Source organism: Streptomyces sp. PR69, assembly GCF_026420845.1.
Lineage (GTDB): Bacteria > Actinomycetota > Actinomycetes > Streptomycetales > Streptomycetaceae > Streptomyces.
This window is the reverse complement of sequence record NZ_JAOWCB010000024.1, coordinates 1-57,671: the sequence shown is the minus strand read 5'-3', so window position 1 is coordinate 57,671 and position 57,671 is coordinate 1. Positions and strand designations below refer to the sequence as shown.

The following is a 57,671-nucleotide window of genomic DNA, read 5'->3' as shown; positions in this document are numbered from 1 at the left end:
GGGGTGCGGCCGAACTGCGTGGTCAGGACGAGGCCGAAGGCGAAGCTGTAGCCGATGAACGAGCCGAAGGTGCCGATGTAGAGGAACGACATGATCCAGGTGTGTGCGTCGCGGGCGGCCTCCTTGGCGGCCCCGGTGTCGTTCTTGACCGGCGCGAGGTTGTCCATGAACAGCGCGGCGCAGACGGCGGAGAGGATGACCAGCGGGATGTAGACGCCGAGCACGATGCGCGGGTTGGTCGCGCCCGCCGTGCTGATGACCAGCAGGCCGATCAGCTGCACCACGGCCACGCCGATGTTGCCGCCGCCCGCGTTGACGCCGAGCGCCCAGCCCTTCTTGCGCAGCGGGAAGAAGGAGTTGATGTTGGTCATGGAGGAGGCGAAGTTGCCGCCTCCGACGCCGGTGAGGACCGCCACCGCCATAAACGTGCTGTACGAGGTGCCCGGCTCCATCACCGCGTAGGCGGCGATCGTCGGCGCGAGGAGCATCAGCGCGCTGAAGACCGTCCAGTTGCGGCCCCCGAAGCGGGCGACGGCGAACGCGTACGGCACACGGATCAGCGCGCCGACGAGGGTGCCGACGGCGATCAGGAAGAACTTGCCAGCCGGGTCGATCCCGTACTCCGGTCCCATAAACAGGACCATCACGGACCACAGGCTCCACACGCAGAACCCGATGTGCTCACTGAGCACGGAGAAGATGAGATTGCGGCGGGCGATGCGCTCGCCCTTCTCCCGCCAGAAGGTCTCGTCCTCCGGGTCCCACTGCTCAATCCACCGGCCAGCCATCACACGCCTCCACGGGTGTCGGATCGTGGCAACGACGCTAGAAACGGCTCGTTTCAGCGCCGTGCCAGGAGGTGACCGGTCTGAAACCTTGCTCTCACCCTGCGGACGACGCGTCTGTGAGCCCAGGGCCGGGCGGTGCGCCCAGCACCTCCGCATCCTCCCGGGGCACCCAGTCCGCGTCCCGTCTGACCAGCCAGTTTCCGGCGGCGGCCAGCTCGGCGGCAGCGGTGCGGAGCGCGTCGACGCCGGGGTGACGCAGACCACGCCGCCAGACGAGGGAGACGGGGGACAGCGGCACGGGGTCGGCAAGCGGCCGCAGCACCGTGCCCGGGATGGCCGAATAGCCGATCACCGCGAGCACGGGGTGGCCTGTTTTCGCCGTCATCCGCCGGAACTCGTCGACGCCCACCGCGAGCGGTGCGGGCGGCGCGAGCCGGATGCCCCGGCCGTCGAAGATTGGACCGATGGCGTGATGCCGACTGAGCGGGCGTGGAAATTTCCGGTTTGCGAAAGGGCCCCTGACCGATTGCGTCTCCGCAGGTCAGAGGCCCTTTTAGGGATGGTGGAGATGGCGGGAATCGAACCCGCGTCCAACGGTGCGGAACCAGGGCTTCTCCGTGTGCAGTCCGCTGCGATTTTCTCGGCCCCGGAGATCACGCGAACAAGTCTCCGACGGGCTCAGTCACTGTTTGGTTTCCCTCTACGCCCCGTGACCGGGCTTAGAGGTTTAGTCCCCTAGCTGATGCCAGGATCCGGGTCGGGAACAGCCCCGGGCTGACACTTCGCAGGTCGCTACTTAGGCAGCGAGGGCGAAGGAATCGCGCTTGGTGTTGGCGATTATTGGTTGCGACATATGGTTTACGAGATCATTGCCGCTTCCTCGACACGCTTCCCCTGCTTCGACATCCGCTGTCGAAACCGATCATCCCCATGTGCATTTTTCAAGGTGTGCACCTGCTGTGAGGTGCAGGTGTCATCGTACGTGACCAACGCCTGCGGATGCCAGCCTATTCCCGCTGACGGCGACAGGCGTCAGGCCCGGGGCCCGCCGGCGGCAGGTGTCTAGGCCCGCTGGCGGCGGCGGGCCGCCGAGATCGCGCGTTCGGCCTCGCGGCGGTCCTGCTTCTCGCGGAGCGTCTGGCGCTTGTCGTACTCCTTCTTGCCCTTCGCCAGGGCGATCTCGACCTTCGCCCGGCCGTCCTTGAAGTACAGGGCGAGCGGCACGATCGTGTGGCCCGTCTCCTGTGACTTGGACTCCAGCTTGTCGATCTCGGCGCGGTGCATCAGCAGCTTCCGCTTGCGCCGCGCGCTGTGGTTGGTCCAGGTGCCCTGGCTGTACTCCGGGACGTGGACGTTGTGCAGCCATGCCTCATGGCCGTCGATCTGGACGAACCCGTCCGCCAGCGAGGCCCGCCCCTGACGCAGCGACTTCACCTCGGTGCCCGTCAGCACGAGACCGCACTCGTAGGTGTCGAGGATGTGGTAGTCGTGCCGCGCCTTCTTGTTCTGCGCGATCAGCTTGCGCCCTTTTTCCTTTGCCATAGTGCCGTCATTTTCGCACTACGAGCCGCCCCCGAGGCCACTCAATACTGCGCGGGCCCGCTCCTCGGCCTCCTCGGTGGCGATCAGGTCCGGGGTGATGCCCTGGCCGTCGACGCTCTGGCCGGCCGGAGTGCGGTAGTGGCCGACGGTCAGCTCGGCGACGGAGCCGTCCGGCAGCTCGCTGGGCATCTGCACCGAGCCCTTGCCGAAGGTCTGCGAGCCGACGGCGACAGCGCGGCCGCGGTCGCGCAGCGCGCCGGTGAGGAGCTCGGCCGCGCTCATGGTGCCGCCGTCGATGAGGATGACCAGCGGCCGGTCGACATCGCCGCCGTGCTCTGCGTACAGGGACCGCTGCTCTCCATGGACGTCGTAGGTGGCGACCAGGCCGCCGTCGAGGAAGGCGGACGCGGCTATGACGGCCTCGGAGACCAGCCCGCCCTGGTTGCCGCGCAGGTCGAGCAGGATTCCGGCGTCCTCGGGGGCGTCGCGGACGGCCTGGCGAACCTGCTCGCCCGAGCCCTTCGTGAAGGAGGAGACCTTGATCCGTACGAGACCGTCCGCACCGTATGCGTCCGCCGTCCGCTCGACGGTGACGGTCTGAGTGGTCAGCCGGGCGCGCTGTATGGTCTCCGTCCAGCTCCGGCCGTCCCGCTCCAGACCGAGGGCGACGGAGGTGCGGTCGCCGCCGCGCAGCAGGGCCGTGACCTCGGTGACGGGCCGCTCGGCGACGGGACGGCCGTCCACGGCGAGCAGCTGGTCGCCAGCTCTGACGCCGGCCTTGTCCGCGGGGCCGCCGGGCCGCACCTTGGCGATCTCGATGCCGCCGTCGCGGGTGCGTCTCGCCCGCAGCCCGACGCCGGTGTACTCGCCGTCGAGGGCCTTGGCGAACTCCTCGTACTCCCGTTTGTCGTACACCGCGCCCCAGCGGTCGCCGCTGCGGCTGACGACCTCCTCGGCGGCCTTCACGCCGGACTTGCCGTCGGCCATCGCCTCCGCGGCGGCGCGCGCCACCTCCTCGCGGTCGAGATGCCCGACGGCCTCCCGGGCGCCGGGGGCGGACGGGCCTGCGGCGGAGGACGGGCGGGACGGGCCAGACGGCGGCGACGCGTCCTCGCGGGGCAGCGCGTTGGTCGCGGCCGCCGTGGCGAGGACTCCCGCGAACACCAACGTCAAGGCCGCCCCGCGGCCGATGCGGCGGGGCCGAATGCTGAACTCCAGGCCCGGCATGGCGTTGAGTCTAGGACAAGCGAAAGGCGCCGTACGGCCGTTGGCCGTACGACGCCAGGGGCGCTTGTCACACCTTGAGGTACTTGCGCAATGCGATGGCAGCCGCAAGGGCGGGCATCAGCAGGCCGATGACCAGCACCAGCGGCAGCACCGCCAGCACCGCGTCCCAGCCGATGAAGTTCACCAGCTGCATCTTCTCGGAGAGTGCCAGACCGCCGTCGATCAGGAAATACCTGCCGGCCAGCAGCAGTACGGAGGCGACGACTCCGCCGAGCAGGCCCGCGAACGCGGCCTCCATGATGAACGGCATCTGGATATAGAAGCTGGAGGCGCCGACCAGCCTCATGATGCCGGTTTCACGGCGACGGCTGAACGCCGAGACACGCACGGTGTTGACGATCAGCATCAGGGCGATCACCAGCATCAGGCCCATCACGAACAGCGCCGCGACGTTCATGCCCTTCATCAGGTTGAAGAGGTTCTCCAGGATGCCGCGTTGGTCGACGACCGACTGCACACCGTCCCGGCCGGCCACGGCCGTTGCCACGACCTTGTACTTCTCCGGGTCCGTCAGCTTGACCCGGAACGACTCCTGCATCTGGTCCGGGGTGATCGTCGACGCGATGGGAGTGTCGCCGTACTGCTCCCGGTAGTGCTTGTACGCCTCCTCGGCCGACTCGTGGTGGACGGACTCGACGATGCTCATCTTCTTGAGGTCGTCTTCGATCTGCTTCTTCTGCTCCGCGGTGACGGCGCCCTTGGAGCACTTGTCCGAGGTGGCCGCGTCGTTCTTGTTGCAGAGGAAGATGGAGACGTTGACCTTGTCGTACCAGTAGTCCTTCATCGTGCTGACCTGCTCGCGCATGAGCAGCGCACCGCCGAAGAGGGCGAGCGACAGGGCCACGGAGACGATGACGGCGAAGGTCATCGTGAGATTGCGGCGGAGACCGACGCCGATCTCCGACAGGACGAACTGGGCGCGCATGGCGTCCTTTCAGTGCTGGTAGCCGTAGACGCCGCGTGCCTGGTCGCGTACGAGACGGCCCTTTTCGAGCTCGATCACACGCTTGCGCATCTGGTCGACGATGTTCTGGTCGTGGGTCGCCATCACCACGGTGGTGCCGGTGCGGTTGATGCGGTCCAGCAGCTTCATGATGCCGACGGAGGTCTGCGGGTCCAGGTTGCCGGTCGGCTCGTCCGCGATCAGCAGCATGGGGCGGTTGACAAAGGCACGGGCGATCGCGACGCGCTGCTGCTCACCGCCGGAGAGCTCGCCGGGCATCCGGCCCTCCTTGCCGCCGAGGCCGACGAGGTCGAGGACCTGGGGGACGGCCTTGCGGATCTCGCCGCGGGGCTTGCCGATGACCTCCTGGGCGAAGGCCACGTTCTCCGCGACGGTCTTGTTGGGCAGGAGACGGAAGTCCTGGAAGACCGTGCCCAGCTGGCGGCGCATATGCGGCACCTTCCAGTTGGACAGCCGGGCGAGGTCCTTGCCCAGTACATGGACCTGCCCGTGACTGGCGCGCTCCTCGCGGAGGATGAGGCGCAGAAAGGTCGACTTTCCGGAACCGGACGATCCCACGAGGAAGACGAACTCCCCCTTCTCGATCTCAAGGGAGACATCGCGCAGAGCGGGACGGTTCTGCTTGGGATAGCTCTTGGAGACGCTGTCGAAACGGATCACAGTGCACCACGCGGTCAGCCGGGAGGAAGTAGGTGAGCGTGAGATTACGCGACACGGACAGGCGTGCGCAGTCAGCGCCCCCGGTTGCGCCTTTTGTCTGGGTGTGAGAATGGACCGATCCGGCGGGACGCGCCGAAAACCGCGCGAGCTGGCACAGTGGGAGGGGAACACCGTGGAACACCCGGGAACCGTCGCGTTTCCCCGGGCGTTGGCGGGAAGAAGTGTGCTTGAGGTCCGCGCCAGCGGCCGGGCGGGCACGCGGGAGGAGGAAAGCGCATGACCTATGACCGACTGGTATGCGCGAACTGTGCGGCTCCGGTGACCGAGGGTCGCTGCCCGGTCTGCCGGGCAAACCGCGAGCGGCTGCAGCAGGGCCCCTTCGGCGGACTGAGCCCGGCGGCGCTGTTGACGCTGCTGGTGCTGCTGATCGCGGCGGCGGGGCTGCTGGCCGCTCACCAGACCGCGTAATCGCTCATACGTGCGCAAGGGCCCGGGGCTGATTCGGATCAGCCCCGGGCCCTTGCGCACTGTGCACCCGTAAGGCGCTGCGCACTGGATCAGGCAGCGGTACGGCCGCCGGCGACGAGGCGCGGCAGCATACGGAAGCCAACCCCACCAGCGATCATGGTCGCGGCGCCGACCAGCAGGAACGTGGTCTCGGCGGCGCCGGTCTCGGCCAGCTCCTCCTTGGCCTCACCCTGCTGCACCGGCTTCGAGCCGACGCTGTTCGTGCCCGGGGTGTTGCTGTCGGAGCACTCCGCGCCGTCCAGGTCGACGGTGCAGGTGGTAGCGCCGCCGCCGTGGGTGTCCTCACCGCTGCCGCCACCGGAGGCGCTGGTGCCGCCGTTGTTGGCGGAGCCACCGTTGTTGGCGGAACCGCCGTTGTTGGCGTTGTCGTTGCCGCCGTTGTTGCCGGTGCCGCCGTTGTTGGCGGAGCCCTCAGAGGAGGAGCCTTCCGAGGTGTTGCCCTCGGAGGTGTTGCCCTCGGAGGTGTTGCCCTCAGAGGTGTTCCCCTCCGACGTGTTGCCCTCCGAGGTGCCGCCCTCAGAGGTGTTCCCCTCCGACGTACCACCCTCGGAGGTGTTGCCCTCAGAGGTGTTCCCTTCCGAGGCGTTCCCCTCGGACGTGTTCCCCTCCGCGGCACCGCCCTCCGAGGTGTTGCCCTCAGAGGTGTTGCCCTCGGACGTGTTCCCTTCCGAGGCGTTCCCCTCAGAGGTGTTCCCCTCCGAGGTGCCGCCCTCGGAGGTGTTCCCCTCCGACGTGTTGCCCTCAGAGGTGTTGCCCTCAGAGGTGCCGCCGCTGTCGACACCGCCGGCCGGGTTGTCGTCGTCCGGGTTCGTCTCGGCGGCGACGGTGACCTCGGCGTTCAGGCCTCCCAGGCCCGCCTCGTCGTCCACGGCCTGGGCGACACCCGCGGCGGTGAGCGATGCGCCGGCCGCGATCACCGCGCCGGCCGCGATACGCGCAACGCGGATCCGCGTCTTCTTCGTCATGTAGCTGCTACCCCCAGTAGCTGTACTCGTCATAGGACAGCGTCCAGGGCAGCGGACACCGAAGGTCGTTCACTGCGCCCCCCGTGTCACACGCGCCCCGAGTTACGCATGTCGCGCGTCAGCTTTCCCAGTTTTCGCACAAGCGTCAAGGCGGTTGCGCGTGCGATGTCCGAAATGGCATTGCTTGCCTGACCTGCACGGATGCAACTGTGACATAAAACAGAACTGCCGCCCTTCAGGCGGCAGTTCCCTTGTCGACAAAGCGAGTTTTCATTTGCCCGGGCGCTTGCGTCAGCGAATTCCGGTATGTGGCAGCAGCCGGATTACTTCTCCTGCTCCTGCTGCTTGCGCCAGCGGATGCCGGCCTCCAGGAAGCCGTCGATGTCGCCGTCCAGGACGGACTGGGGGTTGCCGACCTCGAACTCCGTACGCAGGTCCTTGACCATCTGGTACGGGTGGAGGACGTAGGAACGCATCTGGTTGCCCCAGGAGCTGCCGCCGTCGCCCTTGAGGGCGTCCATCTTGGCGCGCTCCTCCTGGCGCTGGCGCTCCAGGAGTCGGGCCTGGAGGACGCGGAGGGCCGAGGCCTTGTTCTGGATCTGGGACTTCTCGTTCTGGCAGGAGACGACGACGCCCGTGGGGATATGCGTGATGCGCACCGCGGAGTCGGTGGTGTTGACCGACTGGCCGCCGGGGCCGGAGGAGCGGTACACGTCGATGCGGAGATCGTTCTCCGGGATCTCGATGTGGTCGGTCTGCTCGACGACCGGCAGCACCTCGACGCCCGCGAAGGACGTCTGGCGGCGGCCCTGGTTGTCGAACGGCGAGATGCGGACCAGGCGGTGCGTGCCCTGCTCGACGGAGAGTGTGCCGTAGGCGTACGGGGCGTGCACGACGAAGGTGGTCGACTTGATGCCGGCCTCCTCCGCGTACGACGTCTCGTAGATCTCGGTCTTGTAGCCGTGGTTTTCCGCCCAGCGCAGATACATGCGCTGGAGGCGCTCGGCAAAGTCGGAGGCGTCGACGCCGCCGGCCTCCGCGCGGATGGTGACGAGGGCCTCGCGCTCGTCGTACTCGCCGGAGAGCAGGGTGCGGACCTCCAGCTCGTCCAGCGCCTTGCGCACATCGGCGAGCTCCGCCTCGGCCTCGGCCATGGTGTCCGGGTCGTCCTCGGCCTCGGCGAGCTCGAAGAGCACCTCAAGGTCGTCGATCCGGGCGCGCAGCGCCTCGGTCCTGCGGACCTCGGACTGGAGGTGCGAAAGCCTGCTGGTGATCTTCTGCGCCGCCTCCGGGTCGTCCCACAGGGACGGTGCGGCCGCCTGCTCCTCGAGCACGGCGATGTCTGCCCTCATCTTCTCGAGGTCCAGGACGGCCTCGATCGACCGCATGGTCGAGGAGAGGGACTTCAGCTCTTCGGATACATCGACGACTGCCACGGGTCCAGCGTAACGGCTGCCTGAGACACTCCTGCCTTCAGGCGGTGTCCGGCGGACCTCTTCCCTCCCCCGCCCCTCCCCGAACCGGGGCTCCGCCCCCGGACCCCCGCTCCTCAAACTCCCCCAGACTCCCGTCCCAGGCCCCCACGGAGGCACCCCAGCCGAGGCTGGATTTCCGGCCCTTGCGCCTCAAGCGCCAGCGGGGCTGGATTTCTGGCTCTCGCGCCTCAAGCGCCGGCGAGGCTGAGTCTCCGGCTCTCGCGCCTCAAACGCCAGCGGGGCTGAGTCTCCGGCTCTCGCGCCTCAAACGCCGGCGCGGCTGAGTGTGCGCTGCCAACGCCGGCGGGCTGGGATTTGGCGCAGCCAAATCAAGCCCGTTGGGGGCACCTCCCGGACGAAGTCTGGGGGAGATTGAGGACACGGCCGAAGGCCGTACGGGGGTCTGGGGGCCTGCCCCAGTTACGGGAAGGGGCGGGGTAGGGGAAAAGCCGACGGCACCGCGGTCCCCCTCGCGCTGCCTAGGGCTCGGCCGTGGCCGGGGGACGGGAGTCCTCTGGCGGCTGGTCTCCGTCGTCCCCGCTGGTGACGAGCCAGCCGCCGACGCCGGCCGCGGTAGCCAGGAGCACCCCTGCGGCGCCGAGCGTGAGGCGGCGCTTGCGCACCGCTTCGGCCTTGTGACGGGCGGAGCCGGGGCGGTGCCGCCCGGGGACGCGGGGGGCGCGGGCCGTGCCGCGCGCCCCGCCTGCCAGTTCGTCCGGGCCGGGCACGCGCATGGACGTGTGGGTGTCCCGGTTGGAGTCGGCGGGCGCCGCGCCGGGCACCAGCGGGACCGCGCCGCGGCGGCGGGGCGCGTCGGAGCCTTCCGGCGCGCCGGTCTGCTCGTACTGCTCCGAGGGCGACTGCGCCTCGGGCTCGTCCGGCTCGTCGACGTCCAGCGGCGCCATGCCCGCCACCAGCGGCAGCAGGTCGTGCAGCCGGGCGGCCAGCTCGGAGGCGCGCAGCCGGGAGGCGGGGGCCTTGGCCAGGCACTGCACGAGCAGCTGCCACAGCTCGTCGGGGATGCCGGGCAGCGGCACCACGGTCTCGGTGACATGGCGGCGCAGCACCGCGCCGGGGTGGCCGCCGCCGAAGGGGGTGAAGCCCGCGAGGAGTTCGTACAGGACGGTCGCGAGGGCGTAGATGTCGACCGAGGCGCGCGGCGGCAGGCCCTCGACGATCTCGGGGGCGATGTAGTCGGGGGTGCCGATGATCCCCGAGGCGTTCGGGGAGTGCGGGCCCGCGGGACGCGCCTTGATCCGCCGGGGGGTGTCGATCAGCTTGGCCACGCCGAAGTCGGTGAGCAGCGCGGGGTGCGCGCCGCCGGGGCCGAGCGGGCCCTCCATGTCGAGGAGGATGTTCTCCGGCTTGACGTCGCGGTGGACGACTCCGGCCGCATGAGCGGCGGCGAGGCCCTCGGCGACGTCCGCGGCGATCGCCACGGCCGCCGCGGGCGCGAGCCTGCGCTCCCGGTCGAGCCGGGTGCGCAGATCGGTGCCGCGGACGAGGTCCATGACGAGCGCGAGGTCCTCGCCGTCCACGACGAGGTCGCGTACGCCGACGACGCGTGGATGGTCCAGCCCGAGCAGGGCCGTGCGCTCCTGTACGAAGCGGCCGACGAGCTCCTGGTCGCTGGCGAGGTCCTCGCGCAGCAGTTTGATGGCGACGGGCCCTTCCGGCCCCTCTCCGAGCCACACCGTGCCCGCGCTGCCCCGCCCCAGGATCTGCTGGGCCGTGTACCGGCTGCCGATATTCCGTGCCAAGACTGCTCCCTCAGCGCTGGCGATGCCCCACGCCCCCGTCCGCCTTGACGCCTAAACGTACGCGGGAGAGAAGGCTACTGTCCGGTTCCCGTGCCGGTGCTCGCGCCGGGGTCGGAGCCGCCGAGGTCCGAGACCCAGTCGGTGACGGTGCTGACGGCGTCGCCGATGGCGTCCCAATAGCCCTTGCCCTGGGCGACCCAGTCCTGGAGCGGGGTCAGCTCCCAGATGAGCCAGCCCGCGATGACGAACAGGACGATCGTGAAGAGACAGCCCTTGAGGCAGCCGAGGCCGGGGATGCGCATGGGGTTGGCGCTGCGGCGACGCGGCTCTCTGGGCTGCATCGGCTCCCTCGGGGGCCGGGGAGCGGGCTGCTGGCGCTGCTGGGGCTGGGGCGGCGGCTGCGGAGGCGCGTACTGCTGTTGCTGCGGCTGTGGCGGCGGCGGGGCGTACTGCTGCTGCGGGGGCGGAGGCGTCTGGCGCTGGGGACGGCGCTGCGGCTGACGCTGTGGCTGCTGGTACGGCTGGGGAGCCTGCTGCTGTTGGTACGGCTGTGAAGGCTGGGGCTGCGGAGGCTGCTGCGGCCGGCGCGCGGGGCGGCGGCGCAGCGGGTCCTCGCTCGGGTCGAGGTACTGGATCTGCGTCTGCTCGTTGCGGTCGCGCGCCGCCTGGAGCTGGGACTGCCAGGGGTGCGGCTCCTCGGGCCGCCCGGAGTCGCCCGGCGCTCCGGGAACGCCCTCGGGGCGCGGCGGCACGGGCGGCATGACGGCGGTCGGATCGGCGCCGGGCACTCCCGCGCCGGGTGTGCCGGGCCCGCCGGGTGTGCCAGGCGCACCGGGCACGCCAGTCTGCGGGAGCACGCTGGTCGCCGCCGCCGGGTCGTACGACGGTGCGGACGCGCCGCCGCTCGGCAGCACCTGTGTGGGGTCGGCGGCCCCCGGGGCGTCGGGCACCTGCGCGGGGGCGGGATCGGGCGCGAGCAGGGCGCCCACGCCCTCCGCCGCCTCGATCTGCGCGGGCGTGGAGTGCACGCCGACGCCCTCGGCGACGGTGCGCAGGGCGCGGGCCAGGTTCTCAGCGCTCGGCCGCTCGCCCGGCTCCTTGCGCAGACAGCGCTCGATGACCGTCCACAGGGGGTCCGGGACGGTGGAGGGGCGGCGCGGCTCCTCGCTCAGATGGCGGTGGAGCACCTCAAGGGCGGTTCCGCCCGCGAACGGGGGCCGCCCGGTGACCAGCTCGTAGATCAGGATGCCCGCGCCGTAGATGTCGACGGCGGAGGTCTGCGGGCGGCCTTCGGCCGACTCGGGGGCGACGTACGCGGGCGTGCCGACGAACTCGTGCGTACGGGTCAGTCCCGGGGAGTCCGCGAGGCGCGCGATGCCGAAGTCGGTGAGCATCGGGTGCATCCGGCCGTCGCGCTCCGCGAGCAGGACGTTCGCGGGCTTGAGGTCGCGGTGGACCACGCCGTCGGCGTGGCTGGCGGCGAGCGCGTCGGCGACCTGCGCCGTGAGGAGGCACGCCGCGACCGGGGTGAAGGGCCCGTTTTCACGGAGGTACCGGTGCAGGTCGGGGCCCTCGATCAGGTCCATGACGAGGGCGAGCAGATCGCCCTCGACGACGAGGTCGCGGGTGCGGACGACATTGGGGTGGGTCAGCCGGAGCAGCACGGAGCGCTCCCGCAGGAACCGCATGACGACGTCCGCGTCGTTGGCGAGCTCCTCCTTCAGGACCTTGATCGCGACGGTCTCGCCGGGCTGGCCCGGAACGGCCGCCTCAGTGCCCGCGGTCTCCCGCTGGCGGGCTCGCCAGACGGTGCCCGTGGCGCCGCGGCCGAGCGGCTCCTCGAGCAGGTATTTGCTGCCTACCGGCCGCACGTCATGCGCTCCCTGCTGATCGTGGTCCTTGCGTGGCCCGGATGCGTCCGGGTGTCCGACCCACTTTAAGGCCGCCCGGCGCGCCGCCGGGGCGCCCAACCGTCGACGATCTTGCCGTTGGCTGGGCCCCGGCGCATCTCCAGCGCACCCCCGGACCGCTCCGGACCGCGCCGGAGATCCCCGGAGGCTCCCGGAAACGCCGGAGATCCCATCGAGCCTCGTGAAGGCGTTCGCCGGGAAGACGCGCAAACCGGGCGGAAGGTTGCCGGACGTCCTCCCAACAGACGCCTGCCAGGCACTTTCGCGACGGGAGACGATCGTTCAAGATCGCTTCTGACCGGGGTGCGGGCGGATTGTCAGAGGCAGGTGCGAGGATGCACTCAGCACGGAGCGGTGAGGGAGGGAGCCTCGCGGCGCGTGCCGACCTGCCGGGTGGGGGATCACAGGGCGGCTCCCCTGCCGGGCACCCCGCGCAGAAGGGATTGCTCAGGGCGATGCAGATCCGGCTGACCGTCTTCGCGCCGCGCAGCGGGCAGTCCGCGGCGTCCGCCGCCTCATCCGCGGCGCCCTCGGCCTCCCCGAGCCCCTCGCCTTCCCCGGCCTCCTCGCCCGTGCCCCCCGCGGCGACCGCGGGGCGGGCCTGCGATGTGCTGGTCACCGCACCCGCGGGCACCCCCCTGGCGGCGGTGGCGTCCGGGCTCGCATCGGCGGTCTGCGGCCCGGAGGCGCCCGGCTCGACCGTGCTGTACGCGGGCGGGGAGCGGCTGGACGCCCACCGCCGGGTGCTGGGCGAGCCGCCGCTGATCGACGGCGCGGTGCTGCGGCTCCAGTCCCCGGGGGAGGACGAGACGGTGTCCGCCGACGCCTCGGCGCGGTTCCAGCAGCTCCATGTGGTCGCGGGGCCGGACGCGGGCGGGGTGCATCTGCTGCACGGCGGCCGGATCTCGATCGGCCGCTCGGCGGACGCGGACGTCGCGCTGAACGACCCGGACGTGTCCCGGCTGCACTGCGCCGTCACCGTCGACGGGGACGGCCGGGTCACGGTGGAGGACCTCGGCTCGACGAACGGCACGACACTGGACGGCGTCCCGGTCGGCCCCTCCCCCGTAAGCCTCCCGGCGGGCTCCCTCCTCCGGGCCGGCGAGTCCACGCTGCGGCTCGCCCCGCCCACCGGCACGCCCCCGCTGCCGACAGCCTCCGACGGAGAGGGCCGGCTCCGGGTGCGGACCGGCAGCGCGGGCAGCGCGGGGACCGTCGACCGCCCCGCGGGGGGTGAGGCGGACGGCGGTGCGGCCGGCCCGCGGGCGGCCTCCGCACCGCACGGCTCCGGACAGGCCCCGGCGCCCGCGGCCGCGCCGCCGCATGGCCGGGTGCCGGGCCAGGCGCGCGGCGAGTCTTCAGAGACGCTGTACGCGTACGGGGACGACGCGCCGCCCGCACATGAGCAGACCGCGCCCGAGCAGGCCGTACCCGAGCGGGCTCCTCACCAGCGCTGGTCCGCCCACGATCGGGGCGGCCACCGGGCGGCCGCGCCTGAGCACGCCTCCCACGACCCGGCCACAGCCGAGTCGGCTCTCCAACAGCAGCGGGCCGGCGATCAGGAGAGGGCCGGCCATGAGCAGAGCGGCCACCGGCCGGCCGCCTCTGAGCACGCCCCCCGCGACGCGGCCACACCCGAGCAGGCGCCGCGCGGGCAGCGGGCCGGCCAGGGGCAGGGAGCCGACCGCGGGCAGGACGGCCGGCCGCAGGCCACACCCGAGCACGCCGCCCATGAACCGGCCGCAGCCGGGCGGCCCCCACACGAGCAGCGGGCCGACCGCAAGCAGGGCCGTCAACGGCCGGTCGCACCGCAGCACGCACCCCATGAGCCGGGCGCGCCCGAGGCGACCGTGCATGAGCGGGGTCCCGAGCAGTCGCCCCACGCCCTCGGCGACGCACCGGACGCGCCGGGGACGCCCGACGCTCCGCGGGCGCACAGCAGGCGGCAGGCGACCCCGCCGCGCGGCACCCGGCTGCCCGCGGCGAGCGGACCGGCCCGCAGGCGCGGCATAGGCGCATGGGCGCGGCGGCTGACCGGCGCCAGGAATGAGCCGGCCCGGGCGCGCCCGCAGCAGGCCGAGCCGCCCGCCGCACCGTCCGCACCCGCCGTGGAGCGCTGGCCCGACCCGGCCGCGGTGCTGCTCGCCGCCCTCGGACCGGGGCCGCGCCTGTGGGAGCGGGACGCGGGACACCCGGAGGCCATGGTGCTCAGGCTCGGCACCGCCGACCGCGCCGAACTGCCGTCGGTGCCGGTGACGGTGAGTCTGCGCGAGGCGGGTTCGCTCGGCCTCGCGGGCCCGCGGGCCCGGCTGTCCGGGCTCGCCCGCTGGGTCCTGGCCCAGCTCGCGGCGCTGCACCCGCCGACGGACCTGGAGATCGTGCTGATCAGTGCGGACCGGGCGAGGAGCCTTCAGGAGCGCAGGGCGGAGTGGGCCTGGCTCGGCTGGCTGCCGCAGCTGCAGCCGGGGCACGGCCAGGACTGCCGGCTGCTGCTCGCCTACGACCGGGAGCAGGCGGCGGCGCGCGCCGCGGAGCTGACGCGCCGTCTGGACGAGGGGCCGCTGGGCCCTGCCTGGGCGAGCGCCGATCGGCAGGCCGTCGCCGAGGCGGCCGCCCGGCACACGGGCCCGCGCACGGTGGTCGTCGTCGACGGCGACCCCGGCACGGCCGCGCTGCGCGAGACCGCCGCCCGGCTGGCCGCGGCCGGAGCGGCCGCCGGCATCCATCTGGTCACGCTGGCCGAGACGGCGGCCGCGTCGCCCGCCTCGCCGGTGGCGGTGACGTACGAGAGCGCGTGCGCGCTGTCCCGCCCGTTCCGCGAGTGCGGGGCCGTCGGGCTGCTGAGCGGGGATGTCGCCACGGCGCTCCGGGTGATGCGCACGGCCGGCGGACAGCCCGCCGGGCACGGCACGGTGGGCACGGTGGACGCGGTCTCGCCGGCCTGGGCGGAGCGGTTCGCCCGGGCGCTGGCCCCGCTGCGCACGGAGGGCGCGGCCGTCCGGCCGGGGCGTGCCGCGCCGTTGCCCCGGTCCGCACGGCTGCTGGACGAGCTGGGGCTGGCCCGTGCCACGCCCGCGTCGCTGCTGGCGCGCTGGGCCGCCGCGACGCATCCCGGGGGCGACGCGACGGCCGTCCTCGGCGCGGGCCCGCATGGCCCGCTCGCCGTGGACCTGACCGCGGAGGGCCCGCATCTGCTGATCGAGGGGCCCGCGGGCAGCGGCCGCACCGAGCTGCTGCGCTCCCTGGCCGCCTCGCTCGCGGCGGGTGACCGCCCCGACCGGCTGGCGCTGCTGCTGGTCGACGGCGCGGGCGCGGGTGCGGGCGGGGTCAGCGGTGGCGCGCCGGGGGCCGGACTGGCCGCCTGTGCCGAACTCCCCCATGTCACGGATCACTTGTCCGCCTCCGATCCGCTGCGTATGCGGGCCTTCGCCCAGGCCCTGGGCGCGGAGCTGAAGCGCCGGGCCGAGTTGCTGGACGGCGTCCCGTTCACCGACTGGCAGATCCGCAATGCGCGGGCCGAGCGGGGCGGCCAGAAGGACGGCACGAGTGCGCGGCAGGAGGCGGCGGAGCGCCTCGCGGGCCGGCGGCGGGCAGCTGAGCCTCCGGCGGCCCGGCACACGGTCCCGCACCAGGCCGACGCACCGCCCGAGTCCCCGCCCAAACCCCCGTCCGAAGCGGCGCCGACCGAAGCGGCGCCGACCGGCGCGGCTGCTTCCGGCGCGGCGCCGTCCGCATCGTCCGAAGCCCCGGGCGGCGCGGCCGACACCCGAGGCGCGGCGACCCCACCGCCCATCGCCCCGCAGCCGGACGCATCAGGCGCCCCGCACCCCCCGCGCCTCCCCCGGCTCATCGTCCTCGTCGACGACTTCGACGCGCTGGTCGCCCCTTCCCTGGGCAGCGCGGGGCGGCCCGCCGCCGGGTCCGTCGTACGGGCGCTGGAGGCCGTGGCGCGAGACGGCGAGCGTCTGGGAGTGCACCTGGTCGCGGCCTCGGCTCGCCCGGACCGCACCGAGGACACCGAGCCGGCGCGCGCGGCGCGGCTGCGCGTCGTGCTGGATCCGCCGCCCTCGCCGACCGGCGCGGGCCCCGACGACCCCGCGCCCGGCCGGGGCAGGCTGGGGCATCCGGACGGCCGGGTGACCCCGTTCCAGAGCGGCCGGGTGACCGGCCGCATCCCCCGTACGGCCACGCTGCGCCCCACGGTCGTCCCGCTCGAATGGGAGCGGATGGGCGATCCCCCCACCCGCCGCCCCGTGCGCGAACTGGGCAATGGGCCAACGGACCTGGCGCTGCTCGCCAGCGCCCTGGAGCGTGCCGCACGCTCCGTGGCAGCGGCCCCCGCGACGCCCCTCGCTCCGGTCAACTCCCCTTGAGCCGTCGTCTAGTTGCCCCCGAGGACCGCGGATCACCGTGCAGCCGGGGGCAGAGCGTCACAAGGGCATCACAGAAGACGGGCTGACGCCTGGCGCGGTATTGCGGCGTGCGACCGGCCGGGCGTACACCTGTCGGTCACGGGACGCGCCGGTTTCGGTCACCAGCACGCTCGACCCGCGAAACGGCGCATGGGACGCACGCGCACGAAAGAGACGGGGCAGAGATGCGCACAACTCTTCGTACGAGCAAGGCCGCCGTGGTGTTCTGCGCGATAGGCGCGCTCGCCCTCACCGGCTGCGGCGGCGACGGCGACAGCGGCAAGGGCGGCGGCGCCAAGGAGCCCGGCGGCGGTCAGACCTCCGCCGCGGCGACCGTCCAACTGCCCAAGCTGGACGGCGAGACAATCCAGGTCGCCGCGGTCTGGAGCGGCCCGGAGCAGGAGAACTTCACCAAGGTTCTCGACGAGTTCGAAAAGCGCACCGGGGCCGAGGTGACCTTCGTCCCGGCACAGGACCCGATCGTCAACTTCCTCGGTACGAAGATCGCGGGCGGCAGTCCCCCGGATGTGGCCATGCTTCCCCAGGTGGGGGCGATCCGGCAGGCCGTGCAGCGCAAGTGGGCCAAGCCGGTCGGCCCGGAGGCCATGGCGCAGCTGGAGAAGAACTACGCCCGGGTCTGGCGGGATCTCGGCGCGGTGGACGGCGTCCAGTACGGCGTGTACTACAAGGCCGCCAACAAGTCCCTGATCTGGTACAACAACACGGCCTTCGAGAACGCGGGCGTGACCCCGCCGAGCACCTGGAAGGACTTCCTGGCCACGGCCGAGACGATCTCCGCTTCGGGCGTCACCCCCGTCTCGGTGGCCGGCGCGGACGGCTGGACGCTCACCGACTGGTTCGAGAACGTATATCTCTCCCAGGCGGGCCCCGAGAAGTACGACCAGCTGGCCAAACACGAGATCAAGTGGACCGATGCGTCCGTGAAGGACGCGCTGACCACACTCGGCGAGCTGTTCGGCAGACCCGAGCTGATCGCGGGCGGCGCGGACGGCGCGCTGCAGACGGAGTTCCCGGCGTCCGTCACCCAGACCTTCACCGGCGGCGACCAGCCCAAGGGCGCGATGGTCTTCGAGGGCGACTTCGTCACCGTCAACATCGCCCAGACCGAGGCGAAGATCGGCACGGACGCCAAGGTGTTCCCGTTCCCGGCGGTCGGGGCCGAGCCGCCGGTGGTGACGGGCGGCGACGCGGCGGTGGCGCTGACAGACAGCAAGGGCGCCCAGGCGCTGCTGACCTTCCTGGCCTCGCCGGACGCGGCCGCGATCTCGGCGGGCGCGGGCGGCTTCCTCTCCCCCAACAAGGCGCTGGACCCGGCCGCGTATCCGAACGATGTCCAGCGGGGCATCGCCAAGGCGCTGATCGACGCGGGCGACGACGTCCGCTTTGACATGTCGGACCAGATGCCGCAGTCGTTCGGCGGCACGCCCGGCAAGGGCGAGTGGAAGATCCTCCAGGACTTCCTGAAGAACCCCGGGGATGTGGCGGGCGCCCAGCGGAAGCTGGAGGCGGAAGCCGCCAAGGCGTTCAAGAGCTGACGCGGTGGCGCTGACCGCATCCGGGGGCCCGGCCCGCACGCCTGCGCACCCCGTCGACAAGCGCAAGAGCACGGCCCGCAGGCGCCATGCGGTCGCGGCGGCGTTTCTGCTGCCGGCGCTGGTGCTGCTGGGCGCACTCGTGGTCTACCCGATCGGGTACTCGCTGTATCGCTCGTTCCTCGACCAGGCCGGGGACTCGTTCGCCGGTTTCGACAACTACGCGGCGATCTTCTCCGACGACACCGTCTTCACCGCGGTGAGGAACACGGCGATCTGGGTGGTGCTGGCCCCGACCGTCGCCACGGCGCTCGGTCTGATCTTCGCCGTGCTGACCGAACGCGTCCGCTGGGGCACGGCGTTCAAGCTGATCGTCTTCATGCCCATGGCGATCTCGATGCTGGCCGCCGGCATCATCTTCCGGCTTGTCTACGAGCAGGACCCGGACCGCGGTGTCGCCAACGCCGTCTGGGTGGGCGTCCATGACACCTTCGCCGAGTCGGCCGGCTTCCCCAAGGCCCGCCCGCTGCCCGTCCATCCGCTCGAAGCGGGCGAGGACGGGGCGTATGTCACCAAGGAGCCGGTGTCCGCGGGCGTCCCGGTCCTGCTGCCGCTGATCGGGGTCTCCCCGGCGAAGATGCCCTCGGACGCCCGGCCCGCGCGCGCGGCGGAGCCCGCCGCCGACGGCCGGGTCACCGGCACGGCCTGGCTGGACTTCACCCGGGGCGGCGGCGGCGCGCCCAATGCCGTCGACCCGGCGGAGCTGGGCCTGGCGGGCATCAAGGTGGAGGCCGTCAAGGACGGCGAGGTCGTCGCCTCCGCGCGCGCCGGGGCGGACGGGGTGTTCACCCTGCCCGCCGCCGCCGACGGCGCGACGCTGCGGCTGCCCGGCGAGAACTTCCGCGAGCCGTACAACGGCGTCAACTGGCTCGGTCCGACGCTCGTCACCCCGGCGATCATCGGCAGCTATGTGTGGATGTGGGCGGGCTTCGCGATGGTGCTGATCGCGGCCGGTCTGGCGAGCGTGCCGCGGGAGCTGCTGGAGGCGGCGCGGGTCGACGGAGCGGGCGAGTGGCAGGTGTTCCGCAGGGTCACCGTCCCGCTGCTCGCGCCCGTCCTCGTCGTGGTGCTGGTCACGCTGATGATCAATGTGATGAAGATCTTCGACCTGGTCTTCATCATCGCGCCCGGCTCCGCACAGGACGACGCCAATGTGCTGGCGCTGCAGCTGTACCGCTCCTCGTTCGGCACGGACGCGGACCTCGGCCTCGGCAGCGCCATCGCCGTCCTGCTGCTCCTGCTCGTCGTCCCGGTGATGCTCGTCAACATCCGCAGGCTGCGAAGGGAGAGCCGCCGATGACCGCGCAGCCCGACACCGTGACCAGGCGGGTGCGGACGGCACGACGCCCAAAGGCACAGCGCCCGAAGGCACGGCGGTCCCCGGCCGCGCGCCTCGCGGCCCGCACCGGCGGCGGGGCCGTCCGGGTCTTCCTCGTCCTCGTCGGCCTGTTCTGGCTGATGCCCGCCTTCGGCCTGCTGGTCTCCTCGCTGCGCGCCCCCGGCGACATCGCCGCCAGCGGCTGGTGGCAGGTCTTCACCCAGCCCGCGCAGCTCACTGCGGAGAACTACCGGCGGCTGCTGGAGAACGAGGCGATCACCGACTCCCTGCTGTCCACCGTCATGATCACCGTCCCGGCCACGGCGCTGGTGGTGGTGATCGGCGCGCTCGCCGGATACGCCTTCGCCTGGATGGACTTCCCCGGCCGCGACTGGTGGTTCCTGGTCGTCGTCGGCCTGCTGGTGGTCCCCGTGCAGGTCGCCCTGGTGCCGGTGTCCAAGCTCTTCGGCGTCGTCGGGATCTTCGAGACCACGCTGGGCGTGGTCCTGTTCCATGTGGCCTTCGGCCTCCCCTTCGCGATCTTCCTGCTGCGCAACTTCTTCGCGGAGATCCCTCGGGAGCTGCTGGAGGCCGCACGCCTCGACGGAGCGGGTGAGATACGGCTGTTCGCCCGGGTCGTGCTGCCGCTGGGGGCGCCGGCGATCGCCTCGCTGGGGATCTTCCAGTTCCTGTGGGTGTGGAACGACATGCTCGTCGCGCTGATCTTCGCGGACTCCGAGAGCGCGCCGATCACGGTCGCTCTGCAGCGCCAGGTACGGCAGTTCGGCAACAACATCGACGTCCTCGCCCCCGGAGCGTTTCTCTCGATGATCATCCCGCTGGCCGTGTTCTTCGCCTTCCAGCGCCAGTTCGTCTCCGGCGTCATGGCGGGAGCCGTCAAATGACCGGTGCGCCGCCCACAGCAGAGCGGTGAAGCGTCAACCTCGCGCGTAAACCTGTCGCAGCGGCGGCGCGTTGACGCGGACGACGGCCCGGGGGCCTGTTCACCGGGCCGTCGCCCCTTGTGCATCCCCTGTCCGCCACGGATGGCGTAACCAGCTCACCCCATCGGACGTTCTCGGGCCAACTGCCCGCGCCGACCGACTGGATGTGCCGTGCCCCGGTTCAGCGTCATCGTCCCCGTGTTCAAGGTCCAGGCATATCTGCACGAGTGTCTGGAGTCGGTGCTGAGCCAGAGTTACGACGACCTTGAACTGATCGCCGTCGACGACTGCTCCCCCGACGCCTGCGGAGCGATCATCGACGAGTTCGCGGCCCGCGACCGCCGGGTGCGCCCCGTTCATCTGCCGCGGAACGCGGGCCTCGGCCCGGCCCGCAACGCCGGACTCGAACAGGCCCGCGGCGACTACATCCTCTTCCTCGACAGCGACGACACCCTGGTCCCCGGCGCGCTGCGCGCCATCGCCGACCGGATCGAGGAGACCGGCGCCCCCGAGGTGCTGGTGTTTGACTACGCACGCTCCTACTGGACTGGCCGGACGGTACGCAACAAGTACGCCGCCCTCCTCACCGAACAGGGCCCCGCTCCCTTCCGGCTGGCCGACCGCCCCGGTCTGCTGAAGCTGCTGATGGTCGTCTGGAACAAGGCGTACAAGCGGGAGTTCATCGAACGCGAGGGCCTGACCTTCCCTCCCGGCTACTACGAGGACACCCCCTGGACCTACCCGGCGCTGCTGGCCGCCGACACCCTCGCCACTCTCGACCAGGTCTGCGTCCACTACCGGCAGCGCCGCCAGGGCGGCAACATCCTGGCCACCGCCGACCGCAAGCACTTCGACGTCTTCGACCAGTACGACCGGGTCTTCGCCTTCCTCGCCGGCCGGCCCGCACTCGCCCGGTGGCAGCCCGTCCTCTTCCACCGGATGCTCGACCACTTCTCGGCGATCGCCGCCTCACGGGGGCGGCTGCCGCGCGGCAGCCGCGCCGAGTTCTTCCGCCGGGCCCGCGCCCATGCCCGCCGCCATCGCCACCACCGCCAGCACCGCGGCCACCCCAGCCACCCCGACCAGCTCAGCCACCGCCGTCCCGGCGCGGCCCCGGCGCTCCGCGGCCGCGTCCGGCACACGCTCGTCGGTCTCGGCCTCCACCGCACCTTCATGGCCGTACGGGGCGTCCATCTGCTGCGCGTCCGCGCCAGGCGGGCCGCCGCAGCGGGCCTGCGCGCCCTGCGGGCCGCCGCACTGCAGCTGCACTACCGCATCCAGCTCCGGCTGCCGCTGCGCCCGCGATACGCCGTCTTCTCCGCGTACTGGAACCGCGGCTACACCTGCCATCCGGCGGCGATCGAAGCGAAGGCCCGGGAACTCGTCCCGGGGCTGCGCACCGCCTGGATCTGCGGCCCCGAGCACGCGCACACCGTCCCCGCGGCCACCCGCCGGCTGCGGCCCGGCAGCTTCGCCTACTGGACGGCCCTGGCCCGTGCCGCGTATCTGGTCAACAACGTCAACTTCGACCGGCGGCTGGTCAAGCGGCGCGGGCAGATCATGCTCCAGACCCACCACGGCACCCCGTTGAAGGCCATGGGACTCGACCTCCAGGAACACCCTGCCGCAGGCGGCCGGACGGACTTCGCACAGCTCCTCGCCAACGCCGACAAATGGGACTACTCGCTCTCCGCCAACCGCCACTCCACGCTGGTGTGGGAGCGGGTCTACCCGGCCGCCGCCACCACCCTGGAGTACGGCGCTCCGCGCAGCGACGTCTTCCAGCACGCCACGGCCGACGACGTGGCCGCGGCGCGCGCGGCCCTGGGCCTGCCGGAGGACGCCGTCGCCGTGCTGTACGCGCCCACCCACCGCGACTATCGCCGCACCCAGCGCTCCCCGCTGGACCTGGAACGGCTCGCGACGGCGCTCGGCCCCCGCTTCACGCTGCTCACCCGCGCGCACCGCTTCGGCGACGGACCGCCGCTGGCCCCGGCCGGCGCCGGGAGGCCGCCGCGGGTCCTCGACGTGTCGGACCACCCCAGCGTCGAGCAGCTGTGCCTCGCCTCCGACGCGCTGCTCACCGACTACTCGTCCCTGATGTTCGACTACGCCAACCTGGACCGGCCCATCGTGCTGCACACCGGCGACTGGGAGGCGTACGAGGCGGCCCGCGGGCTGTACTTCGACGTACGGGCCACACCGCCGGGCGCGGTCGCCCGCGACGAGGACGAGCTGATCGACATCTTCACCAGCGGGCACTGGCAGGGCTCACGCTCGGCGCAGCTGCGGGCCGCCTTCCGGGCACGGTTCTGTCCGTACGACGACGGGCTCGCGGCGGAGCGCGTGGTGCGCCGGGTCTTCCTGAAGGAGACGGCGGGCCTGCCAGCCGTCATCCCCCTCGCCGAGCGCCGCCCGGCCCCGGCCCCGGCCCCTTCGCCGACGCCGATGCCGGCGCGCCGGACGCAGGCGCTGCCCCGCCAGGCACAGGGCACGGAGCGCGGCATCTCCCCCGCTGGGCCCCCCGCTGTGTCCCCGGCCAACAGGCCGTAAGCCACCCGCCGTCCCCATCCGCCCATCCCCGCCCCATCCGCCCGTCCTTCGAGAAAGAGCCCGCGCATGCCGCCCCGCCTCAGCATCATCGTCCCCGTCCGCCGTGTGCGCGGAACCCTCCGGGAATGCCTTCGGTCCGTGCTCTCGCAGTCGTTCCGGGACATCGAGGTCATCGGTGTGGCCGATGGATCCCCGGACGGCTCCGGCCGGCTCCTCGACGAGATCGCCGACGGCGACCCGCGGGTGCGGGCCGTGCATCTGCCGGAGCCCGCGGGCGCCGAGGACCGCCGCACCGCCGGGGCGGAGCGGGCCGCCGGCGACTATCTCCTCTTCCTCGAAGCCACCCATGTGCTGCTGCCCGGCGCGCTGGAGCGCATCGCCGAGCGGCTGGAGTCCGCCAAGGAGCCGGACCTCCTGCTCTTCGGGCATCTGCGCACCCCGTTCCGGGGCGTTCCGCGGCCCACGCGCTCGCTGCGGCTGCTGCGTGACATGGGCGGCTCGCAGGTGTGCACCCTCGCCGAACGGCCCGAGCTGCTGGGCGTCGCGGCGGTGTGCTGGAACAGGGCCGTGCGCCGTGACGTCCACCGCGCACAGCGGATCGGCTTCGCGTCCGGGCCGGAGGGCGACCGGATGTACGCCCTCGCCACCCTCGCCACCGCGGAGTCGGTCGCCGCGCTGCCGGAGCCGTGCGTGGAACACCGCGGGCAGCGCCATGTCCCGGCCCTCACCGAACCGGAGGAGGCCGAGACGTCGCCCGCGGAACTCCTTGAGCAGTTCAGCGAGCTGCTCACGGCCCTGCGCGACACCCCGCGCTTCGCAAAGGTGCACGGCCCGCTCTTCGACGTGGCGGTCCGGGAGCTGCTGGAGGCCTATCCGAAGGCGGCCCGGCGACGCCGCTATGTGCGGGCGGTCGCCGCGTTCTGCCGCGTACACCGGCCATCCGGCCACCCGGAGCGGCACGGCTTCGGGGCGCTGCGGCTGCGGCTGCTGTGCGGCGGCCGCAGGGCGCTGCTCGCGGGCCTCGACACAGCCTTCGCGGCCCGCCGCGGGCTGCTGGGGCTCGCGGGTGCGGCCCGCGCCCGCGCCGTACGGCGGCTGACGCCGCTGTACTACCGGCTGCAGCGGCTGCGTCCGCTCGACCGGCGGCTGGCCGTCTACAGCGCGTACTGGAACCGCGGCGTGAGCTGCAATCCCGCGGCCGTCTACCGCAAAGCGGCCGAACTTGCCCCGCACATCCACGGGGTGTGGATCGTCTCGGCGAAGGCCGCGGCCGCCGGGCTGCCGCCGGGCGTGGACCATGTGGTGCCCGGCACCCGCCGCTACTGGTCGGTGCTGGCCCGCGGCACGTACTTCATCAGCAATGTCAACTTCCACAACCATCTGGTCAAGCGGCGCGGCCAGATCCATGTGATGACCCACCACGGCACCCCGCTGAAGGTGATGGGCATGGGCCAGCAGCAGTACCCGGCCGCCGCGCAGGGCATGAACTTCCGCACCCTGCTGCGCCGCGTCGACCGGTGGGATCTGAGCCTGTCGTCCAATCCGCACTCCACGGAGGTCTGGTCGCAGGCCTACCCCAGCGCCGTACGCCATCTGGAGTCCGGCTATCCGCGCAATGACGTCCTGGTCAACGCGGGCCCCGACGAGATCGCGGCGGCGCGCGAGCGGCTCGGCCTCCCCCCGGGCCGGCGGGCCGTGCTCTACGCGCCGACCTTCCGCGACTACGAGCGGACCTTCACCTGCCAGCTCGATCTGGACCGGGTGGCGCGGGAGCTGGGCGAACGCGGCGAGGACACGGTGATCCTGGTCCGCGCCCACTACTTCCACGACGGGGCGGGGCTGGCCGGCCGCGCCGGGCTGATCGACGTCTCCGGCCACCCTCGCGTCGAGGAGCTCTTCCTGGCGGCCGACGCGCTGATCGCCGACTATTCGTCACTGATCTTCGACTACGCCATCCTGGACCGGCCGATCGTCATCCACGCCCCCGACTGGGAGGTCTACCGCGCGGTGCGCGGCGTCACCTTCGACCTGCTGTCGGGCCTGCCCGGAGACACCCCGGGCGAGGTGACGCGTACGACCGAAGACGTCGTACGGGTCCTCACGGACGGCTCCCTCGACGGCGAACGGAGCCGCGCGCTCCGGGCCGCCTTCCGGGAGCGGTTCTGCGTCTTCGACGACGGGCGGGCCGCGGAGCGGGTGGTACGCCATGTCCTCCTCGGCGAGGAGACACCACTGCCGGTGACGCCTCCCGCGGACCGTGAAGCCCCGGGGCCGCGCGCCGCCGCCGTCCCGCGCCAGCAGCCGGCCGAGCCGCGGGGCGTGGGCTCCGCCGTCCCGCCCCCGCGGTGAAAGCCAGGGCGCCTGTCCTGCCGCCGGGGTTCGCCCCCTGTCGCCCTGCCCGTGGCCCTTCGGCCACGGGCAGGGGGCTTCCCCTCCCCCCACGCCCTGGGGGGCAATGCCGTTGCCTTACCCAGCGGTCCCGGGCCGGCGAGCTGCGGAAAGCTGCCCGGCGGAGACCGGGAAGGCCTGTTAGTGCAACGGCATTGCAACGGGGGCGTGGGGGAACCCCACTTCCCGTAACTGGGAGCTCCGCCCCCAGACCCCCCTTCGGGGGAAGGGGCTGCGGGGCTGGTGCCCCACGCCCCAGGGGGCGGCAGCTTCGCGCCGCCCGCCCCGGTACGGCCTTCGGCCGTGTCCTCAAGCTCCCCCAGCTACCTCCCCCTGGACGGAGTCTGGGGGTACTCCCACGGAGGTGCCCCCAACGGGCTGGATTTCCCAGCCCCGCCGGCGATTGAGGCGCGGGGGTGCGGGGGTGCGGGGGCGGAGCCCCCGTGAACGGGGTCTGGGGCGGAGCCCCAGTTACGGGAGGTGGGGGTCCCCCTACGCTCCAGGGCGCAGGGGGAGGGCAGGGGAAAGACCCAGCAACCGGTCGGCCACGACCCCCGCGGCCCGCCCGTCGTCAAGGTCACAGAAGACCTCGCGAAAGGCCTCATACGCCCGCACATGCCCCGCCACGGCACCCTCCGGCTCCCTCAGCGCCTCGATCAGCTCCGCCCCCTCCCGAACCAACGGCCCCGGCGCCTTCGCCTCGAAGTCGAAGTAGAAGCCGCGCAGCGTGTCCCGGTAGTGCTCCAGGTCGTACGTGTGGAACAGCATCGGCCTGCCCGTCTGGGCGAAGTCGAACATCAGCGACGAGTAGTCGGTCACCAGCACATCGCTGATCAGCAGCAGCTCGGCGACGTCCGGGTAGCGGGAGACGTCCCGGACGAAGGGGCCCACCTGCGGCAGCCGGTCGCCGACCAGGTAGTGGCGGCGGACGAGGAGCACATGGCTGCCGCCGAGCGCGCGCTGCGCCTCGGCGAGGTCGAGCCGCAGGTCGAGCGCATAGCGGCCGGCGCCCTTGGGGCGGTCCTCGCGCCAGGTCGGCGCGTACAGCACGACCGTGCGGCCGGGTTCGATGCCCAGCCGCTCCCGCACACTCGCCGCGATCTTGTGCCGGTCCTCGGCGTGCAGCAGCGCATTGCGCGGATAGCCGGACTCCAGCACCTCGCCCTCGTAGCCGAAGGCCCGGCGCAGGATGGGGGTGGAGAAGCGGTTCGGGGAGATGAGCAGATCCCACTGGGCGGCCCGGCGCGGCAGGGAGTCGATGTACGGGCGGTTGGCCTGGGCCGTGCCGAGCAGATCCCGCCCGATGCGCTTGAGGGGTGTGCCGTGCCAGGTCTGCACGGTGCAGCGGCCCGTGCCGCGCTCGTACCACTCGGGCAGCTGGGTGTTGGTGACGACGGCGCGGGACCGCGCCAGGGCCTCATGCCACTCGGTGCTGCCGTACGCCACGGCCCGGACGCCCTCGGGAAGTTGCACCTGCTGGTCGCGTACCGTCCACAGATGCTCGAAGGGGCTGCCGCGGCGGAGCAGCTCCTCGTGGACGGCGCGCGGCGAGTCGGAGTACTGGCGGCCGTCGAAGCTGCTGAAGAGCAGGGTGTCGCGGCGCTCCGGCGACCGGTTGAGCTCCGCGTACCGCTCGCGCAGCCGCCGCTCGCCGTACGGGCCGCGTTCGCGTACGCCCAGTACGGACCCCGACTCGACGACGAGTTGGTCGTGGAAGCGCCGGGTGAGGGTGAAGTCGCGGCCGCGGACGCGCTGTACGGCGGGGACGGCCGCGTGCTTGGCGGCGGCGAGCCGCACGGGGCGGCAGCGCTCGGGGGCGTCTTCGCCGCTGTCGCGGAAGAACAGATACCAGCGGCCCTCGGCCAGCGGCATCTCGCCGTCGACGCCGCCGACGCCGCCCATGCCGCAGACCGCCGCGGGGGTGAGCTCGGCGCGGAAGCGGCCCTCTTCCTCGAACCGGACGTCGAAGACCGCTTCCTCCTGGGTGGCGCTGTGCCGGAGCACCAGCTCGGGAGCGGGGCGGGGGGCGGCGGGCGCGGGGTGGCTGCCTTCGATGACGAGTCCGCCGTTGAGGGTCCAGGCGAAGGCGTCGGCGATCGGGTGGGGGCACTGGCTGCTGAGGGCGAGGTTTCCGGCGGCGGTGGCGGTGAGGACGAGCTCGCGTTCGTCAGCGACGCGGCCGACGTGGTAGCGGCCGGGGGCAAGGCCGTCGCGTACGCCCAGCGGGACGCGGCCGCCGTCGGCGCGGACGAGCCGCACGGTCCATGGCGTCGCCGCCTCCTCCGCGCCCGCGTCCTCCCCGCTGTCTGCCGTGAAAAGCGCCAGCGGCACATCGGCGTGCCAGGCGTCCGTCTCGTCCGCGGCGGCGGCCGGCACCTCGTGCGCGTCCTTGGTGCGCCGGTTCTCGACGCGGAGGGCCGTGAAGGGCTGCCGTCCCCGCCATGAGATGCGTACGGCCCCGGCCACGGTCCCGTCCTCGCCGTCGACGGGACCGTGGCCGGTCAGCAGGGCGGGGACGCGTTCCGCTTTGAGGCGCAGCTTGTCGCCGTTCAGCTCGGGCACGATGCGCGTGGAGTCGTCGAGGTAGTGGACGGCGGGCGGGGCCGGGTTGCCCAGCATCCGCAGCGGCCCGCGGCGCAGCATCCCGCCGCCGAGGACGCCGACCTCCACGTTCCAGGTCGTGGGGCGGCCGCCGCGCGGCCGCAGCCGGGCCGGGTCGACGACCGTCTCAAAGCCCGCCAGGTCGTAGCGGTGCAGGCTCTGCCGGGAGGCGGCGGTCGCCTCGGGCAGCTCGGCCGGCCGCAGCCGCAGCGGCGCGGCCCGCCGCCGGCCGTGGCGCAGCCAGCCGAGGACGCGGGGCCTGCGCCCCTGCTCGGCGGGCAGGTTGCGGACGTAGGCGTAACCGCGCAGCCGCAGTCGGCCGTCGCGCCACACCGCCTCCACCACGTCGGACAGCACGGGCAGGTCGGCCGTGCCCAGCCTGCTGACGTCCTTCGGCAGCCCGCCGGTGACGGCGGGGTGCTCGGCGTACGCCCTGCCGCCGACGGGAAGTCCGGGCAGTCCGGGCAGGTACGGGGCGCCGCGGCGGCCGTGGATGTGAAAGGCGTTGCGGTTGCGCTTCTCATGGGCGAGGAGCGCGAGGAGTTCTTCGATACGGCGCTCGCGGACGAGGTGCCACGCGGCGCGCAGGGTGAACGGCAGCCCGTCGAGGACCGGCTGTGCCACCCCTCGTGCGAAGTCCCCGGCGTGGTCGAGGAACGCCTGACGGTATTCCTCGTCGCCGTCCGGCAGCGCGTCCATGAACAGCTTCAGATCGCTGCTGAGGACGCTGGAGTCGTAACGGCGCTTTCCTTCCGGCCACTTCGCCTGCGCGGCGAGGAATCCGCTGGCCGAGGCGACGGAACGGGCCCGGTCGCGCACGGCCGCGGGGCGCGCCCTGCGGGTGGTGATGGAGCCGTCCCGGTCCCGCCAGAGGTAGACGGTGTCGTGCAGCACGTCGACGGAGGCGGCGAGGAAGTGCGCGGGCACGATCACCGGGATGTCCTCGAACAGCACGCCTTCGGGGAAGGCGAAGCCGTGCCGGTCCCAGAAGTCCCTGCGGAAGACCTTGTTGCAGGCGATCCGGTCGTACAGGAGGGGCCAGTGGCGGGTGACGTGCGTGGCGGTGCGGGTCTTCGCCATCGGCTCGCGGAACATGGGCGACTGCTCCTGCTTCCCGCTCGCCCGCAGCCGGTGCACATTGCCTGTGGCGAAGTCCGAGCCGGACTGTTCGAGCGTGGTCAGCATGCGCGCGTAGGCGTCCTGAGGCACCACGTCGTCGCTGTCGACGAAGGCGAGATATGTGCCGGTCGCCTCGCGCGCGCCCGCGTTGCGCGCCGCCCCGAGGCCCGCGTTCTGCTGCGACAGCAGCCGGAAGCGCTCGTCGCGTGCGGCGAACGCGCGGGCGATGTCGGCGCTTTCGTCGGTGGAGCCGTCGTCGACCATGACGACTTCCAGGTCCTGGCAGGTCTGCCCGGCCAACGACCGCAGACAGGCGTCGAGATACTCCGCCACGTTGTAGACGGGTACGACGACACTGAGCCGGAACGCCATGGTGCGCACATCCATTCAACAGCGGCGGATGGCCGGAGGGTTGCTCACAGGTTGCGCGGAGAACAACCCCTCCCGGCGCTCGCGGTCACCCCTCATCGCTCATGTGGGTGACGCGGCTGCGTGCCCTCGGACTCCCCCAGCGGCCGCTGGGGGAGTCCGAGGGCATGCCCCGGCTGTGCGTACTCGCTGTGTGTACTCGCTGTGCGTGCTAGCTGTGCGTGCTAGCTGTGCGTGCGCAGCAGCTGTCGCATCGTGCGCATCGCCACCGACAGATTCGCCAGATCGAAGGTGTCGGAGCCCTGGATCTCCTCCAGCGTGGTGCGCGCCCGGCCCAGGATGGCCGCGTTCTGCTGCTCCCAGGTTGTGAACCGGTCCTCGGGCGTCGCCGAGCCGTCGCCGACCGACAGGATGTCCGCGGTGAGCGCCGCATGTGCCGCGTACAGGTCCTCGCGGATGGAGGCGCGGGCCATGGACTGCCAGCGGTCGGCCCGCGGCAGTTCGATGATCCGGTCCATCAGCTGGGTGATCCGCAGCCGGTCCGCGAGGTCGTAGTACACCTCGGCGACCGCCATCGGCTCCTTCTGCGTACGGTCGGCGATGGCGACGATGTCCAGCGTCGGGAACGCGGACGAGAAGCCGGCGACGCGCATGGCGAGTTCCTCGGGCACGCCCGCCTCGGTGAGCTCCTCCAGGATGCCCTGGTACCAGTCCAGGTCCGCGCCGCGCAGCATCTTCGGCAGCTCGGCCCAGACCTGCTCGACTCGGTCGGCGAAGAAGTCGACGGTCCCGGCGAGCTCCAGCGGCTGCGGGCGGTTGCCCAGCAGCCAGCGGGTGCCGCGCTCGACGAGGCGGCGCGAGTGCAGCCGGATGCGGGTCTGGACGTCGGCGGCGACCTTGTTGTCGAGGTCCTCGACGGCGTCCCAGACCGCGCCGAGGCCGAAGATCTCCCGGGCCGCGGTCTGCGCCCGCACGATCTCCTCGACCGAGGCCCCGGTCTCCTCGCGCAGCCGGTGCAGGAAGGTCGAACCGCCCGTGTTCACGGTGTCGTTGACCAGGACCGTGGTGATGATCTCCCGGCGCAGCGCATGGCCGTCGACCGCCTCGGGGAACTTCTCGCGCAGCGGCTTGGGGAAGTACGCGTGCAGCAGCTTGAGCAGATACGGGTCGTCCGGCAGCCGGGTGGCGATCAGCTCCTCCGCCACCATGATCTTGGTGTAGGCGAGCAGCACGGCCAGTTCGGGCTGGCTCAGTCCCTTGCCCGCGCCGAGCAGTTCACGGATCTGGCGGTCGGCGGGCAGGAACTCCAGCGCCCGGTCCAGCCGGCCGTCGCGCGTGAGCCGCCGCATAAAGCGCTGGTGAGCGTGGAGCAGGGAGGAAGACTGGGTGACGGCGTTGGCCAGCGCCACATTCTGCGCGTAGTTGTTGCGCAGCACCAGTGCGCCGACCTCGTCGGTCATCTCGGCGAGCAGCTTGTTGCGCTGCTTGACGGTCAGATCGCCGTCGGCGACCAGGCCGTTGAGCAGGATCTTGATGTTCACCTCGTGGTCGGAGGTGTCCACGCCCGCGCTGTTGTCGATGGCGTCGGTGTTGACCTTGCCGCCGCTGCGGTCGAACTCGATCCGGCCGAGCTGGGTGAGGCCCAGGTTGCCGCCCTCGCCGACGACCTTGACCCGCAGATCCTGGCCGTTGACGCGGATGGCGTCATTGGCCTTGTCGCCGACGTCGGCGTGGGTCTCGGCCGACGCCTTGACGTAGGTGCCGATGCCGCCGTTCCACAGCAGGTCCACGGGGGCCTTGAGGATCGTCTGCATCAGCTCGGCGGGGGTCATCTTGGTGACCTTGGCCTCGATGCCGAGCGCCTTGCGCATCTGGGCGTTGACCGGGATCGACTTCGCGGTCCGCGGGTGGATGCCGCCGCCGGGCGACAGCAGCTCCGCGTTGTAGTCGGCCCAGGAGGAGCGGGGCAGCTCGAACAGCCGGCGGCGCTCCGCGTAGGAGACGGCCGCGTCCGGCGTCGGGTCGATGAAGATATGGCGGTGGTCGAAGGCCGCGACGAGCCGGATGTGCTCGCTCAGCAGCATGCCGTTGCCGAACACGTCGCCGGACATGTCTCCGACGCCGACGACCGTGAAGTCCTGGGTCTGCGTGTCGTGGCCCAGCTCGCGGAAGTGCCGCTTGACGGACTCCCAGGCGCCGCGGGCGGTGATGCCCATGCCCTTGTGGTCGTAGCCGGCGGAGCCGCCGGAGGCGAAGGCGTCGCCGAGCCAGAAGCCGTAGGAGACGGCGACCTCGTTGGCGATGTCGGAGAAGGTCGCGGTGCCCTTGTCGGCGGCGACGACCAGATAGGTGTCGTCCTCGTCGTGGCGGACCACGCCGGCCGGCGGGACGACCTCTCCCGCGACCATGTTGTCGGTGATGTCGAGGAGGGCGGAGATGAAGATGCGGTAGCAGGCGACGCCCTCGGCGAGCCAGGCGTCCCGGTCGACGGAGGGGTCCGGCAGCTGCTTGGCGACGAAGCCGCCCTTCGCGCCGACCGGCACGATCACCGTGTTCTTGACCATCTGCGCCTTGACCAGGCCGAGGATCTCCGTGCGGAAGTCCTCACGCCGGTCGGACCAGCGCAGTCCGCCGCGGGCGACCTTGCCGAAGCGCAGGTGCACGCCCTCGACGCGCGGCGAGTAGACCCAGATCTCGTACGCCGGGCGGGGCGCGGGCAGCTCCGGGATGGCCTGCGGGTCGAACTTCATCGACACATAGGCGTGGTCGCCGCCGTCCGCGGCCTTCTGGAAGAAATTGGTCCGCAGGGTGGCCTTGATGACGGTCAGGAACGCGCGCAGGATGCGGTCCTCGTCGAGGGAGGCGACCTGGTCGAGCGCGCCGTCCAGCTCCTCCAGCAGCCCGTCGGTCAGCTCGGTGCCGGCAGCCTGGCGGCCGGGCGACATCCTCGCCTCGAAGAGGGAGACCAGCAGCCGCGTGGTGTGGACGTTGTTGCGGAGGGTGTCCTCCATGTAGTCCTGGCTGAAGGTGGAGCCCGCCTGGCGCAGGTACTTGGCGTAGGCGCGCAGCACCATGGCCTGCCGCCAGGTCAGCCCGGCGCGCAGCACCAGGGAGTTGAAGCCGTCGTTCTCCGCCTCGCCCTTCCATACGGCGGCGAACGCGTCCTGGAAGCGGTCGCGGGCGTCGTCGGCGAGATAGTCGCCGCCGTTGCCGTTGCCGCCGGTCTGCGGCATGCGCAGGCCGAAGTCGTAGATCCAGGCCGTGGTGCGGTCGGCGCAGCGCAGCTCGTACGGGCGCTCGTCGACGACCTCGCAGCCGAGCCGCTGAAGCACCGGCAGCACAGCGCTCAGGGAGACCTGCTCACCGCTGCGGTAGATCTTGAACCGGCGCTCGCCGGGGCCCGCGCCGACGGGCTCGTAGAGGGAGAGCGCGAAGTCCTTGTCGGAGTGGACGAGCTGTTCGAGGTGGACCAGGTCGGCCACGGCGGCGCGGGGCGAGTGGTCGGCCTTGTAGCCCTCGGGGAAGGCGCTTCCGTAGCGGCGCAGCAGCTCGGCGGCGCGCTCCTCGCCCAGTTCGGCGTTGAGCGCCTCGGCGAAGCCGTCGGCCCAGGAGCGGGCGGCCTCGGCCAGCCGGGCCTCGATGCGCTCCTTGTCGGCGTCGGTCAGGTCGGTCAGCTCGGTGCCGGCCGGTACGCGGACCACGAAGTGCAGGCGGGAGAGGATCGACTCGGTGTTCCAGGCGGTGAAGTCGACGCTGGTGCCGCCGAGCTCCTCCTTGAGGATGTCGATCAGCCGCAGCCGCACGCCGGTGGTGTAGCGGTCGCGGGGCAGATAGATCAGCGCGGAGTAGTAGCGGCCGTACTCGTCCTGGCGCAGGTAGAGCCGCAGCCTGCGGCGCTCCTGGAGGTAGAGGACGGAGGTGACGATGGCGCGCAGCTGGTCGACGGGCGTCTGGAACAGCTCGTCGCGGGGGTAGGTCTCCAGGATCTGCAGCAGATCGCGGCCGTCGTGGCTGTTGGGCGAGAAGCCGGCCTGCTTGAGGACCTCGTCGACCTTGCGGCGGATCACGGGGACGCGGCGCACTGACTCGGTGTACGCGGCGGAGGAGAACAGGCCGAGGAAGCGGCGCTCGCCGACGACGTTGCCGTCCTTGTCGAACTTCTTGACGCCGATGTAGTCGAGATAGCTGGGCCGGTGCACGGTGGCCCGGCTGTTGGCCTTGGTGAGCACCAGCAGCTTGTGCTCGCGGGCCTTGGCGCGGGCGTCGGCGGGCAGACGGTTGAAGGACGGGCTCACCGGGTGGCCGTGGGCGTCGTCCTCCCCGGTGTGGTCGGGGTCGGCGCGCAGGATGCCGAGGCCGGTGCCGGGCACGGCGGCCAGCGCGTCTCCGTCCACCAGGTCGTACTCGCGGTAGCCGAGGAAGGTGAAGTGGTCGTCGGCGAGCCAGCGCAGCAGCTCGCGTGCCTCTTCGACCTCTCCTTCGCGCAGATCGTCGGCCACGGGCTCGCCGGGCAGGCTCTCGGCGACGCGCAGCGCGGCGTCGCGCATCTTCTCCCAGTCCTCGACGGCCTCGCGGACGTCCGACAGCACACGCAGCAGATCGGAGGTGATCTGCTTGAGGTCGGCGCGGTCGGTCTCCCGGTCGATCTCGACATGGATCCAGGACTCGACGAGCGCGTCGTGCGGCAGCGTCCTCGCGGCGGCCTCGCCGAGGTGGCCCCCGCTGCGGTCCGCCAGCACCTCGATGAGCTTGCCGGTCACATCGCGGCGGGCGACGACCTGGGGGTGGACCACCAGATGGATGCCGCGGCCCTGGCGGGAGAGTTCATTGGTGACGGAGTCCACCAGGAACGGCATGTCGTCCGTGACGACCTCGACGACGGAGTGACTGCACGTCCAGCCGTTCTCCTCGACGGTGGGCGTGTGCACGCGGACGTTGGCCGTGCCCTGCGGGCGGTTCTCGGCGAGGCGGTAGTGCGAGAACGCGGCGCCGAAGATGTCGTCCGGTTCGCGGTCGGCCAGGTCCTCGGGAGCGGTGTGCAGGTAGTAGCGCTGGAGGTACGAGAGCACGGTGTCCTGGTCCGGACGCTCCCCCTGCTCGGCGCCGGTCGGAAGGCTCCCCCCGACCGGGCTGTGCTCAGCTACCCGGGCGGCCCTCTCGAGCAGCTCGGCCTTGGCATCGTCCAGCTTGGTCTGCATGTCCTCTGGCTCCTGTCGCGCGCCGTTGCGTGACGTAGGTGAAAGAAGCGACACAACGCCACGACGCGGGGTGTCCGGTCGGAGTCGACGCTATGCCGCGGTGAGAGATGTCCGAGCCGTTATCGGCCAATTCTGGCAGCCGGACCGGCTGGATCGGATCGAAAAGGTCAGCGATCGCCCGGGCGCGGTGGCGGTCCGGGCGCAGGCCGGGGGCTTCGCTGCCCCCACGGCATATCGCGCTGATCACGGGATAAGGCTAACGCCCCACACCCCCGACCCGTCATGAGCCGTATGTGTACAAAAGACGGCCCGGAAGTTTGACACTCTGGACAGCGACACAGGCCCTCTTGGCAAACCTCGCGGAGCGGTGCAGTTTGACGTCGGGCGACACGCCTCCGAATCGACCGCGGATGCGCATCTTCCCTCCACATATGCCATATATGCCATATGCCCCATATAGCCCTGCTTCCCCCTACTTCCCCCTCCCCGGGGCCCGCAGAGCACGTATCGTCCCGGCTGGCGCAGGCCGTCGCAGGCTGACCCGCGCTTGGCCGGGCGAACGGCAGACGGGCCAGCCCAAGACCAGGAGCGGCCATGACAGCGAAGATCCTGATCGTCACCGGCGACGCCGCCGAGTCCCTTGAGGTCCTCTACCCGTACCAGCGGCTGAGGGAGGAGGGGTACGAGGTCGACATCGCCGCTCCGGCCCGGAAGAAGCTGCAGTTCGTGGTGCACGACTTCGAACCGGGCTTCGACACGTACACCGAGAAGCCGGGCTACACCTGCCAGGCCGACCTCGCCTTCTCCGAGGTCGACCCCGGACAGTACGCGGCCGTGGTGATCCCCGGCGGCCGCGCCCCCGAATACCTCCGCAACGACCCCGAGCTCCGCAAGATCCTCAAGTCCTTCTTCGACGCCGACAAGCCCGTGGCCCAGATCTGCCACGGCCCGCTGCTGACGGCGGCGATCGGCTCCCTGGAGGGCCGCCGGGTGACCTCCTACCCCGCCCTCGAACTGGACATGCAGGCCGCGGGCGCCTCCTTCCAGGACCAGGAGGCGGTCGTCGACGGCACCCTGGTCTCCTCCCGCGCCTGGCCCGACCACCCGGCCTGGATGCGCGCCTTCCTCCGCATCCTCCGCGAGCACGCGCCGACGGCATAACCGGGGCTCCGCCCCCCGGCCCCGGTCCTCAAGCGCCGGACGGCATGGATTCTCCAGCCCGTCCGGCGCTTAAGGACCGGGGGCAGCACTATCAGGCCCCGCGGGCGTGGGCGTATGAGGCGCAAGGGCCAGCACCGTCCAGCCCCGCCTGGGGGAGCTTGAGGCGTGAGGGGCCGGGGCTCCGCCCCCGGACCCTCAGACCAGCCTCCGCGCCGCGTCCACCGCTTCCTCCAGGGTGTCCACCACCGGCACGCCGTCCCCCACCGCCTCCAGGCTGGCCCGGCTGTGCGAGCCCCCCGTGTACAGGACGGCCCGCGCCCCCACATGCGCCGCCGCCAGCGCGTCGTCGGCGGCGTCGCCGATGACGACGGTCCGCTCGGGGGCGACGACGCCGCGCAGCGCCGCGAGGTGGCGCTCCATGTGGAGCGCCTTCGTGCCGCCCGAGGGGCCCGTGCGCCCGTCGACGCGTATGAAGTGCTCCTCGATCCCATAGCCCCGCACGACGGGGACCAGCTCACCATGCTCGTACATGCTCAGCAGCGACTGGCTGCGCCCGGCCTGTCGCCACTCCGCGAGCAGCTCCTCCACGCCGGGTGTCAGCCCGCAGCCGAGCCGGTGCTCGGTGTAGTGCCGGTGGAAGATCTCGTCCATGACCTCCCACTCGGCGTCGGAGGGCAGCCGCCCGGTCAGCCGCTCGTAGAAGCGGGGAATCGGCACGCAGTACAGCTCCCGGTACTGCTCCAGCGTGATCGGCTCCAGGCCGATCTCCGCGAACGCGGCATTGGTCGCCCCGATGACCGCGCTGATGTCATCGAGCAGTGTGCCGTTCCAGTCCCAGACCAGATGCGTGCGGTGCTTCCCCATGCCGAGAAACCGTACCGGCGGGCGCCGACAATCGCTCAGCCGATCAGGTTCGGGATCTCCTGGACCCCGTACCAGAGCAGCTCGTGGTCCTCCGCGCCGTCCACCGTGAACTGGGCGTCGTCGTCGCCCTGGTCCGCCGCGCCCAGCGCCTCGGCCGCGGCGGAGACGTCCTCGACGGCGTCCTCGGCGTCGACGTGCACGGCCGCCGCCTTGGCCAGCGGCACCGCGGTCCCGATGCGCACCTCTCCGACGGCGTTGGCGTCCAGCGCCCGGCCGGGGTCGGCGACGGCCTGCTGATCCGGCACGTCGACGGCGACGACGACCCGGCGGCGCGCGGCCCCTGGGTCCCCGGCGACCAGCCGCAGCGACGCGGCCGCGGCCCGGCTCAGCGCCGCGTACTCAAGCTCCTCGATGTCGTCGGAGACGTACCACTCGCGCAGCCCCGGCGTGACGGCGAAGGCCTCCAGCGGGGCGGGGCCCAGCTCGCCCGTCCGGTACGCCTCGGCGAGACCGGGCAGGGTCAGGGGGACGTACACGCGCATGACAGGCCGCTTTCTTCGTCGGGAAACGCCTTTCAGGATACGTGCGGCGATCGTTTCGGGCGTCCTCTTTCGTGGTGCGTCTGCCGTGCCGCGCGGCGTCCACCTCACGCCTTCCGGCATCCGTCGCGACCGGGAGTTCAGCGGCTCGCCTCACTCTGATAGGTGAACCTCCGCTCGACGCGCCCCGGGCGGCGACCGCGTTGCGGACCGGCTGCCGCCCCCGTAGAAGATCACCACCGAAGTTACCGCCCGGTATGACCCGGGCCCGACCTCGCATCGGGGGCGATCCGCGTGGACAGGACCATGAACCGCACGGCCGGCGGCAACCGGACCAGGCCGCCGGGGCGACGGGACCGGCGTCGGCCGGCGGCCACCGTGGCGACGGCCGCCGTGGCGCGGGCCCGGCGTCAGTCGACACCCCGGTACTGGTTCGCCGACCGCCTCCTCGCGGTCCTGAGCGGCCAGCGGCCGGTGCACTGGATGCTGGGCCACACCGTCGGCGAGGCGTACGACCAACTGGCCCGCCTGGCGCCGGGGGCCCCGCTGCGCCCGGCGGAGCGGGTGACGCCGGTGGTCCGCGCCTGCGACGAGTTCCACCCGGTGCCCGGCGTAATCGAAGCCTTCGCCCGCATCTCGGCCGGCGACCGCCTCACCGCGATGGCGTTCCGCCTCGAACTCTGCCCGGACCAGCGCTGGCGCTGCACAGCGATCGAACTGGGCACCCCCCGCGCCTCCCGCCCCTCCTGACGTCGGTCACGGCGAGCGGGGACGGGCCCCTGGCGCAGGGCCCTCCCCCTCACCTCAGGCAACACACCAGACGGCCCCCGCACCGGACAATGGACACCGAAAACCGAGGGATCCCCACCCACGGCCAGGAAGACCGGCAGACGGGCCCGTGGCCAGGGAACCCACCACGGACGGGACTCCCGCGCCCCGCCGAAGAAACCCGAAACGGCGGCAGGCCCGCCCTGCCAAACGCACCGAATACAGCCGACAGACACGCTCTCGACAAGGCGCCGAAAACCGCGCCGACACCCGCCCGCGGCCGGGACCACCCAAAACGGGCGGCACACCCCGCACCCCGGCACCCGGCAAGGTACCGGCACCCTCCCGCGCCCCGGGAGCCTCCACCCGCCGCCGTACGGTCACCCCGCCCCGCACCTGGCAACGCCCACCCGCACCCCGGCCGCTGCCCCCAGCCCTCTCACAACGGCCCCTGCCGCGCCTCTCGGGCCCGTCCCGCCGGGGCGACGGCCAAGTGGGCCCGCCCCTCCCCATCACCGTCTCAGCGCCCGCCTGACGCCCTCCCCGCGGCCGCGCCGCAGAACGCGGCCGGGGCCGGACACCCCGTGTCCGGCCCCGGCCGTGTCACACCCGCGGGTCACACCCCGCGGGACGCTACTTCTTGCGGCGACGCCCCCCGCCCTTCTGCGCCTTGCGCCGCTCCGCGCGCGTCATCCCGTCCCCCTCCGGCCGCGCCGGACGGCCATCCGTGTCGAAGTCGCCTTCGACGACGCCGCCCTCGCCGTCCACGGTCGGCGCGGAGAAGTGCAGCCGGTCCGGCCGCTGCGGCGCGTCGAGCCCCTTCGCGCGGATCTCCGGGCGGCCCGCCCCCGCGGGCACCGCGTCCCGCTTCTCCAGCGAGGGCTTCTCCGCCGCGTCCTCCACCGGGACCTCCTCGACCTGCTGCTCGACCTGGACCTCCAGATTGAACAGATAGCCGACGGACTCCTCCTTGATGCCCTCCATCATCGCGGTGAACATGTCGAAGCCCTCGCGCTGGTACTCGACCAGCGGGTCCTTCTGCGCCATCGCGCGCAGGCCGATGCCCTCCTGGAGGTAGTCCATCTCGTAGAGGTGCTCGCGCCACTTGCGGTCCAGCACGGACAGCACGACCCGCCGCTCCAGCTCACGCATGATCTCCGAGCCGAGCTGCTTCTCGCGCTCGTCGTACTGCTCGTGGATGTCGTCCTTGACGGACTCCGCGATGAACTCGGCGGTGATCCCGGCCCGGTCGCCGGCCGCCTCCTCCAGCTCCTCGACGGTGACCTTCACCGGGTAGAGCTGCTTGAAGGCGCCCCACAGCCGGTCCAGGTCCCACTCCTCCGCGAAGCCCTCGACCGTCTCCGCCTGGATGTAGGCGTCGATGGTGTCGTCCATGAAGTGGCGGATCTGCTCATGCAGGTCCTCGCCCTCAAGCACCCGGCGCCGCTCGCCGTAGATGACCTCGCGCTGGCGGTTGAGCACCTCGTCGTACTTGAGGACGTTCTTCCGCGTCTCGAAGTTCTGCTGCTCGACCTGGGACTGCGCGGACGCGATCGCGCGCGTCACCATCTTGTTCTCGATCGGCACATCGTCGGGGACGTTGGCCATGGCCATCACGCGCTCGACCATCTGGGCCTTGAACAGGCGCATCAGGTCGTCGCCGAGGGAGAGGTAGAAGCGCGACTCGCCCGGGTCTCCCTGACGGCCGGAACGGCCGCGGAGCTGGTTGTCGATACGCCGCGACTCATGGCGCTCGGTGCCCAGGACATAGAGCCCGCCGAGCGACTTGACCTCTTCGAATTCGGCCTTCACCGCCGCCTCGGCGCGCTCCAGCGCGGCGGGCAGTGCGGCAGCCCACTCCTCGACGTGCTCCACGGGGTCGAGGCCCTGCTGCCTCAGCTCCGCCTCGGCGAGGTCGTCCGGGTTGCCGCCGAGCTTGATGTCCGTACCACGGCCGGCCATGTTCGTGGCGACGGTGACCGAGCCCCTGCGCCCGGCCTGGGCGACGATCGCGGCCTCGCGATCGTGCTGCTTGGCGTTGAGCACCTCGTGCGGGATGCCGCGCTTGCTGAGCTGCTGCGAGAGGTACTCGGACTTCTCGACCGAGGTGGTGCCGACGAGGATCGGCTGCCCCTTCTCGTGCTTCTCCGCGATGTCGTCGACGACCGCCGCGAACTTGGCGACCTCGGTGCGGTAGATCAGGTCGGACTGGTCCTTGCGGATCATCGGCCGGTTCGTCGGGATCGGGACGACGCCGAGCTTGTAGATCTGGTGGAACTCGGCCGCCTCGGTCATGGCCGTACCGGTCATGCCGGCCAGCTTGTCGTAGAGGCGGAAGAAGTTCTGCAGGGTGATCGTGGCGAGGGTCTGGTTCTCGTCCTTGATCGGGACGCCTTCCTTCGCCTCGATCGCCTGGTGCATGCCCTCGTTGTAGCGGCGGCCGGCGAGAATACGGCCGGTGTGCTCGTCGACGATCATGACCTCGCCGTCGATGACGACGTAGTCCTTGTCCTTCTTGAACAGTTCCTTGGCCTTGATGGCGTTGTTCAGATAGCCGACGAGGGGGGTGTTGACCGACTCGTAGAGGTTGTCGATGCCCAGCCAGTCCTCGACCTTCGACACGCCCGACTCATGGATGCCGACGGTGCGCTTCTTCTCGTCGACCTCGTAGTCGCCGGTCTCCTCGATGCCCTTGAGGGGGTTGCCGGCCTCGCCCCGGGTAAGGCGGGTGACCAGCTTGGCGAAGTCGCCGTACCACTTGGTGGCCTGGTCGGCCGGGCCGGAGATGATCAGCGGCGTACGGGCCTCGTCGACGAGGATCGAGTCGACCTCGTCGACCACGGCGAAGTTGTGGCCGCGCTGGACGAGCTCGTCCTTGGACCACGCCATGTTGTCGCGCAGATAGTCAAAGCCGAACTCGTTGTTCGTGCCGTAGGTGATGTCGCAGTTGTACTGCTCGCGGCGCTGGGCGGGCGTCATGTTCGCGATGATGCAGCCGACGGTCAGGCCCAGGAACTTGTGGACCCGGCCCATCATCTCGGAGTCACGCTCGGCCAGATAGTCATTGACCGTGATCAGATGGACGCCCTTGCCGGAGAGCGCGTTGAGGTACGCGGGCAGGGTGCCGACGAGGGTCTTGCCCTCACCGGTCTTCATCTCGGCCACATAGCCGAGGTGCAGCGCGGCGCCGCCCATCAGCTGGACGTCGTAGTGGCGCTGGCCGAGGACGCGCTTGGCCGCCTCACGGACGGTGGCGAATGCCTCGGGGAGCAGGTCGTCCAGGGACTCGCCGTCTGCGTAGCGCTGCTTGTACTCGTCGGTGAGCGCCCGCAACTCGGCGTCGGAGAGGTTGATGAAATCCTCTTCGATGGAGTTGACCTGGTCCGCGATGCGGTGCAGTTTGCGCAGGATCTTGCCTTCGCCTGCACGCATGAGCTTGTTGAAGACGGACACTGAGGCTGGTCTCCTTGCCGGTCGGGCCTGGCACTGGATGTGTATTCGGACACTGGCACGGGCGCGGCAGGCGGGCCCCACCGCAACGGCCATCGTAAGCGAGGACCCTCCCGGGCCGGGAGGCCCGCCGGTGCTCCGCCGTCACTGGGGCTCTCCTGCTCGCCCTCAAGGAGAACGCGCGGAGCGCACGGAAGGTGCCGGGGAGCGTGAAAAGTGCTCGCATCCGCCGGTGCGGCTGACCAGAATCCCTGCATGGAGCCCATCACCCTCACCACCCGGCGTCTGCTGCTGCGCAGCTTCACCCCCGAGGACGCGGAGGCGGTGTACCAGGCTTGTCAGGATCCCGACATCCAGCGCTGGACGACGGTTCCCTCCCCGTACACCCGCCGGCACGCGGAAGAGTTCACCGGGCAGATGGTCCCCGACGGCTGGCAGACCGGCACGATGTGCACCTTCGCGATGCTGCCGCGCGAGGGCGGCACGCTCATGGGCTCCATCGGCGTCACTCTGCGTACCCTTTCGGGTACGTGGGAGGTCGGCTTCTGGACGGCGAAGGAGCACCGGGGGCGGGGCATGACGGCCGAGGCGCTGGGCGCGGTGGCCCACTGGACGTTCACCCGGCTGAAGGCCACCCGCTTGGAGTGGCGCGCGGAGGTCGGCAACGCGGGCTCCAGAGCCGTCGCGGAGAGAGCCGGATTCAGTCACGAGGGGACGCTGCGGGCTGCCCTGATGAACAAGGACACGCTCCGGGACGCATGGATCGGCGCGCTGCTCCCGTCCGATCTCGGGCTGCCGACGCCCTGCCCCTATCTGCCGGCCCCGCGGGGCTGACCGCCGTCTCCCGGCCCGGCCCCGCCCCCGCCAGCCCCGCCAGCCCCGCCGGGCCGACCGGGCCGACCGGGCCGACCGTCCGGTCCGGCCGGACTGTCAGTGGCGCCCTCTAAGGTGCCGAGCATGACCACACTGCCGCCTCCCGCCGCCGAACTCTCCGCCGACGAGGCCCGCCGGATAGCCCTGCGCGCCCAGGGCTTCCTGGGCGCGCCCGACCGGAAGGCCGGGGTGCGCGGGATGCTGCGCCGTCTGGGGGCGGTGCAGCTCGACACGATCTCCGTGCTCGCCCGCTCGCATGAGCTGATTCCGTACGCACGTCTCGGCGCGGTGGGCCGCCGCACGGTCGAGGAGGCGTACTGGACCGAGGGCCACAGCTTTGAGTACTGGTCGCATGCGGCCTGCATCCTGCCCATCGAAGAGTGGCCGCACTTCGCGTTCCGGCGTCGCGCCTACCGCTCCCGGCCGCAGTGGCACCACGAGCTGAGCGACGGCGTATACGACACGGTGATCAAGCAGCTGCGCGCCGAAGGGCCGCTGACGGCGACGGAATTGGGCGGCGCGAAGAACGGCGGCCCGTGGTGGGACTGGTCGGAGGCCAAGGTCGCCGTCGAGCGGGCGCTGATGTACGGCGAGGTGGTGTGCACCGAGCGGCGCGGCTGGAAGCGGGTGTACGACCTGGCGGAGCGCGCGGTGCCGGGCGAGCTGCTGCACGATGAGCTGGACGACGCCGAGTGCCTGCGCCGTCTGGTGCGGCTGGCCGGTGAGGCGCTGGGGGTGGGCACCCGGTCCGACATCGCCGACTACCACCGCATCAAGGGCGAGCAGTTCGACGCGGCAGTCGCGGACTCCGGGCTGGTGCCGGTGCGGGTGGAGGGCTGGGAGAAGCCTGCCTGGGCCGATCCCGCTGCGCTGGAGAGCGCGCCGCGCGGGCGGCACCGTACGACTCTGCTGTCGCCGTTCGACTCGCTGATCTGGGAGCGGCCGCGCACCGAGCGGATCTTCGGCTTCACTCATCGCCTGGAGGCATATGTGCCCAAGGCGAAGCGGGTGCACGGCTATTTCGCGATGCCGCTGTTGTCCGGCGGCAGGCTGCTGGGCCGGGTGGATCCAGCTCGTGACGGCCGGACGCTCGTGGCCCGGCAGGTCTCGCTGGACGGCCCCCGGGCGGTGGCCCCGATGGCGCAGGCGCTGCGCGAGGCGGCCGAGTGGGTGGGCTGCGATGCGGTGCGGGTGGAGCGGGTCGACCGGCCCGAGCTGGCCGCGCCCCTGATCAGCGCCCTCAGCTGAGGCTCCCCCCTCCTGATACTCACCTGATCTCGAGGATCTTCTCCCGCATCGCGTACACCACGGCCTCCATCCTGGAGTGCAGCTGCAGCTTCTCCAGGATGTTGCGCACATGGTTCTTGACGGTGTTCTCGGAGATGAACAGCTCCTTGGCGATGTCCCGGTTGTTCATACCGGTGGCGACCAGCTTGAGCACCTCAAGCTCCCGGTCGGTCAGCCGGGGCGCGGGCACCAGCCGCCGCTCGTCGGTGCGCTGGATCATCGACTTGAACTCGGTCAGCAGCTTGGACGCCATGGAGGGGCTGATCTGGGACTGGCCGTCCGCCACGGCGCGGATCGCGGTGGCCACCTCGTCCGTGGAGATCTCCTTGAGGAGATAGCCGGTGGCGCCCGCCTTGATCGCGTCGTAGAGGTCGGCCTCCTCATCGCTGATCGTCAGCATGATGATCTTGGCGCTGGGGGCGACCTCCTTGATGGAGGTGCAGGCCTCGATGCCGCCTCGCTTGGGCATGCGCACATCCATCAGCACGATGTCGGGCAGCAGATCCGCGGCCTTGTCCACGGCCTCCGCGCCGTCACCGGCCTCGCCGACGACCTGGATGTCCTCCTCCTGTTTGAGGACGATCTCCAGTCCCCTCCGGAAGAGGGCGTGGTCGTCCACCACGAGGACCCGGATCGGCTCCTTGCGGGATGCTCCCGTGTCCGTCCCGGCGCCGTCGACCGTGCCCTCCGCGTCGGCCGAATCGCCGTGCACGGGCCCGAAGCTGTCCGCCATCGTTCTCCCCCTGAAGGCCGTGGCCTGAAGAGCATAGGTGGTTCGCGGTGAGGCCAACATCAGTGCAACGCGCATATGTTGGCTTGGGACGCCATGCTTTCATGCCCGGGCGACACAGCGATGATCCCCTGGTGGCACGGTGGTGCCCCTGGGGGCGCACAGGGCGCTCCAGGGGCACTTCACACCTTCTGGCAGCCGGGGATCAGCCGCCGAGGGCGCCGCCCGCTCCGCCTGCCTCAGAGCCGGCGAGCGGGTCCGTCTCCAGATGGATGACGCCGTAGTCGTAGGCGTGTCGCCGGTAGACGACACTGGGCTGCTTCGTCTCGGAGTCGACGAAGAGATAGAAGTCGTGCCCGACCAGCTCCATTTCGTAGAGAGCCTGGTCGAGAGTCATCGGAGCCGCGGTGTGGACTTTCTCGCGGACCACCAGCGGCCCTTCGCCCTGGATTTCGAGCGAGCCGATCCTGGTGGTGGGAATGGATTCCGTCGCTTCTTCGGAGACCGGCTTGCCGTTGCCGTTCAGCGCGGCGACGCCGGGGACCACGTCGGGCACTTCCGCGGCCGTCAGCCGGCCGTTGCCCCGGCGGGTGTGGCGCTTGTCGTGCTGCCTGCGCAGCCGGGCCTCCAGCTTGCCGGTGGCGAGGTCCAGCGCTGCGTAAGGGTCGCCGGCCGCGGCCTCAGCCCGGATCACCGGGCCTCGGGAGCGGAGAGTGATCTCCACGCGGTCGGAACGGTCGGCCTGCCGTGGGTTGTGTTCCTTGGACACCTCGACATCCAGGCTGATCACCTTGGCGTCGAGCTTCTGGATCTTCTCCAGGTTCAGCTTCTCGGCCACGTGCTTGCGGAACCGCTGGGGCACCTCGGTCTTGCGGCCCTTGACGACGATGTCCACGCAGAACTCCGTTCCCGGATCGCTCCGCATACGCGTCGGCTGCGGAGCATCTCCCTCTTGCACCAGACTCCGGTGGTATCGCCGGAGTCCCGGACTTGGCGAGTTTCACCTCCTCCTCCCCAGCCGACAAGATCCCCACCCACTGGCTTCCCGTCTCTCCGGCGTGTTACGTCACTTTCCGGAAACCCAGGAGTGCACTGGGGGAGGTACGGCGTTCGCCATTCCTCACAACCGAACATAGCTCGATCAGACGGTTCGCGGCACCCGCTACCAGCACGTACCTCCGTTCAGGGGCCTTTCGTCTCTCACTACCTGCAACGTTGCAACTTCTCTGTCAGTTCCGGTTTATTTCGAAGGACCGAAGGACCGAAGGACAGAGAAGGTACGGCGACGACTGCCGCGCAGAGCCGCTCATCAGGGAGAACGGCGCGGACCGCACGTGCCGCCTCCGCCAGCGACGCCCCCGTGGTCATCAGGTCGTCCACCAGCACCGGCCTGCCCGCCGCGAGGAGGCGTGCCGCGCCCGCGGGCGCATAAAGAGCTCCGGCGAGGTTGGACAGCCGCTGCGGGGCCGTGAGCTCCGACTGGTCGGCCACAGCACGCCGCTGGCTCAGCACGCTGAGCACCGCGGCCCGCGTTCCCGTGCGCCGCAGCTCCCGGGCGGCCGCCAGGGCCATGCGCCGTGTCGCATCCTGCCCCCGCGCCCTGACCGCTCGCCGCGACGACGGCACCGGCACCAGCAGCAGCGGTCCCGCGCCGCCGCCCAGGGGGCGTCCCGCCGCGGCTCTCACCGCCCCCGCAAGCGCGACGCCCAGCGGCCGGGCCAGCCCCAGCGCGCCCCGCTCCTTGTGCGCCAGCAGCACCGCACGCACCTGGTCCGCATACACCGCCGCCGCGTACACAGCCGGCAGCCCGACCGGCTCGGGCTGCGGCCGGGCCCGTCGCGCCGCTCCCCCGTGCAGCGCGTCGGCGCACCTGTCGCACAGCTGCGTACGAGGAACGCCGCAGCCGCCGCAGGCCAGGGGCAGCACCAGTGAGGAGATCTCCCGCCACCACCATCCCCGCATGCCTCCACGATGGCGGCCCCGGCCCCGTCCCGCCACCCCTGTGGAAAACCATTCCCCCAGCTACCGCTGGGGGAGGAGTCTGGGGGAGATTGAGGACACGGCCGAAGGCCGTACAGGGGGCGGGCGGCGCGGGGCTGCCGCCCCAGGGCGCGGGGCGAACCCCATCCGACCGCACCAAGAACCGCCCCCGCGTCCTAACCGGGGTAGACGGGGAAGGACCCCTGCTCCTTCTCCACCATCGTCTGCCAGTTCCCACCCGCCGGCCGCCGCACGATCCCGTCGTCCTCGGAGTACGCCGCCAGCGGACGCTCCGGGTCATCGGACGCGGCCACGGACTTCACCCCGTTCAGCCCGGGCAGGCTGTCGGGCGGAGTGGAGCCGTCGGTCCGCAGATAGCGCACCTGCTGCACACCGCCGGCCTCCTTGCCGACCACGACGAGCCTGCTCGGCCCGGCCCAGGAAACCGCGGTGACCGATTCCATCTGCGGTGCGGCAGGCCGCAGTTCGGTCACGGACACCACCGGATTGTCCGTCGGACCCGAGCGCTCCACCCGGCCGATGCTCAGCGTGGTCGTGTCGCCCTTCTTCAGGAGCAGGGCTATGCGCACCCCGTCGGCGGAGACCTTCAGCGCCTCGATGCGCCCGCCGTCGAGCCCCGGCACGATCTTGACCTTCTGGGGTTCGCCGGCGCCTCCCTGCAGCCGCAGCAACGCAGGACCTGCGGGGTTGCGGTCGGCGACCCACAGATCGCCCCGCCCGTCCCAGCTGGGTGCGGACAGCCTGTCGTGTTCGTTCCGCCCGTGGCTCTCCACCACGGGCTCGCCCAGTTCGCCGTCCGAGACGATGGACGACACGAACAGCCGGCTGGAGTCCTTGGAGACGGCCGCGGCGGTGTGCTCATCGCGCGCCACGGCCACGGCGCTGATGGGCAGCCGGCCGTCGCCGAACGGCCCGGGCACGAGATCCGGCTCGGTTATCTCCTTGGCCGCGCCCGACAGCACCGCCAGCCGGCCCTTCTCGTCGACGAAGTACTGATTGCCGGGCCTGCCGGAGAGCTGGTCCGCGGCGAACTCCTCCGCCTGGCCACGGCCGAGCACACACAGCTGCGAACCGTCGCTGCGCTCCAGCTCGACCTGCTCAACCCGCGTGGACGTCACATCCCTCACGGTGAACAGAATCTGCGCCGCCATCTTCACGCACTGCGGCCTGCCCACGTGGGATGCCTTCTCGTTGAGCGGCACCCTCAGGGTGTTCCGGTCGTCGAAGGTCAGCGAGGTGACGCCGTCCTTCAGCCCCGTACCGGTGGGGAACGGCGACTCGACGACCGGTTTCAGCCAGTTCGTCGGACCGCCGAGCAGCGAGTTGACCGACTGCGCGGTCGCGTCCATCCCGGTCACCGGGTCCTGCTTCCGCCGGATGTAGACGGGGTCGGCGACCACCACGTCCCGGCCGGACGCGAAGTAGTACTTGTTGATCGAGAAATAGTTGCGCTGGAAGTCCGACGCGCCCAGCACCAGCCCGGCGGGCAGTGCGTCGATGCGCCACTCCTTGCCTTCGGGGGTGGTCTGCAGCGACAGATGGAGACTGCTGCGGTAGTCCCGGGGGGCCATTGGCTGGTACGCCTGCTGTGCGTCCACGGCGGCGATCTGCTTGCCCTGCAGCGGGTAGTCCATGCCCGGCTGGCCGCGGCTGCCGCCGGCCGGCTGGCTTACGTCCGGCGCGGCCGCCAGGACCGTGGTGCTCTCCTCCGGACGCCACTGCTTCGACGCTTTGGCCGTCAGATACTTCCGCGCGGTGGCGAAGTCCGCGTCATCGCTGGTCATCGCCTCAAGGAAACCCGTAATGATCTCCTCGGGCTGGGCTCCCTTACGCGGCGGCACGGCATAGACCCGCACCTGGGAGTCCCCTCCCTGGGCCTTCACCGGGTGGACATCGCCGCTGTCGGGCATCGACGCGCATCCGGTGAGCAGCACGCCGGTGCCCGTGAGCAGGACAACGGCGCGCCGCGCGCCTCGACGGCCGGGCTGTCGGGGGTCAGCGGCCACGAGTGGTGTCCTCCCGTTCCGCGGAGCGGTTCGCGGACCGTTCCGATGCCTTCTCCTCCCGCGGAGCCTGCTGCTTCTGAGGAGCCTGCTGCCGGCCGTGGTGCTGGGACGGCCCCGCGCCGGTGCGTGTGGTACCGGCGGGCCGTGGCACCACCCGGGCGCCGCCGCTGCCGGGAAGCGCCGCCGGGTCCACCCCTGCCGGCGCGGCCGAGGCGGGCAGGGGGGCGCGCGGCGGCACGGGCAGCGGTGTGCCGTCCGACAGCTGCCGCGGGGGCACGGAGGCAAACATCTGCCCCTTCTTCCCGGTCGTCGCGGCTGACTCGGCCGACTGGGCGCGTGCTCTGTTCTGCCGGGAGTCCTCGGGCTCCAGCGGTATGGGCGATCCGCGCAGCGGCTCGTCCGCCGTCCGCGGCAGGGTCAGCCGGAACTGCGAGCCGCCGCCGGGCTCGCCCCAGGCCTGGAGCCAGCCGCCGTGCAGGCGGGCGTCCTCGACGGCGATCGACAGGCCGAGGCCGGTGCCGCCGGTGGTGCGGGCGCGCGCCGGGTCGGCGCGCCAGAACCGGTTGAACACCCGGGTCGCCTCGCCCGGCTTCAGGCCCACTCCGTAGTCCCGCACGGCCACCGCGACGGCCCCGCCGGCCGCGGCCATGCGCACCACCACATCGCGGCCCTCGCCGTGCTCGACGGCGTTGACTACCAGATTCCGCAGGACGCGCTCGACCCGCCGGGCATCGGCTTCGGCCACGATCGGCTGATCGTCGCCGACGACCCGGATTCTGCTGCCCTTGCGTTCGGCCAGCGGCTCCGCCCCGCCGATGACCCTGCGCACCACGTCGCGCAGGTCTATTGCCTCGGCTTCCAGGGCCGCAGCGCCCGCGTCGAACCGGCTGATCTCCAGCAGATCCGACAGCAGCGACTCGAACCGGTCGAGCTGATCGCCGAGGAGCTCCGCCGAGCGGGCCGTCACGGGGTCGAAGTCACTGCGCGCCTCATGGATGACGTCGGCGGCCATCCGCACGGTCGTCAGCGGCGTACGCAGCTCATGGGAGACGTCCGAGACGAACCGCCGCTGCATCCGCGACAGCTCCTCCAGCTGCTGGATCTTGAGCTGGAGATTCTGCGCCATCTTGTTGAAGGCCTCGCCGAGCCGTGCGATGTCGTCCTCGCCGGTGACCTTCATCCGCTCCTGCAGCCGGCCCGCGGACAGCCGCTCGGCGATTCCCGCCGCCATCCGCACGGGCGTCACGGTCTGCCGCACCACCAGCCAGGCGATGGCGCCGAGCAGCACGACGACAAACAGCCCGGCGGTCGCCAGCGTGCCCCGGACGAGGTTGAGCGACTGCTCCTCCTGCGCCAGCGGGAAGACGTAGTACAACTCGTAGGGGTTGCCCTCGATGTCGTTCAGACGGGTGCCGACGACCAGCCCGGACTCCGGCTCCCGCTCGTTTCCGTACTTGATCTGGAGGTAGGTCTCGAACGTGCCCGGCTCCTGGTCGACGGCCTCCCGCAGCTCACGCGGGATGCTCGCCGGGTCGACCGTGCCCGAGGTGCGCGGCCCCCAGCCTGTCGGCCCGTCGGACTCGGGACTCAGCGCCACGACGTTGTACGAGCCCTGGCCGCCGCTGGCGAGCTGCTCCACCAGATCGGACCGCCAGGTGCCGCCCGCGGTGCGCCCGTCTGTGTCCGAGCCGTCCTGCCCGGCGCCGGGGGCGACCGGCGCGTTGGCCTTCTCCCGCGCCACGGCGAATCCGCCCGCCGCCTGGCTCTGCGCCGCCTTCGCCTTGGCGTCCAGCAGACCGTTGCGTACCTGGCCGATGACGACGAAGCCCAGCAGGATCACCACACCGAGCGACATCAGCAGCGTGCTCACCACGACCCTGAGCTGAATGTTCCGCCGCCAGAGCCGCACGGCGGGCAGCAGCGGCCGGCGCACCCAGCGCATGACGAGCCGCAGCACCGGCCCGCCCGACGCGCCGTCCTGGAGGAGACGCCCGCCGTGCCTCAGCCTGTCGAGGCGCGAGGGCGCACGCCCTGGCCCGGCAGCCCGCTCCGCACGGACTCCCGGCTCCCCGGGCTTCGGAGCAACGCCGCCGGGGGGCATGTCAGCTCGGCCCCGCCTTGTATCCGACGCCACGCACGGTCACCACGATCTCCGGGCGCTCCGGGTCCTTCTCGACCTTGGAGCGCAGCCGCTGCACATGCACGTTGACCAGCCGGGTGTCGGCCGCGTGCCGGTAGCCCCACACCTGTTCGAGCAGGACCTCGCGGGTGAACACCTGCCAGGGCTTGCGCGCCAGGGCGACCAGCAGATCGAACTCGAGCGGGGTCAGCGCGATCGACTGGCCGTCTCGCTTCACCGAGTGACCGGCGACGTCGATGACCAGATCGCCGATCGTCAGCTGCTCCGGCGCGGGCTCTTCGGACCTGCGGAGCCTGGCCCGGATACGGGCGACCAGCTCCTTCGGCTTGAACGGCTTCACGATGTAGTCGTCGGCGCCGGACTCCAGCCCGACCACCACATCCACCGTGTCGCTCTTGGCCGTGAGCATCACGATCGGCACTCCGGACTCAGCCCGGATCAGCCTGCACACCTCGATGCCGTCCCGCCCGGGCAGCATGAGATCCAGCAGCACCAGATCCGGCTTGGTCTCCCGGAATGCGGCAAGCGCCTTGTCGCCGTCCGCTACGAACGACGGCTCGAACCCTTCACCACGCAGCACAATGCCGAGCATCTCGGCCAGTGCGGTGTCGTCGTCGACGACAAGGACTCGTCCCTTCATAAACGACATCATCCCATTAGCTAATCGTTACCTGGCGTGACCTGGCACACAAACGTGCCAGCGCGTCCCCGGTGACCGGGGACACCGCACCCTGCTCGGTGACGACGGCCGTCACCAAATCCGGCGGCGTGACATCGAACGCGGGGTTGTACGCCTGCGCGCCCAGCGGCGCCACCGCCAGCCCTCCGCCTGCCCCTGCCGGGGCATTCGGAGCTATGACCTCCGTCACCTCATGGCCCGGTCGCTGCTCCACCTCTATCGCCTTTCCGTCCACCGTGCCGAGATCGACCGTCGTGGTCGGCGCGACCACGACAAACGGCACATGGTGATACTTGGCGAGCACCGCCAGCGGATAGCTCCCGACCTTGTTTGCCACGGATCCGTCCGCGGCGATCCGGTCGGCCCCTATCAGTACGGCATCGACCTCGCCCGCCGCAAAGAGCGAGCCCGCGGCACTGTCCGTAAGCAGCGTGTACGCCATCCCATGGCGGGCCGCCTCATAGGCGGTCAGCCGGGCGCCCTGCAGCAGCGGCCTGGTCTCGCCCACCCACAGCCGCCTCAGCCGCCGACCGCGGTGCACCCGCAGCGCCACGGCGAACGCCGTGCCCTCGCCCCCGGAAACCAGCGCCCCGGAGTTGCAGTGGGTCAGAATGCGCAGCCCGCCGCCCGGCAGCAGCTCCTCGAGCAGCGCCGTCCCGTACTCGGCCATCCGGGTGCTGGCCTGCGCGTCCTCCCGGTGCAGCTCCTTCGCCGCGGCGAGCGCAGCCCGGGCCGCCCCTCGGGCGTCCGCGCCGGACTCCGCCGCCGCCCGATGGGCGGCCTGCACACGGCGCACCCCATACCCCAGATTCACCGCGGTGGGCCGCGCCCGCTCCAGCAGAACCGCCGCTTCCTCGACGTCAAAGCCCCTGGCGGCCGCCAGCGCCACTCCGTAGGCCCCGGCGATGCCCAGCAGCGGCGCACCGCGTACAGCCAGCGACTCGATCGCCCCCACCAGCTTCGGCACATCAGTGCAGACCAGTTCGACCTCTTCGGCGGGCAGCCGCGTCTGGTCGAGCAGCACCAGCACAGGCCCATCCGGCGATTCCTCCCAGCGCAGCACGGGCAGCGGCGGCGGCCCGGCATCGGCCGGGTTGTGCGCGTATTGATCAGCCATCCGCCCAGTCTGCCCCGTGACACACCGACAATGAAGGCACGAAGGCGATACGCGAAGGAGACACAGGGCCCGGTCCGCCGCCAGACGACGCGTGGCACGATGGCTGCCAACCTGCCGCCCTGGCGGACGGACGGAAGACGTGAACATGCCGGCCGCCGAGCCGGTCCCGCGACCAATCCATGAGGTGGACGACCGTGAACGACTCTCCGGGCTGGGCCTCGCCCGGATCTGCTCCCTCCGACGGACAGGACTCCGGCGCCTCCGGCACCCCTCGCCCCGCCGGACCGGCCGCCGAGCACGGCGCGGGCGCAACGTGGTCCAAGGAGCAACCCCCTCCAGGGCAGTGGTCCGCCCCCTCCGGCCCACCCGCACCGCCTCCTCCCTCCGGTTGGGGCGGGGGCCGCCCGCACGGCGCCTGGGGCCAACCCCCGGCAGCCAAGCCGGGAGTGATTCCTCTTCGCCCGCTCGGCATCGGCGAAATACTGGACGGCGCGGTGTCCACCCTGCGCGCCCACTGGCGTACGGTCCTGGGGATCACCATCACGGTCGCGGTGATCACGCAGATCGCCAACATCCTCATCGAGCGCTATGCGCTGCCCGAGCCGCCCGCGGTCAACCCGAACCCGACGCCTTCCGAGGCCATTGACCAGTCCATCGAGTCCCTGCAGTACAGCCTCACTTCCCTCGGGCCCACGCTGTTCATCACCCTGATCGGAACCCTGTTCACCACGGCACTGCTGACTGTCGTGGTCAGCCGCTCCGTGCTGGGCCGCCCGGTGACGCTCGCCGACGCCTGGCATGAGGCTCGGCCCCGGCTTCCGCATCTGCTCGGGCTGATTCTGCTGCTGCCCCTGCTGAGCGCGGGCATCATGGCCGTCGGCCTCCTTCCGGGGCTGCTGCTGGGCAATGGCTCCGGCGTGCTGCTCACTGTGCTCGGAGGCATCGCGGCCGTCGTCGCAATCCTCTGGCTGATGGTCCGCTTCGCTCTCGCCTCGCCCGCGCTGATGCTGGAACGCCAGGGCGTCATCCCTTCCTTGCGCCGCTCGGCCAAGCTGGTCCACGGTGCCTGGTGGCGGGTCTTCGGCATCCTGCTGCTCACGATGGTGCTGCTGTTCCTCCTCTCGTTGATCATCATCGTGCCGTTTGTCGTGATCGCACTCATGGTGGACAGCAGCGGATTCAGCGACCTCCTCAGCGGCTCGGATCCCCAGTTCGGCTGGCCTTACCTGATCGTCAGCGGCATCGGCTCGGTCATCGCCTCCGCCGTCACCTATCCGATCTCCGCCGGTGTCACGGTCCTGCTCTATATCGACCAGCGCATCCGCCGCGAGGCGCTGGACCTTGAACTCGCACGGGCGGCCGGCGTTCCCGGCTATGGCTCCGAGCCGCCCGGCGGCGACACCTCCGGGAGCTGATGCCGTGCCCATGGGGGACAGGGTCGCCGTGCGGGCACTGCTGCGCGCCGGCGACGACGTCCCGGTCGACACCCCCCGCGTACCGGCCCGCGAGGCCGCGGAGCGGGAGCTGTCCAGGCCGATGTACCACGAGAACGATCCAAACCTGCTCCAGCGTGCCATCGACCGCTTCTGGGAGTGGATCGGCGGTCTCTTCGACGCCGCGTCAGACGCCGCGCCGGGCGGCGCACTCGGCATCGCCGTCATCGTCCTGGCCGTCCTCGCGCTGATCGCCGCCCTGTGGTGGCGGCTGGGCACCCCCCGCAGGACCGCCGCCACCGCGGAGGCGCTCTTCGACACCAGCGCCCGCAGCGCCGCCGAACACCGCACCGCCGCGGAACAGCACGCCGCGGCCGGCCGCTGGAACGACGCCCTCCAGGAGCGGATGCGGGCCATCGTCCGCGCTCTGGAGGAGCGCGCCCTCCTCGATCCGCGCCCCGGCCGCACCGCGGACGAGGCCGCCGCCGAAGCGGGCCGCTCCCTGCCCGACCACGCCGACCGGCTTCGCGCCGCCTCACGTGAGTTCGACGACGTCGCATACGGCGGGCGCACCGCGGACCACCAGGCATACCAGCGGCTTCGCGATCTGGACCAGGAACTGGAGCGCACCAAGCCCCGGCTGAACGACACCGTCCCAGGGACGGCCCCATGACCGAAGCCGTCGGCGCCACCTCCACCGCTCCCACCACACGCCAGGTGTGGAGACGCGCCCGCGGTCTGCTGATCGCGCTCACCATCCTCATCGTGGCGGGCATCGCCATGGCCGCGCTGCGTTCCGGGGATCAGCACGGCCGCCTTGACCCCCGCTCCGCCGACCAGTACGGAAGCCGGGCCGTCGCCGAACTGCTCGGTGATCGCGGCGTCGACACACGTGTGGTGACCACCCTGGATGAAGCCACCGCCGCGATGGACGACACGACGACGCTGCTTGTGGCCCACCCGGACCTGCTGACAGTAAGCCAGCAGGACACGCTGCACACGGCGATGGCCGCGTCCGCGGGGCGGACCGTGCTCCTGTCTGCCGACACCTCTCTCCCCGTCCTCGCTCCGGACGTCCGCTCCGAAGGCCCGGCCCCGGTGTCCGCCCGGACCCCGCAGTGCGCACTGCCTGCCGCCGTTCGCGCTGGAGACGTGGACCTCGGCGGTCAGCGCTACTCGTCGGACACTCCTGGCGCGGACAGCTGCTATCCCAGCGGCGGCGTGCCCACACTGCTGCGCCTCGACGGCCCCGGCAGCGGGGAGACTGTCCTGCTCGGCGCCCCCGACATCCTCTACAACGACCGCCTGGACGAACACGGCAACGCCTCTCTCGCCCTGCAGCTCCTCGGCTCCCACCCCCATCTGATCTGGTACCTCCCTTCACTCGGCGATGCCTCCGCTACACCCGAAGGCGACAACTCGTTCTTTGACCTCATTCCGCCCGGCTGGCTCTGGGGCGCCCTCCAACTCGGCGTCGCCGCGGTCCTCGCCGCCGTCTGGCGCGCCCAACGCCTGGGCCCGCTGGTCACCGAGCGACTTCCTGTCGCCATCAGGGCCTCCGAAGCGACGGAAGGCCGCGCCCGCCTCTACCGCAGAGTGAACGCCCGCGACCGAGCCGCCGTGGCACTGCGTGCTGCCAGCCGCGGACGACTCGCCCCGCTGCTCGGCGTCCCCCCAGCGGATGCCGACTCCCCCGACGTCCTGCTCGCCGCGGTCTCCGCCCGCCTCCCCGACAGCGACCGGGACCTCCAACATCTGCTCTTCGGCCCGGCTCCCGCCGACGACGCCGCTCTTATCCAGCTGGCCGATCAACTCGACGCCCTCGAAAGAGAGGTACGCACCTCATGAGCGCCCCGACCTCCGAGTCAGCCGAGAACTCGGACCGCGCCCGCACTTCCCTGGAGGCTGTGCGCACCGAGATCGCCAAGGCCGTGGTCGGCCAGGACCCTGCTGTCACCGGGCTCGTCGTGGCCTTGCTCTGCCGAGGTCACGTCCTCCTCGAAGGGGTTCCGGGCGTCGCCAAGACGCTCCTGGTCCGCGCACTGGCCGCCTCTCTCGAACTCGACACCAAACGCGTCCAGTTCACGCCCGACCTGATGCCGAGTGATGTGACGGGATCCCTCGTCTATGACGCACGCACCGCCGAGTTCTCATTCCAGCCCGGACCCGTCTTCACCAATCTCCTTCTTGCCGACGAGATCAACCGAACCCCGCCCAAGACGCAGTCCTCGCTTCTCGAGGCGATGGAGGAACGCCAGGTCACGGTGGACGGAACACCGCGCCCGCTCCCGGACCCCTTCCTGGTCGCCGCAACACAGAACCCGGTCGAATACGAAGGCACTTACCCCCTTCCCGAAGCCCAACTGGACCGCTTTCTCCTTAAACTGACCGTTCCACTGCCGTCACGCGAGGACGAGATCAACGTCCTCAGCCGGCACGCCGAAGGCTTCAATCCGCACGATCTTCACGCCGCCGGAGTCCGTCCCGTCGCCGGCCCCGCCGACCTCGAGACCGCGCGCGCCGCCGTCGCCAAGACCGTGGTCTCCGATGAGATCGCCGGCTATGTCGTCGATATCTGCCGTGCCACGCGTGATTCCCCCTCGCTCACTCTGGGTGTCTCGCCGCGGGGCGCCACGGCTCTGCTCTCCTCAGCACGCGCCTGGGCCTGGCTCACCGGCCGCGACTACGTCATCCCCGACGATGTGAAAGCCCTCGCCCTGCCCACGCTGCGTCACAGGATCCAGCTCCGCCCCGAGGCGGAGATGGAAGGAGTCACCAGCGACTCCGTCATCACCGCGATCCTGGCCCATGTCCCGGTCCCCCGCTGAGGTGCTGACCCATGGCCCTCACCGGACGAACCGCTCTCCTCGCCGCCCTCGGCTCGCTTCCTGTGGGCATCCTCGCGCCCAGCTGGACGGGGATGCTTGCCGTGAACGCCCCGTTGTCACTAGCAATCTTGTGCGACTACGCCCTCGCCGCGCCAGTGCGAACGCTGCGATTCACCCGAACCGGTGATACATCAGTTCGACTCGGAGAGGATGCGAAGGTCTCGCTGACGATCACGAACCCTTCGCGACGCAGCTTGCGGGCGCATGTCCGGGACGCGTGGCCCCCGAGCAGCTGGCCGACAGGCGCCGACCAGACGGCGTCCCGCCACGGAGTCACCGTCCCTTCAGGAGAGCGCCGCCGCCTCACCACCGCCTTTCGCCCCACCCGTCGCGGCGACCGGCAAGCCGACCGCATCACCGTCCGCTCGTATGGGCCGCTTGGCCTCGCCGCCCGCCAGGGCAGCCACCGAGTGCCCTGGACCTTGCGCGTACTGCCGCCCTTCACCAGCCGCAAGCACCTGCCGTCCCGGCTGGCAAGGCTCCGGGAGCTCGACGGCCGCACCAGCGTCCTGACCCGAGGGCAAGGAACCGAGTTCGACAGCCTCCGCGACTATGTCCCCGGCGATGACACCCGCTCTATCGACTGGCGCGCAACGGCACGACAGAACGCGGTGACTGTGCGCACCTGGCGCCCCGAGCGTGACCGCCACATCCTGGTCGTCCTGGACACGGGCCGCACATCTGCCGGCCGCGTCGGAGACGTCCCCCGGCTCGACGCGGCCATGGACGCGGCACTGCTGCTGGCGGCGCTGGCCTCGCGTGCGGGCGACCGGGTCGACCTCCTGGCCTATGACCGCCGCATCCGAGCACAGGTCCAGGGCCGCGCCGCGGGGGACATCCTGCCTGCCCTCGTCAGCGCACTGGCGACGATCGAACCTGAACTGGTGGAGACGGATGCGCGGGGCCTCAGCGCCGCCGCGCTCGCCTGCGCTCCCCGCGGATCGCTCATCGTTCTGCTCACAACGCTGGACGCCGCCCCGATCGAAGAGGGCCTACTGCCCGTCCTCCCTCTGCTCACACAGCGCCACACTGTGCTGGTGGCCTCCGTAGCGGATCCACAGATCTCCCAGATGACCCGAGGCCGCGGCACGATCGAGGGCGTGTACGAGGCCGCTGCGGCCACCCAGGAGCAGTCCCGGCGAGCCCATACGGCGGCACAGCTGGAGCGCCATGGGGTCACCGTCGTCGACGCGACGCCGGAGGAGCTCGCGCCGGCGCTGTCCGACGTCTATCTCGCGCTCAAGGCCGCGGGCAGGCTCTGAGCCGATCCCTGACGACTCAGTGAGGATGGGGCAACGCAAAAAGGCCGTAGGCCCCGGACCAACGGTCCAGGGCCTACGG

37 protein-coding genes, 1 other RNA gene and 1 pseudogene (1 of these 39 running past the window's edge) are annotated in these 57,671 nt (G+C 71.5%); 16 read left to right on the top strand and 23 right to left on the bottom strand.

The features are described from left to right. The 7 genes and pseudogenes from OF819_RS21360 to ftsE all read right to left on the bottom strand — a co-directional run. On the bottom strand, positions 1-788 hold the 5' portion of the coding sequence (locus OF819_RS21360; RefSeq protein WP_267245220.1) for a nitrate/nitrite transporter. It extends 580 nt beyond the left edge of the window; 788 of the gene's 1,368 nt are visible here — the first part of the coding sequence; its start codon is at positions 786-788; the stop codon falls past the left edge of the window. A 94-nt stretch (positions 789-882) separates the two neighbouring features. After that, positions 883-1,245: pseudogene (locus OF819_RS21355) on the bottom strand (LysR family transcriptional regulator); the annotation flags it as partial. Between the two features lie 103 nt (positions 1,246-1,348). Next, positions 1,349-1,718, bottom strand: a transfer-messenger RNA (tmRNA) gene (ssrA, locus tag OF819_RS21350). A 132-nt stretch (positions 1,719-1,850) separates the two neighbouring features. Beyond that, a complete protein-coding gene (gene smpB / locus OF819_RS21345; protein ID WP_267245219.1) occupies positions 1,851-2,330 on the bottom strand; it encodes an SsrA-binding protein SmpB in 480 nt (159 codons plus the stop codon). Positions 2,331-2,348: 18 nt separating this feature from the next. Next, positions 2,349-3,557, bottom strand: a complete 1,209-nt coding sequence (locus tag OF819_RS21340; protein WP_267245218.1) for a S41 family peptidase — start codon at positions 3,555-3,557, stop codon at positions 2,349-2,351. Between the two features lie 67 nt (positions 3,558-3,624). Further along, the gene (gene ftsX / locus OF819_RS21335; protein ID WP_267245217.1) at positions 3,625-4,542 is read right to left on the bottom strand and encodes a permease-like cell division protein FtsX; all 918 of its coding nucleotides are present in this window, start codon (positions 4,540-4,542) and stop codon (positions 3,625-3,627) included. A gap of 9 nt (positions 4,543-4,551) precedes the next feature. Beyond that, entirely contained in the window at positions 4,552-5,241 is a 690-nt protein-coding gene (gene ftsE / locus OF819_RS21330) for a cell division ATP-binding protein FtsE (RefSeq protein ID WP_267245216.1), read from the bottom strand. Between the two features lie 276 nt (positions 5,242-5,517). Here ftsE and OF819_RS21325 point away from each other — a divergent pair, with 276 nt between their 5' ends. Continuing rightward, positions 5,518-5,709, top strand: coding sequence for a hypothetical protein (locus tag OF819_RS21325; protein ID WP_267245215.1), 192 nt, complete (start codon positions 5,518-5,520; stop codon positions 5,707-5,709). An 89-nt stretch (positions 5,710-5,798) separates the two neighbouring features. Here the strand turns inward: OF819_RS21325 and OF819_RS21320 are convergent, their stop codons facing one another. The 4 genes from OF819_RS21320 to OF819_RS21305 all read right to left on the bottom strand — a co-directional run bounded on the left by OF819_RS21320 (position 5,799) and on the right by OF819_RS21305 (position 11,840). Continuing rightward, positions 5,799-6,734: a hypothetical protein gene (locus tag OF819_RS21320; protein WP_267245214.1), complete on the bottom strand. Its 936-nt coding sequence runs from the start codon at positions 6,732-6,734 to the stop codon at positions 5,799-5,801. Between the two features lie 323 nt (positions 6,735-7,057). Next, on the bottom strand, positions 7,058-8,170 hold the full coding sequence (gene prfB / locus OF819_RS21315; RefSeq protein ID WP_267245213.1) for a peptide chain release factor 2: 1,113 nt from the start codon (positions 8,168-8,170) through the stop codon (positions 7,058-7,060). Positions 8,171-8,688: 518 nt separating this feature from the next. Then, positions 8,689-9,969, bottom strand: a complete 1,281-nt coding sequence (locus tag OF819_RS21310; protein ID WP_267245212.1) for a serine/threonine-protein kinase — start codon at positions 9,967-9,969, stop codon at positions 8,689-8,691. Between the two features lie 74 nt (positions 9,970-10,043). Continuing rightward, complete coding sequence (locus OF819_RS21305; protein WP_267245211.1) at positions 10,044-11,840, bottom strand: serine/threonine-protein kinase; 1,797 nt, start codon at positions 11,838-11,840, stop codon at positions 10,044-10,046. A 494-nt stretch (positions 11,841-12,334) separates the two neighbouring features. On the opposite strand from OF819_RS21305, the gene OF819_RS21300 reads away from it, so the two are divergent. The 6 genes from OF819_RS21300 to OF819_RS21275 all read left to right on the top strand — a co-directional run bounded on the left by OF819_RS21300 (position 12,335) and on the right by OF819_RS21275 (position 25,068). Beyond that, positions 12,335-16,252: an FHA domain-containing protein gene (locus tag OF819_RS21300; protein WP_267245210.1), complete on the top strand. Its 3,918-nt coding sequence runs from the start codon at positions 12,335-12,337 to the stop codon at positions 16,250-16,252. A gap of 224 nt (positions 16,253-16,476) precedes the next feature. Beyond that, positions 16,477-17,847 (top strand): ABC transporter substrate-binding protein, encoded by a 1,371-nt coding sequence (locus tag OF819_RS21295; RefSeq protein ID WP_267245209.1) that lies wholly within the window; start codon positions 16,477-16,479, stop codon positions 17,845-17,847. A gap of 4 nt (positions 17,848-17,851) precedes the next feature. After that, positions 17,852-19,204 (top strand): carbohydrate ABC transporter permease, encoded by a 1,353-nt coding sequence (locus tag OF819_RS21290; protein ID WP_416370589.1) that lies wholly within the window; start codon positions 17,852-17,854, stop codon positions 19,202-19,204. Beyond that, the gene (locus OF819_RS21285; protein WP_267245208.1) at positions 19,201-20,127 is read left to right on the top strand and encodes a carbohydrate ABC transporter permease; all 927 of its coding nucleotides are present in this window, start codon (positions 19,201-19,203) and stop codon (positions 20,125-20,127) included. The genes OF819_RS21290 and OF819_RS21285 overlap by 4 nt, the downstream gene beginning before the upstream one ends. A 210-nt stretch (positions 20,128-20,337) precedes the next feature. After that, complete coding sequence (locus OF819_RS21280) at positions 20,338-22,719, top strand: bifunctional glycosyltransferase/CDP-glycerol:glycerophosphate glycerophosphotransferase (RefSeq protein ID WP_267245207.1); 2,382 nt, start codon at positions 20,338-20,340, stop codon at positions 22,717-22,719. 66 nt (positions 22,720-22,785) lie between these two features. Continuing rightward, positions 22,786-25,068: a bifunctional glycosyltransferase/CDP-glycerol:glycerophosphate glycerophosphotransferase gene (locus OF819_RS21275; RefSeq protein ID WP_267245206.1), complete on the top strand. Its 2,283-nt coding sequence runs from the start codon at positions 22,786-22,788 to the stop codon at positions 25,066-25,068. A 531-nt stretch (positions 25,069-25,599) separates the two neighbouring features. Here OF819_RS21275 and OF819_RS21270 read toward each other — a convergent pair. Then, a complete protein-coding gene (locus OF819_RS21270; protein ID WP_267245205.1) occupies positions 25,600-29,199 on the bottom strand; it encodes a bifunctional glycosyltransferase/CDP-glycerol:glycerophosphate glycerophosphotransferase in 3,600 nt (1,199 codons plus the stop codon). A gap of 221 nt (positions 29,200-29,420) precedes the next feature. Continuing rightward, positions 29,421-34,394, bottom strand: coding sequence for an NAD-glutamate dehydrogenase (locus OF819_RS21265; protein ID WP_267245204.1), 4,974 nt, complete (start codon positions 34,392-34,394; stop codon positions 29,421-29,423). A gap of 594 nt (positions 34,395-34,988) precedes the next feature. Between OF819_RS21265 and OF819_RS21260 the strand changes: the two genes are divergently transcribed. Continuing rightward, positions 34,989-35,555 (top strand): DJ-1/PfpI family protein, encoded by a 567-nt coding sequence (locus tag OF819_RS21260; protein ID WP_267245203.1) that lies wholly within the window; start codon positions 34,989-34,991, stop codon positions 35,553-35,555. Positions 35,556-35,750: 195 nt separating this feature from the next. On the opposite strand, the gene OF819_RS21255 is transcribed toward OF819_RS21260, so the two are convergent. Then, complete coding sequence (locus OF819_RS21255; RefSeq protein WP_267245202.1) at positions 35,751-36,419, bottom strand: HAD family hydrolase; 669 nt, start codon at positions 36,417-36,419, stop codon at positions 35,751-35,753. 35 nt (positions 36,420-36,454) lie between these two features. Next, positions 36,455-36,961 (bottom strand): DUF6912 family protein, encoded by a 507-nt coding sequence (locus tag OF819_RS21250; RefSeq protein WP_267245201.1) that lies wholly within the window; start codon positions 36,959-36,961, stop codon positions 36,455-36,457. Between the two features lie 303 nt (positions 36,962-37,264). Between OF819_RS21250 and OF819_RS21245 the strand changes: the two genes are divergently transcribed. Further along, entirely contained in the window at positions 37,265-37,708 is a 444-nt protein-coding gene (locus tag OF819_RS21245) for an Rv3235 family protein (protein WP_267245200.1), read from the top strand. A 651-nt stretch (positions 37,709-38,359) separates the two neighbouring features. On the opposite strand, the gene secA is transcribed toward OF819_RS21245, so the two are convergent. Further along, positions 38,360-41,179, bottom strand: coding sequence for a preprotein translocase subunit SecA (secA, locus tag OF819_RS21240; protein WP_267245199.1), 2,820 nt, complete (start codon positions 41,177-41,179; stop codon positions 38,360-38,362). A 252-nt stretch (positions 41,180-41,431) separates the two neighbouring features. Here secA and OF819_RS21235 point away from each other — a divergent pair, with 252 nt between their 5' ends. Both OF819_RS21235 and OF819_RS21230 read left to right on the top strand, forming a co-directional pair. Continuing rightward, positions 41,432-42,010 (top strand): GNAT family N-acetyltransferase, encoded by a 579-nt coding sequence (locus OF819_RS21235; RefSeq protein ID WP_267245198.1) that lies wholly within the window; start codon positions 41,432-41,434, stop codon positions 42,008-42,010. A 123-nt stretch (positions 42,011-42,133) separates the two neighbouring features. Beyond that, positions 42,134-43,297, top strand: coding sequence for a winged helix-turn-helix domain-containing protein (locus OF819_RS21230; RefSeq protein ID WP_267245197.1), 1,164 nt, complete (start codon positions 42,134-42,136; stop codon positions 43,295-43,297). A gap of 19 nt (positions 43,298-43,316) precedes the next feature. Here OF819_RS21230 and OF819_RS21225 read toward each other — a convergent pair whose 3' ends face one another. From OF819_RS21225 to mtnA, 7 genes are all read right to left on the bottom strand, one after another. After that, positions 43,317-44,069, bottom strand: coding sequence for a response regulator (locus OF819_RS21225; RefSeq protein WP_267245196.1), 753 nt, complete (start codon positions 44,067-44,069; stop codon positions 43,317-43,319). A gap of 202 nt (positions 44,070-44,271) precedes the next feature. Further along, positions 44,272-44,961, bottom strand: a complete 690-nt coding sequence (hpf, locus tag OF819_RS21220) for a ribosome hibernation-promoting factor, HPF/YfiA family (RefSeq protein WP_267245195.1) — start codon at positions 44,959-44,961, stop codon at positions 44,272-44,274. Between the two features lie 308 nt (positions 44,962-45,269). Continuing rightward, entirely contained in the window at positions 45,270-46,028 is a 759-nt protein-coding gene (locus tag OF819_RS21215; RefSeq protein WP_267245194.1) for a ComF family protein, read from the bottom strand. Between the two features lie 194 nt (positions 46,029-46,222). Then, a complete protein-coding gene (locus tag OF819_RS21210) occupies positions 46,223-48,073 on the bottom strand; it encodes an LpqB family beta-propeller domain-containing protein (RefSeq protein ID WP_416370588.1) in 1,851 nt (616 codons plus the stop codon). After that, positions 48,063-50,174 carry an MtrAB system histidine kinase MtrB gene (gene mtrB, locus OF819_RS21205; protein ID WP_267245193.1) on the bottom strand — a complete coding sequence of 704 codons (2,112 nt, stop codon included), beginning with the start codon at positions 50,172-50,174 and terminating at the stop codon, positions 48,063-48,065. The genes OF819_RS21210 and mtrB overlap by 11 nt, the downstream gene beginning before the upstream one ends. A gap of 1 nt (position 50,175) precedes the next feature. Continuing rightward, positions 50,176-50,865, bottom strand: coding sequence for a two-component system response regulator MtrA (mtrA, locus tag OF819_RS21200; RefSeq protein WP_191870552.1), 690 nt, complete (start codon positions 50,863-50,865; stop codon positions 50,176-50,178). 4 nt (positions 50,866-50,869) lie between these two features. Beyond that, positions 50,870-52,009 carry an S-methyl-5-thioribose-1-phosphate isomerase gene (gene mtnA / locus OF819_RS21195; protein ID WP_267245192.1) on the bottom strand — a complete coding sequence of 380 codons (1,140 nt, stop codon included), beginning with the start codon at positions 52,007-52,009 and terminating at the stop codon, positions 50,870-50,872. A 194-nt stretch (positions 52,010-52,203) separates the two neighbouring features. Here mtnA and OF819_RS21190 point away from each other — a divergent pair, with 194 nt between their 5' ends. From OF819_RS21190 to OF819_RS21170, 5 genes are read left to right on the top strand one after another with little or no spacing between them, the layout of a single operon-like run. Next, entirely contained in the window at positions 52,204-53,424 is a 1,221-nt protein-coding gene (locus OF819_RS21190) for a hypothetical protein (RefSeq protein ID WP_267245191.1), read from the top strand. A 10-nt stretch (positions 53,425-53,434) separates the two neighbouring features. Continuing rightward, the gene (locus tag OF819_RS21185; RefSeq protein ID WP_267245251.1) at positions 53,435-54,115 is read left to right on the top strand and encodes a DUF4129 domain-containing protein; all 681 of its coding nucleotides are present in this window, start codon (positions 53,435-53,437) and stop codon (positions 54,113-54,115) included. Next, the gene (locus tag OF819_RS21180) at positions 54,112-55,290 is read left to right on the top strand and encodes a DUF4350 domain-containing protein (protein WP_267245190.1); all 1,179 of its coding nucleotides are present in this window, start codon (positions 54,112-54,114) and stop codon (positions 55,288-55,290) included. The genes OF819_RS21185 and OF819_RS21180 overlap by 4 nt, the downstream gene beginning before the upstream one ends. Further along, positions 55,287-56,270 (top strand): AAA family ATPase, encoded by a 984-nt coding sequence (locus OF819_RS21175; RefSeq protein ID WP_267245189.1) that lies wholly within the window; start codon positions 55,287-55,289, stop codon positions 56,268-56,270. Before OF819_RS21180 ends, OF819_RS21175 begins: the two co-directional genes overlap by 4 nt. Before the next feature lie 11 nt (positions 56,271-56,281). Then, positions 56,282-57,592 (top strand): DUF58 domain-containing protein, encoded by a 1,311-nt coding sequence (locus OF819_RS21170; protein WP_267245188.1) that lies wholly within the window; start codon positions 56,282-56,284, stop codon positions 57,590-57,592. Positions 57,593-57,671 lie beyond the last annotated feature (79 nt).

What these genes read in the sequence shown, in the direction of transcription:
- OF819_RS21320 (WP_267245214.1), bottom strand. Translation starts at nt 6,734, where the DNA reads ATGACGAAGAAGACGCGGATCCGCGTTGCGCGTATCGCGGCCGGCGCG.
- OF819_RS21255 (WP_267245202.1), bottom strand. Translation starts at nt 36,419, where the DNA reads ATGGGGAAGCACCGCACGCATCTGGTCTGGGACTGGAACGGCACACTG.
- OF819_RS21265 (WP_267245204.1), bottom strand. Translation starts at nt 34,394, where the DNA reads ATGCAGACCAAGCTGGACGATGCCAAGGCCGAGCTGCTCGAGAGGGCC.
- OF819_RS21260 (WP_267245203.1), top strand. Translation starts at nt 34,989, where the DNA reads ATGACAGCGAAGATCCTGATCGTCACCGGCGACGCCGCCGAGTCCCTT.
- mtrB (WP_267245193.1), bottom strand. Translation starts at nt 50,174, where the DNA reads ATGCCCCCCGGCGGCGTTGCTCCGAAGCCCGGGGAGCCGGGAGTCCGT.
- OF819_RS21275 (WP_267245206.1), top strand. Translation starts at nt 22,786, where the DNA reads ATGCCGCCCCGCCTCAGCATCATCGTCCCCGTCCGCCGTGTGCGCGGA.
- OF819_RS21325 (WP_267245215.1), top strand. Translation starts at nt 5,518, where the DNA reads ATGACCTATGACCGACTGGTATGCGCGAACTGTGCGGCTCCGGTGACC.
- OF819_RS21185 (WP_267245251.1), top strand. Translation starts at nt 53,435, where the DNA reads ATGGGGGACAGGGTCGCCGTGCGGGCACTGCTGCGCGCCGGCGACGAC.
- OF819_RS21250 (WP_267245201.1), bottom strand. Translation starts at nt 36,961, where the DNA reads ATGCGCGTGTACGTCCCCCTGACCCTGCCCGGTCTCGCCGAGGCGTAC.
- OF819_RS21180 (WP_267245190.1), top strand. Translation starts at nt 54,112, where the DNA reads ATGACCGAAGCCGTCGGCGCCACCTCCACCGCTCCCACCACACGCCAG.
- smpB (WP_267245219.1), bottom strand. Translation starts at nt 2,330, where the DNA reads ATGGCAAAGGAAAAAGGGCGCAAGCTGATCGCGCAGAACAAGAAGGCG.
- OF819_RS21175 (WP_267245189.1), top strand. Translation starts at nt 55,287, where the DNA reads ATGAGCGCCCCGACCTCCGAGTCAGCCGAGAACTCGGACCGCGCCCGC.
- OF819_RS21285 (WP_267245208.1), top strand. Translation starts at nt 19,201, where the DNA reads ATGACCGCGCAGCCCGACACCGTGACCAGGCGGGTGCGGACGGCACGA.
- OF819_RS21230 (WP_267245197.1), top strand. Translation starts at nt 42,134, where the DNA reads ATGACCACACTGCCGCCTCCCGCCGCCGAACTCTCCGCCGACGAGGCC.
- OF819_RS21225 (WP_267245196.1), bottom strand. Translation starts at nt 44,069, where the DNA reads ATGGCGGACAGCTTCGGGCCCGTGCACGGCGATTCGGCCGACGCGGAG.
- OF819_RS21170 (WP_267245188.1), top strand. Translation starts at nt 56,282, where the DNA reads ATGGCCCTCACCGGACGAACCGCTCTCCTCGCCGCCCTCGGCTCGCTT.
- mtnA (WP_267245192.1), bottom strand. Translation starts at nt 52,009, where the DNA reads ATGGCTGATCAATACGCGCACAACCCGGCCGATGCCGGGCCGCCGCCG.
- ftsX (WP_267245217.1), bottom strand. Translation starts at nt 4,542, where the DNA reads ATGCGCGCCCAGTTCGTCCTGTCGGAGATCGGCGTCGGTCTCCGCCGC.
- OF819_RS21245 (WP_267245200.1), top strand. Translation starts at nt 37,265, where the DNA reads ATGAACCGCACGGCCGGCGGCAACCGGACCAGGCCGCCGGGGCGACGG.
- OF819_RS21235 (WP_267245198.1), top strand. Translation starts at nt 41,432, where the DNA reads ATGGAGCCCATCACCCTCACCACCCGGCGTCTGCTGCTGCGCAGCTTC.
- mtrA (WP_191870552.1), bottom strand. Translation starts at nt 50,865, where the DNA reads ATGATGTCGTTTATGAAGGGACGAGTCCTTGTCGTCGACGACGACACC.
- OF819_RS21295 (WP_267245209.1), top strand. Translation starts at nt 16,477, where the DNA reads ATGCGCACAACTCTTCGTACGAGCAAGGCCGCCGTGGTGTTCTGCGCG.
- OF819_RS21340 (WP_267245218.1), bottom strand. Translation starts at nt 3,557, where the DNA reads ATGCCGGGCCTGGAGTTCAGCATTCGGCCCCGCCGCATCGGCCGCGGG.
- OF819_RS21270 (WP_267245205.1), bottom strand. Translation starts at nt 29,199, where the DNA reads ATGGCGTTCCGGCTCAGTGTCGTCGTACCCGTCTACAACGTGGCGGAG.
- OF819_RS21300 (WP_267245210.1), top strand. Translation starts at nt 12,335, where the DNA reads ATGCAGATCCGGCTGACCGTCTTCGCGCCGCGCAGCGGGCAGTCCGCG.
- OF819_RS21215 (WP_267245194.1), bottom strand. Translation starts at nt 46,028, where the DNA reads ATGCGGGGATGGTGGTGGCGGGAGATCTCCTCACTGGTGCTGCCCCTG.